The organism is Deltaproteobacteria bacterium (assembly GCA_016210005.1).
Classification (GTDB): domain Bacteria; phylum Desulfobacterota; class Binatia; order HRBIN30; family JACQVA1; genus JACQVA1.
The window spans coordinates 1-54,324 of the sequence record JACQVA010000048.1; the positions used below are offsets into that span (position 1 = coordinate 1).

43 protein-coding genes are annotated in these 54,324 nt (G+C 66.1%); 37 read left to right on the forward strand and 6 right to left on the reverse strand.

Annotation, left to right across the window (positions count from 1 at the left end; translation table 11 throughout):
• Positions 1–248 precede the first annotated feature (248 nt).
• From HY699_05465 to HY699_05475, 3 genes are all read right to left on the reverse strand, one after another.
• Positions 249–2,756: a DNRLRE domain-containing protein gene (locus HY699_05465; GenBank protein ID MBI4515249.1), complete on the reverse strand. Its 2,508-nt coding sequence runs from the start codon at positions 2,754–2,756 to the stop codon at positions 249–251.
• A gap of 107 nt (positions 2,757–2,863) precedes the next feature.
• Positions 2,864–3,229, reverse strand: coding sequence for a hypothetical protein (locus HY699_05470; protein MBI4515250.1), 366 nt, complete (start codon positions 3,227–3,229; stop codon positions 2,864–2,866).
• 372 nt (positions 3,230–3,601) lie between these two features.
• Positions 3,602–6,961: an AAA family ATPase gene (locus HY699_05475; protein ID MBI4515251.1), complete on the reverse strand. Its 3,360-nt coding sequence runs from the start codon at positions 6,959–6,961 to the stop codon at positions 3,602–3,604.
• 516 nt (positions 6,962–7,477) lie between these two features.
• On the opposite strand from HY699_05475, the gene HY699_05480 reads away from it, so the two are divergent.
• The 3 genes from HY699_05480 to HY699_05490 all read left to right on the forward strand — a co-directional run bounded on the left by HY699_05480 (position 7,478) and on the right by HY699_05490 (position 11,513).
• Positions 7,478–9,262, forward strand: a complete 1,785-nt coding sequence (locus HY699_05480) for a hypothetical protein (protein MBI4515252.1) — start codon at positions 7,478–7,480, stop codon at positions 9,260–9,262.
• Positions 9,263–9,326: 64 nt separating this feature from the next.
• Entirely contained in the window at positions 9,327–10,454 is a 1,128-nt protein-coding gene (locus HY699_05485) for a hypothetical protein (GenBank protein ID MBI4515253.1), read from the forward strand.
• A 93-nt stretch (positions 10,455–10,547) separates the two neighbouring features.
• Positions 10,548–11,513 carry an alpha/beta hydrolase gene (locus tag HY699_05490; protein MBI4515254.1) on the forward strand — a complete coding sequence of 322 codons (966 nt, stop codon included), beginning with the start codon at positions 10,548–10,550 and terminating at the stop codon, positions 11,511–11,513.
• Positions 11,514–11,626: 113 nt separating this feature from the next.
• Here the strand turns inward: HY699_05490 and HY699_05495 are convergent, their stop codons facing one another.
• Positions 11,627–12,469, reverse strand: coding sequence for a hypothetical protein (locus tag HY699_05495; GenBank protein ID MBI4515255.1), 843 nt, complete (start codon positions 12,467–12,469; stop codon positions 11,627–11,629).
• A gap of 140 nt (positions 12,470–12,609) precedes the next feature.
• Here HY699_05495 and lysS point away from each other — a divergent pair, with 140 nt between their 5' ends.
• From lysS to HY699_05665, 34 genes are all read left to right on the forward strand, one after another.
• The gene (gene lysS / locus HY699_05500) at positions 12,610–14,127 is read left to right on the forward strand and encodes a lysine--tRNA ligase (GenBank protein MBI4515256.1); all 1,518 of its coding nucleotides are present in this window, start codon (positions 12,610–12,612) and stop codon (positions 14,125–14,127) included.
• Positions 14,128–14,207: 80 nt separating this feature from the next.
• A complete protein-coding gene (locus tag HY699_05505) occupies positions 14,208–15,464 on the forward strand; it encodes a lipoprotein-releasing ABC transporter permease subunit (GenBank protein MBI4515257.1) in 1,257 nt (418 codons plus the stop codon).
• A complete protein-coding gene (locus HY699_05510; protein ID MBI4515258.1) occupies positions 15,457–16,134 on the forward strand; it encodes an ABC transporter ATP-binding protein in 678 nt (225 codons plus the stop codon). The genes HY699_05505 and HY699_05510 overlap by 8 nt, the downstream gene beginning before the upstream one ends.
• Before the next feature lie 95 nt (positions 16,135–16,229).
• Positions 16,230–18,563 (forward strand): outer membrane protein assembly factor BamA, encoded by a 2,334-nt coding sequence (gene bamA / locus HY699_05515; GenBank protein MBI4515259.1) that lies wholly within the window; start codon positions 16,230–16,232, stop codon positions 18,561–18,563.
• A 29-nt stretch (positions 18,564–18,592) separates the two neighbouring features.
• Positions 18,593–19,144 (forward strand): OmpH family outer membrane protein, encoded by a 552-nt coding sequence (locus HY699_05520; protein ID MBI4515260.1) that lies wholly within the window; start codon positions 18,593–18,595, stop codon positions 19,142–19,144.
• Positions 19,144–19,620 (forward strand): 3-hydroxyacyl-ACP dehydratase FabZ, encoded by a 477-nt coding sequence (gene fabZ / locus HY699_05525; GenBank protein MBI4515261.1) that lies wholly within the window; start codon positions 19,144–19,146, stop codon positions 19,618–19,620. Before HY699_05520 ends, fabZ begins: the two co-directional genes overlap by 1 nt.
• 7 nt (positions 19,621–19,627) lie before the next feature.
• Positions 19,628–20,521 (forward strand): acyl-ACP--UDP-N-acetylglucosamine O-acyltransferase, encoded by an 894-nt coding sequence (gene lpxA, locus HY699_05530; GenBank protein MBI4515262.1) that lies wholly within the window; start codon positions 19,628–19,630, stop codon positions 20,519–20,521.
• 50 nt (positions 20,522–20,571) lie between these two features.
• Positions 20,572–21,384, forward strand: a complete 813-nt coding sequence (gene lpxI, locus HY699_05535) for a UDP-2,3-diacylglucosamine diphosphatase LpxI (GenBank protein ID MBI4515263.1) — start codon at positions 20,572–20,574, stop codon at positions 21,382–21,384.
• Positions 21,381–22,325, forward strand: a complete 945-nt coding sequence (locus HY699_05540) for a Gfo/Idh/MocA family oxidoreductase (protein ID MBI4515264.1) — start codon at positions 21,381–21,383, stop codon at positions 22,323–22,325. Before lpxI ends, HY699_05540 begins: the two co-directional genes overlap by 4 nt.
• On the forward strand, positions 22,322–23,482 hold the full coding sequence (lpxB, locus tag HY699_05545; protein MBI4515265.1) for a lipid-A-disaccharide synthase: 1,161 nt from the start codon (positions 22,322–22,324) through the stop codon (positions 23,480–23,482). The genes HY699_05540 and lpxB overlap by 4 nt, the downstream gene beginning before the upstream one ends.
• On the forward strand, positions 23,479–25,233 hold the full coding sequence (gene msbA, locus HY699_05550) for a lipid A export permease/ATP-binding protein MsbA (protein ID MBI4515266.1): 1,755 nt from the start codon (positions 23,479–23,481) through the stop codon (positions 25,231–25,233). The genes lpxB and msbA overlap by 4 nt, the downstream gene beginning before the upstream one ends.
• On the forward strand, positions 25,233–25,916 hold the full coding sequence (locus HY699_05555) for a lysophospholipid acyltransferase family protein (protein MBI4515267.1): 684 nt from the start codon (positions 25,233–25,235) through the stop codon (positions 25,914–25,916). Before msbA ends, HY699_05555 begins: the two co-directional genes overlap by 1 nt.
• Positions 25,916–27,193, forward strand: a complete 1,278-nt coding sequence (locus HY699_05560; protein MBI4515268.1) for a 3-deoxy-D-manno-octulosonic acid transferase — start codon at positions 25,916–25,918, stop codon at positions 27,191–27,193. The genes HY699_05555 and HY699_05560 overlap by 1 nt, the downstream gene beginning before the upstream one ends.
• On the forward strand, positions 27,190–28,281 hold the full coding sequence (lpxK, locus tag HY699_05565; protein MBI4515269.1) for a tetraacyldisaccharide 4'-kinase: 1,092 nt from the start codon (positions 27,190–27,192) through the stop codon (positions 28,279–28,281). The genes HY699_05560 and lpxK overlap by 4 nt, the downstream gene beginning before the upstream one ends.
• Positions 28,268–28,441, forward strand: a complete 174-nt coding sequence (locus tag HY699_05570; GenBank protein ID MBI4515270.1) for a Trm112 family protein — start codon at positions 28,268–28,270, stop codon at positions 28,439–28,441. The genes lpxK and HY699_05570 overlap by 14 nt, the downstream gene beginning before the upstream one ends.
• A gap of 33 nt (positions 28,442–28,474) precedes the next feature.
• Positions 28,475–29,227 carry a hypothetical protein gene (locus HY699_05575; protein ID MBI4515271.1) on the forward strand — a complete coding sequence of 251 codons (753 nt, stop codon included), beginning with the start codon at positions 28,475–28,477 and terminating at the stop codon, positions 29,225–29,227.
• Entirely contained in the window at positions 29,227–30,210 is a 984-nt protein-coding gene (locus tag HY699_05580; protein MBI4515272.1) for a glycosyltransferase, read from the forward strand. The genes HY699_05575 and HY699_05580 overlap by 1 nt, the downstream gene beginning before the upstream one ends.
• 3 nt (positions 30,211–30,213) lie before the next feature.
• Entirely contained in the window at positions 30,214–31,551 is a 1,338-nt protein-coding gene (locus HY699_05585) for a DUF2029 domain-containing protein (GenBank protein ID MBI4515273.1), read from the forward strand.
• Positions 31,548–32,282: a class I SAM-dependent methyltransferase gene (locus tag HY699_05590; protein MBI4515274.1), complete on the forward strand. Its 735-nt coding sequence runs from the start codon at positions 31,548–31,550 to the stop codon at positions 32,280–32,282. Before HY699_05585 ends, HY699_05590 begins: the two co-directional genes overlap by 4 nt.
• Complete coding sequence (locus tag HY699_05595; GenBank protein MBI4515275.1) at positions 32,279–33,322, forward strand: glycosyltransferase family 9 protein; 1,044 nt, start codon at positions 32,279–32,281, stop codon at positions 33,320–33,322. The genes HY699_05590 and HY699_05595 overlap by 4 nt, the downstream gene beginning before the upstream one ends.
• A 79-nt stretch (positions 33,323–33,401) precedes the next feature.
• Complete coding sequence (locus HY699_05600) at positions 33,402–33,599, forward strand: twin-arginine translocase TatA/TatE family subunit (protein ID MBI4515276.1); 198 nt, start codon at positions 33,402–33,404, stop codon at positions 33,597–33,599.
• Between the two features lie 304 nt (positions 33,600–33,903).
• Positions 33,904–34,749, forward strand: a complete 846-nt coding sequence (locus tag HY699_05605; protein ID MBI4515277.1) for a caspase family protein — start codon at positions 33,904–33,906, stop codon at positions 34,747–34,749.
• A gap of 378 nt (positions 34,750–35,127) precedes the next feature.
• Positions 35,128–36,036, forward strand: coding sequence for a hypothetical protein (locus HY699_05610; GenBank protein ID MBI4515278.1), 909 nt, complete (start codon positions 35,128–35,130; stop codon positions 36,034–36,036).
• 209 nt (positions 36,037–36,245) lie between these two features.
• Entirely contained in the window at positions 36,246–38,807 is a 2,562-nt protein-coding gene (locus HY699_05615) for a glycosyltransferase (GenBank protein ID MBI4515279.1), read from the forward strand.
• Between the two features lie 42 nt (positions 38,808–38,849).
• Positions 38,850–40,646, forward strand: coding sequence for an ABC transporter ATP-binding protein (locus HY699_05620; protein MBI4515280.1), 1,797 nt, complete (start codon positions 38,850–38,852; stop codon positions 40,644–40,646).
• A 45-nt stretch (positions 40,647–40,691) separates the two neighbouring features.
• Positions 40,692–41,864: a glycosyltransferase family 1 protein gene (locus HY699_05625; protein MBI4515281.1), complete on the forward strand. Its 1,173-nt coding sequence runs from the start codon at positions 40,692–40,694 to the stop codon at positions 41,862–41,864.
• On the forward strand, positions 41,861–43,018 hold the full coding sequence (locus HY699_05630; GenBank protein MBI4515282.1) for a hypothetical protein: 1,158 nt from the start codon (positions 41,861–41,863) through the stop codon (positions 43,016–43,018). The genes HY699_05625 and HY699_05630 overlap by 4 nt, the downstream gene beginning before the upstream one ends.
• A complete protein-coding gene (locus HY699_05635) occupies positions 43,015–44,172 on the forward strand; it encodes a hypothetical protein (GenBank protein MBI4515283.1) in 1,158 nt (385 codons plus the stop codon). The genes HY699_05630 and HY699_05635 overlap by 4 nt, the downstream gene beginning before the upstream one ends.
• 434 nt (positions 44,173–44,606) lie before the next feature.
• Positions 44,607–45,110 carry a DUF4215 domain-containing protein gene (locus HY699_05640; protein ID MBI4515284.1) on the forward strand — a complete coding sequence of 168 codons (504 nt, stop codon included), beginning with the start codon at positions 44,607–44,609 and terminating at the stop codon, positions 45,108–45,110.
• Positions 45,111–45,509: 399 nt separating this feature from the next.
• Positions 45,510–45,869 carry an aspartyl protease family protein gene (locus HY699_05645; protein MBI4515285.1) on the forward strand — a complete coding sequence of 120 codons (360 nt, stop codon included), beginning with the start codon at positions 45,510–45,512 and terminating at the stop codon, positions 45,867–45,869.
• Positions 45,870–46,044: 175 nt separating this feature from the next.
• A complete protein-coding gene (locus tag HY699_05650; GenBank protein ID MBI4515286.1) occupies positions 46,045–48,054 on the forward strand; it encodes a TonB-dependent receptor in 2,010 nt (669 codons plus the stop codon).
• Positions 48,042–48,626 (forward strand): YfiR family protein, encoded by a 585-nt coding sequence (locus tag HY699_05655; GenBank protein MBI4515287.1) that lies wholly within the window; start codon positions 48,042–48,044, stop codon positions 48,624–48,626. The genes HY699_05650 and HY699_05655 overlap by 13 nt, the downstream gene beginning before the upstream one ends.
• Positions 48,627–48,630: 4 nt before the next feature.
• Positions 48,631–51,030: a response regulator gene (locus HY699_05660; GenBank protein MBI4515288.1), complete on the forward strand. Its 2,400-nt coding sequence runs from the start codon at positions 48,631–48,633 to the stop codon at positions 51,028–51,030.
• A 192-nt stretch (positions 51,031–51,222) separates the two neighbouring features.
• Positions 51,223–53,085, forward strand: a complete 1,863-nt coding sequence (locus tag HY699_05665; GenBank protein ID MBI4515289.1) for a hypothetical protein — start codon at positions 51,223–51,225, stop codon at positions 53,083–53,085.
• A gap of 539 nt (positions 53,086–53,624) precedes the next feature.
• Here HY699_05665 and HY699_05670 read toward each other — a convergent pair.
• A complete protein-coding gene (locus HY699_05670) occupies positions 53,625–53,891 on the reverse strand; it encodes a DUF2442 domain-containing protein (protein MBI4515290.1) in 267 nt (88 codons plus the stop codon).
• 8 nt (positions 53,892–53,899) lie between these two features.
• A complete protein-coding gene (locus HY699_05675) occupies positions 53,900–54,169 on the reverse strand; it encodes a DUF4160 domain-containing protein (protein MBI4515291.1) in 270 nt (89 codons plus the stop codon).
• Positions 54,170–54,324: the final 155 nt, after the last annotated feature.

Consider the following 54,324-nt stretch of genomic DNA (forward strand, 5'->3'; position numbering starts at 1 on the left):
AACACCGGTCCCGATCCACCGCGCTGACCGGTGGCGGCGCAGCCGGTTCCCACCCCGCTGATCCGTCGCTCCGTCTCGGTGGCCCGGTCGCAACCGATCGCCCCGGAAAAATCGAGCTATGCATGCTCACCGGAAGGACACCCTCGCTGTTGAGTTGCGTTGCTCGACCGTTGGGCGCTGGTGCGCTGAGGTGCAGACACACCAGCGCCCGGTCGGACGCGGCGGAGGTATCGCCGCGTGGCGCGTCACTACTGTTGGGGCGTGACAACGTCGTAGTGAGCAAGACGTGTAGGCCGTGCCGCCGCCTCGGCCGCTAACTGTTCGACGACCTGTTCGATCTTGCTCAACCGGTCGCGCAAGGCGGCGTTCTCGCTCGTCAGCTCGGTGTTCTCCCGGCGCAGCTCACTGAGCACAACCTGATGCGCGCGCAGACTGTTGATCTGCTCGGCCTGCATTTGCTGCACCCGCTGCTGTTTCTGCACCTCATTGAGCAGCATGGGCACGAGCAAGTGGTAGCGCACCACATTCGGCCGCCCTTCGTTGTCGGTCACGATCAACTCGGGCATGACCTGCGCGACTTCTTCGGCGATGAGGCCGTACTCGGCGTGACCCTCGGGATCGATCTCAGGCTTGTAGCGGAAGGCCACCGGGTGCAACTGCATCAGCTTGCTGCTGGTATCGCCAAGGTCGCGGATGTCGGTCTTGTAGCGGCGCGACGAGGTGCTGGTGCCGAGTTGGCCCGATCCGTTGACGTACACCGTGCTGCCACCGCTGCTGGTCGCGCCGCTGATGCCGGCAATGAATGTCGCTGACTGTCCGCTCCCGATTCGGATGATGTTTGAATCGCCCGCCGTGCCACCGTGGCCGATCATGATGTTGTTGTTGCCCGTGGTGAGGTTCACGCCGGCGCCGTTGCCAAGGGCGGCGTTGCTGCTACCGCTCGTCAAATTGTAAAGCGCGGCTTGCCCCACGGCGGCGTTGTTGATGCCGGTGTCATTCTTGTAAAGGGCCTGGCGCCCAACGGCGGCATTCCAGGAGCCCGTCGTGTTGGCGGCCAGCGCGGAATGGCCGACGGCGACGTTGTCGCCTCCGCTCCCGGAGGTTGACAACGCCTGGGCGCCGACGGCGGTATTGCGGTTGGCCGTACTTCCCATGAGCGCACTGTGGCCGACGGCGGTGTTTTCGCTGCCGGTAGTGTTCCAATACAGCGCATTTCGGCCGACCGCGGTGTTGGAACTTCCGGACACGTTCAAATAGAGCGCGGTGACGCCCAAGACCGCATTCTCGCTGCCACTGGTGTTGCTGACCATCGCGCTGCTCCCGACTGCGCAGTTCGAAGCCCCGTTCATGTTGTACACGAGCGCGCCTGATCCGACGGCCGTGTTGTTCGATCCGGTGGAGTTGTTGGCGAGGGTACGGAAGCCAAATGCAGAGTTGCTCCCCGCGGCCGTGGTGTTGGTCAATGCGCCTGCACCAACGGCCGTGTTCTGATCGCCCGTGTTGAGAAGTTTGAGCGCCTCAGCGCCCACCGCGGTGTTGCCGCCGGCGGAGGTGTTGTTCGCCAGGGCTGAGGAGCCAACGGCCGTGTTGGAATCACCGGTATTATCCTCCAATGCACTGTCGCCGACTGCCACGTTCTGAGACCCGATGACATTATCGTTCAGCGCCAAGACCCCGACCGCGGTGTTGTTGCTGCCGGTGGTATTGTTCTGGAGCGCAGCCGAGCCAAGAGCGGAATTGTAGGTGCCCGTATCGTTCATTTGGAGGGCGGCCGCGCCGACGGCCGTATTGTCCGACGCGGTGGTGTTGCTGTTGAGCGCGTTCATGCCCACGGCGGTGTTGGTGCCACCCGTGCTGTTGTTGGTGAGTGCCCCGAAACCCACGGCGGTGTTGGCGTTCCCGGTCAGATTGCCGAACAGCGCATTCACGCCAAATGCGGAGTTGTTACTGCCGGTAGTATTCGTGTTCATGGCGGACAGACCTACTGCAGTGTTGGCGCCGCCCGTCGTGTTCGAAGAGAGTGCGTAGGCGCCGACCTGCGTGTTGCTGCCGCCGGTGTTCGTCCCGAAATTGATGTCCACGTTGCGCAACCCGCCATCCGCCACGTCAGCGCCAGTGATGGTACCGTCGACAATGTTCGACGACGTGACCTGCCCGCCGATCAGGGTCACTTCGAGTTGCGGTATTTGGCTCGTGCTGATGTTCTCCTTGGAGTCGAGCTTGATGTTTAAGCCCACCCCAGCCGTCGGTACCAGCGCCAAGCCATTGTTGGTCAGCGACCCGTTGAGCCACGCCTTCACCGCGTTGGTGACGTCGACGGTGATGAAGTCTTTCTTCTCTGCCGGCGTCACGGGTACGGCGGACTGCTCGGTGGTGCCCAGCGTCGGGGCCACGGCGTAGGTGACCGTCGATTCCGTCCATGCCGAGGTGAGCCGCACGACATCGAACGCGCCGGCGAGCAAGCCGGTCACGGTGTTGGGATACAGCGTCAGCATCGCCTTGGCGACGTCGTTGCCACCGGTCCCGCTGGGCAACACCGACAGATCGAATTGCACGTAGACGTTCTTGGTGGTGAGGCTGATTGGTGGCCCGGCCAGTTCGAGGCTGGTGGCAATGCCTTTGTTGCTGGTCGGGAGCGACGACACGGTGTGCGTGTCGCCGACGAGTGGCAGCAGGGTGGCCGCAGCGGGTTGCGCGAGCGAGCACAGTGCTGCGATCAAACATCCTAGGATCAGTGGGCGCGCTTGACGGGTCATCGATATCCCCTCCTTCGTGTGAGTTTCGAATGTATAGTGGTCTTCAAATCGTGCCGATGGGCCATCTCGCACTCGGGGCGGCCCTCGCTGGCTGCGCCACCATGTGACTATTCGCTCCATGTGATCGGTCCTTCCGGGCCCGGCAGGTACGCGCAGCGGTAGCCGGTCTTGATGCGGGTGGAGAGATGAAAGCCGAGCTGTGCGTCGTGCGTGCTGATTTTCTGCAACGCTGCCTTGAGGCGCTTGGTGACGGCCGTGCGCGCTTGTTCGCGACTGCTCTCATCCAACGGCTTGGGGCCCCCGGCCCAAGACGAGAGATCGAGGACCGAGTAGTACTCGCCCGGATGGTGCAGGAGGTGCGCGAGATACTGCAGCCCCTTGCGGTCGCGGAGCCGCAACACGTTGCCTTGATAGGCGATCGTCCAATACTCGCCCTCGCGGCGGAAGGTGAACAAGTCCTGGCTGTCGGTCATGCGATGTCGTTCCCGCAGGTTCCTCCCGGCTACGGCGGCAGCCGCTGCAAATAGGGGCGCGACGACCGGCGGCACATCGTGACGATCGGCGTCACGACGGTGCGCCCTTTTACGTTGAGGGGGCGTGACATCCGGCGTCACGATGTGACGCCGGCCACGCCCCCATCGATTTGGAATGATCTTCCGATCGTTCCGGGGCGAAAGGGCGCGAGAGGCTTTGCCGAAAGACTCGATGGGCAGCCGTCATACCGGCGCAAGCCGGTATCCAGTTGGGATGGTGGGCCTCCAACCTGGATTCCGGCTTTCGCCGGAATGACAAATTGGAATGTCGAGCGGCTTGGGAAGCCGGCGGAAAGAGACGACGCTACGGCTTCACAGGACCCACTGCATCGGGCGGGTCGGCCCCGGAACGTAGGAGCAGAACAATCCTGTCTTGATCGTCTCGCGGAGGTAGCGGCCCAAATGCGGGTTGTGCTCGTCAATCCGATTGATGATTTCCTTGATCCGCTTGGTCACCGCGCTGCGGGCGCGTTCGGCGTGGCCGGCGGCGAGGCGGTTACGCCCGTTGAGCCCGACGGCGCCGGCGATCTCCTCGGTGAGGAACTCGATCTCCGCGCGCAACCGAGTGGCGCGGCCGGTGTCGGCGTGACCTTCGGCTTCATCGAGTTCTGCCCGCAAATCGGCGACGCGCTGCGCGTACTCCGCGCGGGCGCGCTGGTCCAACAGCGGCAAACCCTGATCCATCACGGAAGATGCGGGAGTCGTTGTCACCGAAGTCTCGCCCAGCGTGACGAGGTCGAGCACATGAAACTCACGACCCGGATGACGGAGCAGGTGGGCGATGTAGCTCAGACCTTTGGCGTCGCGAAGACGCAGCGGAGCGCCGTTGTCCGACACGGTCCAGTAGTCGCCTTCGCGGCGGAACACGGCCGTCGCACTGGCTTTGAGGTGGGCGGCGGCAACTTGTGCGGTGCCGGTTGTGTGGGCTGCGCCGGCCAATCGGAGCGCTTCGCTCTGCACAACGGAGGCGATCAACTCGGAGGCCTGCTGTTCCAGTGCGCCGGCGCCGAGTTCTCGCGCCGTAGCCAGCACCGCATCCAGCCGCGTGCGCGCCTGTGCCGCATCGTCTGGCTGCCGCCGCGCCAGCAGCATGCGTGCGTACGCGAGTTGGGTGCGCGCTGCGAACAGCGGCATCCCCATTCGGCGATACATGGCCAGCGCGTCGTCGAAATGTTGCACTGCCGTGTCCCAGCGCTGCATCGTGGCGGCCAGCAAACCGAGCGGATGCGAGGCCGAGCCGAAACAGATGAAGGTGTACGCGGTGACGATGTTCCGTCCCGCATAGGGGAGGAGCAGCTCGTACAACGTGGGGGCGCGCGCCGCATCGCCCAACGCCGCGCACACCTCGGCGAGCAATGCGACCGTGAGGCTGGCGGCTTTGGCCCCCCGCTTCATCGCGGCGAAGTCGTCGATGGCGATCCGCTCGAACTCGCTGCGAGCCGCGACCTGACGACCCAACTCGCTCAGCACGTAGATGAAGATGGACCGAAACCCGACGGCGCGAACATGTCGATCGGCCGCGGCGCGGAATGCGGGTTCGACTTCTGCGAGGCGGCCCTGTTCGCGGCAGACTTGGAGCAGTTGGAGCCAGAGCATCTGGAAGGCCCCCTCGCGGTTGACCTGCTGCCCGATCGCAAACGCCTCGTGCGCCAGCTGTTCACATTCCGCCAGTCGTCCCGCCAGCATCGCGCGCACGGCCCGCAGGTGGGTCGCCTGACCGAGCCACACCGGTTGGCGGATGCGCGCGGCATCGCCCGCCTGTGCTTCGACCTCACGGCGAAACGCATCGCCCTCTCCCAACTCCAGCAAGTCGCGCACGCGCAGCTCGCGACACAACATGATGAGGTTGGTGTCGTGGGTGAGCGCGGCCGCGGCCATTGCTTCGGTGGACACGGCGGCGCGCTCTTCAATGTTCGAGGAGCCTCCCAGCACCCAATGGCGGGCGAGCAACGCCTCGGCCAGCGCACCAGCATCTCCCAGCCTGCGCGCCAGGGCGACGGCCTCGACGGTGAGTTGCCCGGCGCGAATTCGACTGGCTCCACCGTCTGCGCTGAGTGCGGTGGCGAGTTGCGCCGCGGTTCTGGCGCGCAGCGCGCTCTCCTGATCTCCGAGCGCAGCGAAGGCTTCTTCCAGGAGCGCAAGCAGCTCCTCGTCTTTCGCGCCGATCGCAAACCCTTCGTGGCCGTCGGCAATCGCCGCACGGGCAAGGAAATCCGGACGGCCCAATCGGCGCGCAATCGCGGCGAGGCGTTGATGGGTGTCGCGTGCCCGGTCGCGTTGGCCGGCGCGTTGCTGGGCATGGGCAAGGCACAGCAGCACCTCGCAGCGCTCTTCGTCGGCGCCGGGCGTGGCGGCGTGGAGCACTCGATCCGCCAGTTCGTACAAGCGCACCGCCTCTTCATAGGCCAGGAGCGCCAGGGCACGATCCCCGGCGCGGCGCGCGTAGGCGACCGCCTTCGCACCGTCCGCATCGCCATCCGCCTCGGCGAAATGGTAGGCCAACTCGGCGACTCGTTCGGCCGCATCCGGCAGCTGCTCGATCGCGTTCCCCACCGCGCGGTGCAAGTGCCGGCGCGATGTGTCCGGAATGGCTTCGTAGAGCGTCTCCCGAATGAGCGCGTGCGCGAACCGATAGCGGCCGCTCGCGGTGCGAAGCACAATGCGGGCGGTCACCGCCTCCTGCACGACCGCGCACGTGGCGCCGGTAGCGCGCTCGACGACGTCGGTTAGGAAATCTCGCCCGATTACTGCGGCAATCTGAAGCGTATCGAGACAGGCTCGGGAGAGCGGCCGCAAACGGCGCTGAATGAAGGCGCGCACGTTTTCGGGCACGCCGATGGCCGTCACGTCGGCACCATCCGCCGCATCGAGCCCGCGCTCGCTCAGCAGCGCCCGCACGAACTCGCTGAGAAGAAACGGATTGCCTTCCGTGCGTTGATGCAGCGAGGCAACCAGCGCGTCGCTGGGCGGGCCGACAAAGACCCGCCGTACGTACTCCGACACTTCCGCGGCAGACAGCCCGGTCAGTTCGAGGTGCACACATCCCGACACCCGCGCCAATTCGAGCAGCGCGTCGGCCAGCGGCGTGCCCGGCGCGGCGCCGACGGGGCGATATGTGGCGACGATCAGGACGGGAACGTCTTGCAGTTCGCGGGCAACAAAACACAACAATTGCAGCGACGACGCATCAGCGCCCTGGAGGTCGTCGAACACGAGCACCAGCGCGGTGCGTTCGGCTACGCCGCGGATCAAGCGCGCAACGGCGTCGAACAGCCGGAACCGATTGTCGGCCGATTCGGTTGGGCAGTGCGAATCCGCCTCGAAGATGCCGGGATCGAGGTGCGCCAGGAGCCCCGTGTCCGCCCCAAGCGCGCGGCGCACGAGCGCCTGGTCTCTGGCGCAGGCGCGAATGACTTGCACCCAGGGCCAGAAGGCCGGCGCTCCTTCGCCCTCGTAACAACGGCCCCAGATGATGCGGGCGCCGGCGGCGCGCGCCGCCGCGGCAACCTCTTCCGCCGTGCGGGTCTTCCCCATCCCCGGTTCGCCGCGCAGCAACACCAAGCGGGCGCGCCCCGCAAAGGCTTCGCCGGCGACGGCCCGCATCCGCGCCAACTCGCCCTCGCGTCCGACGAACACGTCGGCAGTCTGTCGCGCAGTCACGGGGGCACTCATGGTCGCCCTCTTTGCACTACCGCGCACCCCGTCGTCAACAAGACGGGCCGCTTCATTACGGCTGCCATTTGCGGAGCTTCGAACTCTCACAATCGGCCCTCCTCATGGGCCCCCTCTTGAGAGCGAACCCAAATCAAACTGCGAACTGCCGCAAGCGCGCCACGGCTCCACGCAGTTCGTTAGTGGGACATATACAGGCGAATGCGTTGCCTGTGAAGTTAGGGTTTTCCCTTAGTTTTCGGGTGGGGTAGGACGGCACCGGCGCGCTCGGCGTTGCCGCCGTGGGGTCGTCCCAGGGCTTGATCCGCTCGCCTCAACCCTCTCCCCGCCGGCGACGCGGTGAGCGGGGGTTGCGCTCCGCTATGCTACCTAGCGGTTCGGCCTGACGCAGATCCAAGCGAAACTCCAACCCCGTCACCGCCGCCACGCTCGGCATGGCGCGGCACTCTTGAAAGCGGGAGAGGTGGCGGCGCCCGGTTGGTGATCGGCGCGGGCGCTGTGGTATGCATCGATCCGATGGGTTCGTGGCGCGACATCGTCGAGCAGCGGATTGCGCCGGTGCACGACAGCGGGCAGGACAAGCGCTTGCCGCTGGCCGAGGCGATTCGGCGGTTCGTGCGTCCCGGCATGAAGATCAACCCGTGCAGCTTGCAATCGCGCCCGGTGGCGGCGCTCTATGAAGTGTGCCGGCAATTCGCCGGGACGCAGCCCGGATTCGAGTTCATCTCCTCGTCGTTGAGCGGCAACTACTTGCAGCTCGTGCATCTCGGGCTTCTCAAGCGAGCCGTGGTGTCGTTTGCGGGCGAAGGCTATCCGACGCCGGGGCCGAGCCCGATCATCGCGCGTGCGCTAGCGCGCAAGGAGTTGGAGATAGAGAACTGGACGATGCTGACGATCTCCCAGCGGCTGCTGGCGGGTGCGATGGGCGTACCGTTTCTCACCACGCGCTCGATCGCCGGCAGCTCGATGGCCGAGGACCTCGACGCGCGCGGCCTCTTTGCCGAGGTTCCCGATCCGTTTGCGCCGGGCCAACGACAAGGAGTGATTCGCGCGTACTGCCCGGACATCAGCTTCGTCCACGCCTGGGCCGCCGATGCCGCGGGCAACGCCGTCTGCTTTCCCCCATATCAGGAGAACGTGTACGGCGCGCTGGCGGCGCGCGACGGCGTGATCGTCACCGCGCACCAGATCGTGCCCACCAGCTTCGTGCGCCGCTACGCGCAACTCGTCCGCATTCCCGCCGAGCGCGTCGTGGCGGTCAGCGAGGTGCCCTTCGGCTCGCATCCGTACGGGAACTATTGCCGCGACGTGCCCGAGTTCACGCCGTACGCCAACGACTACGACTTCATGGGCGCGCACCGCCGTGGGCAAGATGACGAGGCCGCGTATAGCGAATGGGTCCGCGAGTGGATCCTCGAGGTGAAGGACCAGCAGCGCTACCTGCAGAAGCTCGGCGACGAGCGGATTCGAAAACTGTTCGAGCTGGCCAAGCCGGAGTCGTGGCGACAGGAGCTCGAGCCTCACGCGGCGGCGTTCGAGGCGCCGCGTCCCGCCGGTCCGATCGAGGAGATGGTGCTTCAGGGCGCGCGCGTGATCGCCGAGCGGATTGCGGCCAAGCGTTACCGGACCGTGCTGTCCGGCGTCGGCCAGGCGGCGCTGATGGCGTGGCTCGCGGCGCATCGCGTCCGCCAGGCCGGCGGGGAATTCGCGATGGTCGCCGAGGTAGGCATGTACGGCCACGATCCGCGCCCGGCTGATCCCTTCCTGCTCAATTACTGGAACCTGCCGACGACGACGATGCTCACGGACGTCTTCGAGGCGCTCGGGTTGCACGGCTGCGGCGGCACGAATCAGTGTCTCGCCACCGTCGGGGCGGCGCAGATCGACCAGCACGGCAACATCAACTCGACGTTCGCCGACAACGGCCAGTTCATCGTCGGGTCGGGTGGTGCCAACGACATCGTGACTGCGGCGCAAGAAACGATCGTGGTGGCAGCTCAGCGGCGGCAGACCTTCGTCAAATCGGTCGCCTACGTTACCAGCCCAGGCGCCCGGGTCGGCTGCGTGGTCTCGACCATGGGTCGCTTCGAGAAGCGCGGCGGCGAGAAGCTGCTGCTGACGGGCTATTTCCACCGCGCCGGATCGAGCCGTGAGCAACGCATACGCGAAATTCAGCAGCACTGCGGCTGGGAGTTGCAAGTCGCCGGCGACCTGGTCGAACTCGCTCCGCCCACCGCGGACGAGCTCGCCCTGCTGCGCGTATTCGACCCCGAGCGATTCTTTCTGGGCAAGGCCGGATAGCGGATAGCTGAGGCGCCAACTCGAAGTCGTTGCTGGCGTGCGCTCGAAATGCCATGAAGCGGCCATGATCACCGCCTTTGACGACTACTGCATTCACCAGATCGCCGAGCCGGTGGCGCAGCCATCGCAGAGCGATCGCAACTTCTACGACCGCTACTGGTTCAACGGCTGCGATCGCGACGGCCGCTTCATCTTCGAGGTCGCGCTCGGCCTGTATCCCAACCGCCACGTGATGGACGCGCACTTCAGCGTTGCGCTGGGCAAGCGGCAGCACGCCTTTCACGCCTCGCGCCGCGCACCCAAGGAGCGCGGCGAGACGGTGGTCGGCCCGCTCGCGGTCGAAGTCGTGCGCCCCATGCGCATCACGCGCGTGCGGCTCGCAGCCAACGACACCGGCATCTCGTGCGACCTGACGTTCACGGCCCGCACTATCCCGACGGAGGAACCGCGCAGCCTGCTGTACGACGACGGCCACGTCATCCTGAACACCTGCCGCTTTACCCAGTTCGGCATGTGGGAGGGCCACTTCGTCGCCGACGGACAGCGCACGGAAGTGCGCCGGGCGACGACCTTCGGGCTGCGTGACAAGTCGTGGGGCGTGCGTCCCGTGGGTGAGCCGCAGGGCGGCGCCCCGGGGCGGCTGAGCACCGAGCCGGGCGTCTATTGGGTATGGAGCCCGGTGCACTTCGACGCCTTCTGCACCCACTTCGCCACGTTCGAGGATCGCGACGGGCACTCGACGCAGTTGGGCGCGGCCATCGTGCCGGCGTACGCCGACCTCGAAGCGATCCCCGCTCTGGAGGATCCCGGGCTGAAGGAAATGCAGACAGCGCGGCACACGATTCACTGGGAGAAGGGCACGCGCCGCGCCCGCGGCGGGGACCTCGAACTGGTGCCGCCGGCGGGCGAGACGCTGCGTATCAGCGGGGAGACGATCGCACGGTTTCAGATGTTCGGACTCGGCTATCAGCACCCCGAGTGGGGTCACGCCTTCTGGAAGGGTGAACTGGCGACCGGCTCCGAGCACTTCAACCACGACGAACTCGACCCGCTCGAGTACAAGAACATCCACGTCCATCACCTCGTGCGGGCCCAGCTGGGCGAGCAGCAAGGGATCGGCACGCTCGAGACCGTCGTGATCGGGCGGCACACGCCCTCGGGATTCCAGAGCTTCTTCGACGGCGCGCCGTGAGCGGACGGGGTGGGCACCGCGCGACGCGCTGGTGCAATTAGCCCGCGTGCGCGAGCGACAACCACGCCGCCTTAACACGATTGTGAGGCACACATGGTTACAATCAGTCATCGGTTCGTGAATACCAACGGCATCCGCATGCACCTCGCCGAGGCCGGAGAGGGACCGTTGGTGCTGCTCTGCCACGGCTTCCCGGAGAGCTGGTACTCGTGGCGGCACCAGCTGCGGGCTTTGGCGGCTGCCGGCTATCACGCGGTAGCGCCGGACCAGCGGGGCTACGGCCAGAGCGATGCCCCGCCCGAGGTCCGTTCGTACACGCAGCTGCATCTGGTCGGTGACTTGGTCGGCCTGCTCGACGCCCTGGGCGAGGAGAAGGCGGTCGTGGTCGGTCACGACTGGGGTGCGCCGGTGGCGTGGCACGCGGCGTGGCTGCGGCCGGACCGCTTCCGCGCCGTCGCCGGCTTGAGCGTGCCCTGGAGCAGCCACCACACCCCCATCCCACCGACCCAGCTTCTGAGTTCACTGGTTGGCGACGGCTTCCTCTACATCCTCTACTTCCAAGCAGAGGGCGTGGCGGAAGCTGAGCTGGACCGCGACATTCGCGGTACCCTGCGCCGGCTGCTGTACTCGGTCTCGGGCGACATTTCGCGCGAGCAGTTTCGCTTTTTCAACTCGGAGGCGAAGTGTCTGAACGACTGCTTGCGCGAGCCGGCCGCGCTGCCCGACTGGCTGAGCGCCGCTGACCTCGACGTATTCACGGCCGAGTTCGAGCGCAAGGGCACGTTCCGTCACGCCCTCAACTGGTATCGCTGCATCGACCTCAACTCCGAGCTGCTGGCGCCGTTCGCCGGCCTGCGGGTCGAACAGCCTGCGCTGTTCATCGGCGCGGAGCACGACGTGGTTCTCGGCCAGACCAGAGACGGCGTGGCCGCGACCAAGGAATGGGTTCCCAACCTGCGCGAGCCGGTGTGGCTCGAGAACTGCGGTCATTGGCTGCAACAAGAGGAGCCGCAACGGGTGAACTCCATCTTGCTCGACTTCCTCGCCAGCCTCGACTGAGCCGTGAACGGTACGACTCTTACGACGGATTGAACGGATACTACCAGGTGAAGGGTCGCTTCACGACCGACGGCCGAAGGCACCAAACGGGACAGCGCTGCCTATTTGTTCGTTCAACTGCCCCAAGGGGCGCCGACGCAGAAGCACGGTGAGGCGGCGGCCGGGTCGGCCCGGCGAACCGTCTCGCACTCGGGCTCGGCGCGAAAGACCTCGCCTCGGGTATCGCTGACGGTGACAACACGGCGAGTGGGCGGAATCGTCTGCGGGCGTGGATAGGCGTAGTAACCCCAGACGGTGCACGTCAGGGCCGCGTTGAGCCGCCACTGCAACACCGACAGCTGCTCGCTGAGCGCACGATTCTCCTGCGCCAGCTGCGCGCGCTGCTGGCGTTCGACCGCAGCCTGACTGGTAGTGTCGTCGTTCTCCTGGACCAGCCGCTCGAGTTCCTGCAACAAGGTGGCGTTCTCTTGGCGCAAGGCCGCGTTCTCCTCGTACAGCGCCACGCTCTCGGCCTGCTGTTCCTCGTCCTCGCTCTCTTCGGCGACAGGTGTGGGCTGGGCCGCCCGTGGTTCAGTCGCCGGCCGGCGGGGTGGAGGCGGGGCCGGCGCCGCGACGGCGAAGCGGCGCTCGGCCTGAATCAAGCCGCCAAAGCCGCCGAGAATCGGCGCGTGGGCGCGCAGCCGATATGGGCCGGGGGCCGCAAGATCCTGCGATGTGAGCTCGAACGGCGACGGATGAATTCCCAGGTCTCGCGCCGGACTGCCGTTGGCTACCAGCGACAGCGCCAGCCGCGGCGGGCCGTCCCAGCGTACCAACAACGGCGCGGAAACCAGCGCGCCCTCCGCTGGCGTCAGAATCTCCGGTTGCAGCCAGCGAAAGAGCGGTGTCCCCAGCCTCAGCTCCAGCAGTACCAGCGCCGCTGCCGTGACCGCTACGATGCCAAGTGTTCTTCTCACGTCTTGCCCTCGGCTCGAATTATAAGCGAATCTCGCGGCCCACGCCTACCCCCGGCGCGATCGCCTGGCGGCGAGCGCGAACTTGACTCGCCCGGACTTCCCGGTTAAGCCTCAGCGACTTTGCGCCAGGACGCACCCACGTGGAAAGCGATAGCTCCGACCTAGTTGCGACGCGCCGGCGCAAGCTCGCCGAGCTGCGTGCCCGTGGCATCGAACCGTTTCCCAACGACTTCCGCCCGCAGGACACGGCCGCCTCAGTGCAGGCCAGCTGTGGCGCTCTGAGCCGCGAAGAACTCGAACTGCAAGCCGGCCACGCCAGCCTCGCCGGGCGTATCGTCGCCCTGCGTGATTTCGGGCGCGCCTCGTTCCTGCACTTGCAGGATCGCAGCGGGCGCATGCAGGCCTACGTCAAGCGCGAGGTGGTGGGGGAGCAAGCCTTCGCGCTGTTCAAGTCGATGGACCTGGGGGATTTCATCGGCGTGACCGGCCGCCCATTTCGTACCCGGACCAACGAGTTGACCATCGAGGCTGCCGGCGTGCGGCTGCTGGGCAAGGCCGTGCGGCCGCTGCCCGAGAAATGGCATGGTCTGACCGACGTCGAAGCCCGCTACCGGCAGCGTTATCTCGACCTGGTAGCCAATCCCGAGGTGTCTGCCGCCTTTCGGCTGCGCTCGCGGCTGATCGATCGCATTCGCAGCTTTCTCACTGCGCGGGATTTCCTCGAAGTCGAGACGCCGATGATGCAGGCGCTGGCCGGCGGCGCGGCGGCGCGGCCGTTTGTCACCCACCACAACGCCCTCGACATGGATCTCTATCTGCGGATCGCGCCGGAGTTGTACCTCAAGCGGCTGCTGGTCGGGGGCTTCGAGCGAGTGTTCGAACTCAACCGCGTGTTTCGTAACGAGGGCATCTCGGTGAGGCACAACCCCGAGTTCACCATGTTGGAGTTCTACTGGGCCTACGCCACCTACGACGACCTGATGCAGCTGACCGAGGAGCTGGTGGTCAGCTTGGCCGATGAACTGCTCGGCCGGCGGGTGCTGTCATACGGCGACTGGAGCGTTGATCTGACGCCGCCGTGGCGGCGCATCGCGATTCCGGAATACGTCGCCGAGCGCGCCGGCGTCGCGCTCGAGGCGGTGCTGGCGCTCGACTTGGCCACCGTCAAGCTTGCCGCCGACAAGCTCGGGGTGGCGGCGGCCAACCACGACTATGTGGCGCATTACGGGCCGGCCGCGGCCGGCTACTTGCTGGTCGACACCTTCGAAGCAGTGGCCGAACCGGAGCTGATTCAACCAACCTTCGTGCACCAGTATCCGGCGGCGGTGTCGCCGTTGGCCCGGCGCAACGCGGTGCACGCGCAGTTCGTCGATCGCTTCGAAGCCTTTGTCGTCGGGCGCGAGCTGGCCAATGCCTTCTCCGAACTCAATGATCCCGACGATCAACGGGCACGGTTCGAGGAGCAGGCGCGGGCGCGGGCGGCGGGCGACCAAGAGGCCCACGTGATGGACGAGGATTTCCTGCGCGCGCTCGAACACGGCATGCCGCCAGCCGCCGGCGAGGGCATCGGCATCGATCGACTGGTGATGCTCTTTACCAACGCGGCCTCCATCCGTGACGTCATCCTCTTCCCACACCTGCGCCCGGAGCAACGTTAGCGCGGCGGCCGGCGTTCGGGCGCCTTGCCTGCGCCGGGGTTCCGTGCGATTCGCCAATCGCGGTATTGGATAAGCCGAGCATGCGTTACGAACTCTTCATCGGGCTGCGCTACCTGCGCGCCAAGCGCAAGGAGGCCTTCATCTCCCTCATCACCGTCATCTCGATGATCGGAGTGATGATTGGGGTGATGACGCTGAACATCGCACTCGCGATCATGACCGGCTTCGAAGAGGATCTGCGCGACCGCATCCTGGGGTTCAACCCCCACGTCATCGTCCTCAGCTACAGCGGCAGCATGGCGGAACCGCAGAGCGTGGTTGACCGCGTCTTGCCGGTCGCCGGGGTGATGGCGGCCGAACCGTTCATCTACGGGCAGGTGATGCTTTCGACGCAACAGAACGTGTCCGGCGTGGTGGTGCGCGGCGTGCTCCCGGCGCCGGGTGGCACCGTCGACCTCGAGCGCCACCTCAGCCAAGGGCACGTGGCAGAACTCGCCAAACTCCACCCCGTCCAGCGCGACCCGGGCGTCGGCGGCACGGTCGAGCTGCCCGGCATCATTCTCGGAAAAGAACTGGCGCGCCAGCTCAACCTGGCGCCGGGCGACGCGGTGAGCGTGGTGTCGCCGATGGGTACGCCGAGTGCGGCGGGGCTGGTGCCGCGGGTGAAGCGCTTTGTCGTCGTCGGCTTTTTCAACTCGGGCATGTCGGAGTACGATGCCTCACTGGCCTACGTCAGCCTGCGCGAGGCGCAGCGCTTCTTCGATCTCGGCGAGGCGGTGACGGGCATCGAGGTGCGGGTGCGTGACTTGTACGACGCCGATCAAGTGGCCGCCGCGCTCAGCCGGGAGCTCGGCTTCCCCTACCGCGTGCGCGATTGGATGGAGGTCAATCACAACCTGTGGTCGGCGTTGAAACTCGAAAAGACGGTGTACTTCATCGTCTTGCTGCTCATCATCTTGGTGGCCGCGTTCAACATCGTCGCCACCCTGATCATGGTGGTGATGGAGAAGCGCAAGGACATCGCCATCCTCAAGTCGATGGGCGCGACGGCGGCCGGGGTCGGACGGATCTTCGTGTACAAGGGGTTCATCGTCGGCGTCGTCGGCACTCTACTCGGCAACCTCGCCGGCTACGTCAGTTGTGTGGTGCTCAAACACTACGAGTTCATCAAGCTGCCGCCCGATGTCTTCTACGTCTCCACCGTGCCGGTGCGAATGTATCCCGAGTACTTCGCCGCGGTCACGCTGGCCTCTTTGCTGATTTGCTTGCTGGCCACCATCTATCCGGCGCGCCAGGCGGCGCGGCTCGTACCGGTCGACGTGATTCGCTATGAGTGAGGCGGTCCTAATCCGCGCGGTCAAGCTGAGCAAGGTGTACGGCGACGGCGGTCACCCCGTGCCCGTGCTCAGCGACCTCGACCTCGAGGTTCCGGCCGGGGAAATGCTGGTGATCCTGGGCGAGTCGGGCGTGGGCAAGAGCACGCTCTTGCACATTCTCGGCGCGCTCGACCGGCCGACCGCGGGCACGGTTTACTTCGACGGCACGGAGCTGGCCCGCCTCAAAGAGCGGGAGCTGGCGGCGCTGCGCAACCGCGAGGTCGGCTTCATCTTTCAGTTCCATCACCTGTTGCCCGACTTCAACGCGCTCGAGAACGTCATGATGCCCGCCCTGATTCGCGGTCACGGCTACGAACAAGCCGAGGCGCGCGCGCGCGCCTGCCTGCTGCAAGTGGGCTTGGGCGAGCGGCTGACACACAAGCCCGGAGAACTCTCGGGCGGTGAGCAGCAACGCGTCGCCATCGCGCGGGCGGTCATGGGGTCACCGCGCGCCATCCTCGCCGACGAGCCTACCGGCAACCTCGATCCGGCCACGGCCGACAGCGTCCACACGCTGCTGCTCGACCTCAATCGCCGCCACGGCATCACCTTCGTCATCGTCACCCACAACGAACGGCTGGCGGCGTTGGCCCATCGCTCACTGCGCCTGCACGGCGGGAAGCTGAGCTGATGGCGCCGCCGCAGGGGTATCGGCGCCCGGCTGGCTTTACACCCGCCGGGGCGTTTGCTACGCATCCGCGCCAGTCACGCGTGCGGGGAAGTTGGGTGCGAGTACTACCGAAGATCCTGCTGGTGGGCCTCGCGCTCCGGTGCACCGCCGCCGCGGCGCAGCTGCTGCCAGAGCCGGGGCGCCTCGACCAGGTCCGTATCTCCGGCAACCACCGCGTCGAGGAAGAAGCCATCCGCGTGCAACTACGCACGCGCCCCGGCAGCAACTATGACCCCGAAACCGTGGATAGCGACATCCGCGCCCTCTACCGCATGGGCTTCTTCGACGACGTGCAAGCCGAGCTGGCGCAGCTCGAAGCCCTCTGGGTGCTCACCTATACCGTGGCCGAGCGGCCGCAGATCAAAGAAGTCAGGCTCGAGGGCAACAAGAAGATCGATCGCGAAGATCTTGAAAACGCGCTGAAGATACGCCCGCACACGATCCTTGATCCGACCAAGGCCCGGCGCGGCATCGAGGAAGCTCGCAAGCTCTACGAGAAGAAGGGCTATCTCGACGCTGCCATCACCTACGCCACCGAACCCGTCGGCGACAATGAGGTGATCGTTACCCTGAAAGTGGAGGAAGGCAAAGTCATTCGGGTTCAGAAGCTCGTCCTCGAAGGCGCCCGCAAACTGGCGCCCTCGACCCTCAAGAAGGTGATGCAGACGAAGGAGGAGTGGCTGCTGTCGTTCCTCACCGGCGCCGGCAATCTCGATCGTGAGATCCTCAAGGCCGACACCGAGCGGATCACCGCTTACTACTACGACCAAGGCTACATCGACGTGCGGGTCGATGAGCCGGCGGTGGAGCGCAAAGAGGACGGGCTGTTCGTTACCATCAAGATCGATGAGGGCGAGCTGTACACCGTCGGCACCGTCAGCATCACCGGCGACCTGATTGACGCGGCCGAGACGGCGCGTAAACAGCTCGGCCTGGTCAGCGGCGAAACCTTTCGCTCCAGCAAGCTGCGCGAGGACATCAACAAGATCACCGAAGTTTACGGCGATCAGGGCTACGCCTTCGTCAACGTCACCCCCGACACCCAGGGCGAGCCCGGCCAGCAGGTCATCAACGTCGCCTACAAGGTCAGCCGCGGCCCCGAGGTGGCTTTCGACAAGATCGAAATCACCGGCAACACCAAGACCCGCGACAAGGTCATTCGCCGTGAACTCAAGGTGCAAGAGCAGGAGCGCTTCTCGGGCTCGAAGCTGCGCAAGAGCCAGGAGAACCTGCGCCGCCTCGGTTTTTTCGAGGACGTCAACCTGACCACGCGCAAGGCCGCTAGCGACGATCGCCTGGATCTGCTGGTCGACGTGAAGGAAGGCTCGACCGGTACCTTCTCCGCCGGCGCCGGCATCAGCTCGGGCGAGTCGTTCCTGTTCAATATCCGGCTCTCGGAGATCAACCTGTTCGGGCGCGGGCAGCGGCTGGTGCTCAACACCGACTTCGGCTCGATTCGCCGGCAGTTCCAGCTCAGCTTCACCGAGCCCTACTTTCTGGACACCGAGCTCAGCCTCGGCGTCGACCTCTTCAATTGGGAGATGATCTTCGAGGAGTTCACGCGCGGCGGCACCGGTGCCGGCATTCGTACGCTGTATCCGCTGACGGCGCTGGGGTGGGATAGGCTGTGGGGTTACTCGCTCGAAGACACCCGGCTGGGCCTGGAGTACCGCATCGAGGAGGCCGAGATCAAAGACGTCTCGACCACCGCGGTGCGTGGCATCAAGGACGAAGAGGGCTCGAGCTTGACCAGCAGCGTGATACCGCGCGTCTTTCGCGACACGCGCAATCATCCGTTCGATCCGACCGCGGGCTCGTTGCAGGATTTCTCCCTCGAACTTGCGGGTCTGGGCGGCGAGAGCCGCTTCCTCAAGTTGGAGAGCCGGCTGCGCTGGTACTACCCGTTCTACAAGAGCGCGCGCTTGGGCACCTTCGTGTTTGCGCCCGGGGCGACATTCGGTTACGGGCTGGGCTACGGCGGCGGCCGCAGTGAGCTGCCGCTGTTCGAGCGCTATTTCCCAGGGGGCATCAACTCGGTGCGCGGTTACAAGGTGCGCTCCCTGGGCCCGCGTGAGCCGGTGTTTAACTCGCGCGGGCAGCTGGTGCGTCGCGATGCTATCGGCGGGAGTCAGGAATTGGTGTTCAATGAAGAGGTGATCTTCCCGATCGTCGAGGCGCTCGGGCTCAAGGGCGTGCTGTTCTTCGATGCCGGCAACGCCTTTCGCGCCACCGACGGTATCGAGTTCGACGACATGCGCACCGCCGTCGGGGCCGGCATACGCTGGCTGTCGCCGATCGGGCCGTTGCGCATCGAGGTCGGCTTCCCGCTCAATCCGCGGGTGGGCGACGAAAAGCGGGCCGTGCTGTTTTCCTTCGGCGGACCGCCATGAGCAGGAAGAAAGGCTGAGAACGGAGGCATATGAACAAGCAGTGGGTTCTGTGGGCCATGTTGGTGACCCTGGTGGCTGCACCGGTGTGGGCCGAGAACAACGTCAAGATCGGCTACGTCGATTTGCAACGCGCGCTCAACGAGTCCGACGCCGGCAAGCGCGCGCGCGACGACTTCAAAGTGCAGGTCGACAAGGCGCAAAACGCCTTGAAGAAGCAGAAGGACGAACTCGAGTCGTTGCGCGAGCAACTCGAAAAGAAGGCGGCGGTCATGAAGGAGGAAGAACGGCGCACCATCGAGAAAGATCTCGCGCGCAAAGGGCGCGACTTCGAGCGCGCGTACAAGGACTCCCAGGCCGAACTGCAAGCCAAGGACAACGAGCTGACCGCGGTCATTCTGCGCGAGCTGCAGCAGGTCATCCGCGACTATGGCGACAAGCAGGGCTTCACCCTGATTCTCGAGAACTCCAGCCAGGCCGTCCTCTACGGCGCGAAGGATGCCGACCTGACCGAGCAGATCATCGAAATCTACAACTCTCAGGGCGGCGCCAAGGGCAAGGCAAAGGCCAAGGAGAAGGAGTGATGGCGGGCGGCGCCGGCGGCTTCGATCACCAGGAGATCGCGGCCCTGCTGCCGCACCGCTACCCGTTCCAGTTCGTCGATCGGGTGCTGGAGTTCGTCGACGGCGAGCGCATCGTCGCGATCAAGAACCTGTCGTTGCTCGACCCGTTTTTTCGCGGCCACTTTCCCGGCAACCCGCTGATGCCGGGCGTGCTGATCTGCGAAGCCTTGGCCCAAGCCGGCGCGCTGCTGGCCCACCGCTCGAAGGACGGGGTGGCGGCGGGCGCGGCGGTGGTGCTCAGCGGCCTGGATAACGTCCGCTTTCGCCGGCCGGTTGTCCCCGGCGATCAACTGCGCCTCGAAGTAACCTTGACGCGCCGCCATCCCCCGCTGTGGCGTTTGCATGGCCGGGCAACGGTGGACGGCCAGCTGGCCGCCGAAGCTGACATCCTGGCCATGGAAGTGAACCGCGCCCGGCGGGCGCGAGCCGGATCATAGGCAGACGATGAAAGCAAAGAAACCCAAGGCCCCGCCCCGACGTGTGCTCGCCGTTGCCCGGCCACGCCGCTGCGCGGCGGTGAAGACCCCCGCAATCCACTCGAGCGCGGTGGTGGCCAGCTCGGCGGAGTTGGCTCACGACGTCAGCGTCGGCCCCTACGCCATTATCGGACCGCGGGTCCGCATCGGCGCCGGCAGCAGCGTCGGTGCACATGCTGTGATCGAAGGCCACACGACGATCGGTGCCGGCAATCAGATCTTCCAGTTCGCCGCCGTCGGTGCTCTGCCGCAGGATCTCAAGTACCGCGGTGAAGACAGCGAGCTGATCATCGGTGACCGCAACATCATCCGCGAGTTCGCCACCCTGCACCCCGGCACCAGCGGCGGCGGCATGGTCACGCGCGTCGGCAACGGCAACCTGCTGATGGCCTACACCCACGTCGCTCATGACTGCATTGTCGGCAACAACAACATCGTGGCCAACGGGGCGCAGCTCGGGGGCCATGTGATCGTCGGCGACTACGCCGTCATTGGTGCGCTGGTCGGTATCCTGCAATTCACCACCATCGGCGAGTCGGTGATGCTCGGGGGTGGTGCCATGGTCGCCCTGGACGTGCCGCCCTTTTGCAACGCCACCGGGGATCGCGCCGTGCTCCACGGCCTCAACACCATCGGCTTGCATCGGCGCGGCTTCAGCGAGGAGACGATCGCGGCGCTCAAGCAGGCCTACCGCATTATGTTTCGTTCCGGGCTGAAGGTAGCGGAGGCGGCGCAGCGTATCCGCGCCGAAGTGCCCGGCGCCGAAGTCGAGCGCTTCGTCGCCTTCATCGAAGCCTCCAAACACGGCGTGTGCCGCGAACGCGGGCGCGCAGCCGGCGGTGACTCGTCCAGCGCTGCGTGAGCCCGAGAGCGCACAACCAATGGGGCGTACCGGAGAGACTTATCTTTGAGATGGAACGGGTGGGGCTAATTGCCGGCAACGGGCGCTTCCCGCTGCTGTTCGCGCAGACCGCGCGGGCGGCGGGCGTGGCCGTGGTGGCGGTGGCGCACGAGGGCGAAACCCTCGCCGAACTCGCCCAAGCAGTTGACAGCCTCACCTGGATCAAAGTCGGGGAACTCGACCGCGTGATCGAGGTCTTCCGCTCCCACCAGGTCGAGCGCGCGGTGATGGCCGGCGGCATTCACAAAGCGACGCTGCTGGAGCACTTCGCCCCCGACCAGCGCGCGCTGCGCGTGCTGGCTCGGGCGACCACCTTCTCCGACGACGCCGTGCTGCGGGCAATGGCCGCGGAGCTGGAGAGCGAAGGCATCGCGGTCGTCGACTCGCTGTTGTTCCTCCAGCCGATCGTAACTCCGGCCGGTGTGCTGACGACACAAGCGCCGGATGAGCGCCAGTGGCGCGATATTCGCCACGGTTTCGAAGTTGCCAAGGGCATCGGCCGCTACGACATCGGGCAGAGCGTTGTGGTACAGTCCGGCATGATCCTGGCCGTCGAGGCGATCGAAGGCACCGATGCCGCGATGCGGCGCGCCGGTGAGCTCGGTGCCCGCGGGGCGGTGCTGGTCAAGGCCAGCAAGCCCGGGCAGGATCTGCGCTTCGATGTCCCGGCCGCCGGGCCGGAGACGGTGGCGGTCGCCCGCGCCGCCGGCATCGCCGTGCTCGCCCTCGAAGCCGGCAAGACCCTGATGCTCGACCGGGCGGAGTTCCTGGCACAGGCGCAGGCGGCGGCAGTGGCAGTCGTCGGCGTGGCGGCTGAGTCATGACCAAGCCTAACGCCGGCCTGCGGGCCGCGGTTATTGGTGCAGGCTATCTCGGCCCGTTCCACGCCCAGAAGTACGCCAGCGTTGAGGCGGTGGAGTTCGTCGGCGTCGTTGACATCGACCGCGAGCGGGCCGTCGAGTGCGCGCGCCGCTACGGCGGGGAGCCGTTCGACGACTACCGCGCACTGTTCGGCAAGGTCGACTGCGTCAGCCTCGCCGTGCCCACGCCGGCGCACGCCGCGATTGCCGCCGACCTGCTCGTGCACGGCATCGACGTGCTGGTGGAGAAGCCGATCGCCGCAACCGTGGCCGAGGGCCGCGAACTGGTGGCGTTGGCGGAGGCGCACGGGCGCATCTTGCAAGTCGGCCACCTCGAGCGCTTCAACCCCGCAATCCGGGCACTCGCCGGCGTGCTGACCCAGCCCCGCTTCATCGAGTGCCACCGTCTGGCGGCCTTCGTCGAGCGCGGCACCGACGTCGATGTTATCCTCGATCTGATGATCCACGACCTCGACGTCATCCTGAGCGTGGTCAGCGGCGAGGTCGAGCACGTCGAGGCCGTCGGCGTTCCCGTGCTCACCGAGCAGGTGGACATCGCCAACGCCCGCTTGCGTTTCAGCAGCGGCTGCATCGCCAATGTCACGGCCAGCCGCGTGGCCACCAAGCGCGAGCGCAAGATCCGCTTCTTCCAAGCCGACACCTACGTCTCGGTCGACTACGACGCCAAGTACGTGCGCATCTACCGCCGCCGGCCGAATCCCGGAGGCTTGGCCGAAATCAGGGCTTCGGAACAACAGTTCACCGAAGGTGATGCGCTATTCGCCGAGATCGCCGACTTTGTCGATGCCGTGCGCCGGCGCCGGCCGCCGGTGGTCGATGGCCGCGCCGCCTTGCGTGCCTTGGAGCTGGCGCAGCGCGTGAAAGCCGCGCTGGAGAGCGCATGAGCGCCGCGCCGGGGAAGGTGCCGGCAGCGGTGGCCACACCGATACGGATTTTGTTGGTTGCGGGCGAGGCCTCGGGTGATCTGCACGGCGCGGCGCTGGTGAGCGCGCTGCGCACGGCCGCGCCGGCGATCGAAGTATCGGGTGTCGGCGGCCAACACTTGCGCGCCGCCGGCATGAACGTGCTGGTGGATACCGCGCACGTGGCCACCATGGGTCTGACCGAGACCCTCGGCACCCTCGGCCGGCTCCTGGGAACCTATCGCCGGTTGCTGCGGTTTCTCGACGAACAGCGGCCGGCGCTGTTGATTCTGGTCGACTATCCGGAGTTCAACCTCTTACTGGCGCGCCAAGCCAAACGCCGCGGCATTGCGGTCTTCTACTTCATCGGCCCGCAGGTGTGGGCCTGGCGGCGCGGGCGCGTGCGCAAAATTGCCGCCCGTGTCGATCGCATGGCGGTGGTCTTTCCGTTCGAGCCCGAGCTCTACAATCGCGACGGCCGGCGGCTGGCGGAGTTCGTCGGCCACCCGTTGCTCGATCGCGTCGGCACCACCCGGCCGCGGGACGAAACCCTGCGGCGCCACGGCCTTGATCCGCAGCGGCGCACGCTGGCCATTCTGCCGGGCAGCCGCAAGAAGGAGATCCGCTACTTGCTCGAACCCAGCCTGGGTGCCGCCCAAAGGCTGGTGGCCGAGGATGGCTGGCAGGCGGTAATCGCGCTGGCGCCGACGCTTACGATCGCTGATCTGCAGCACGCGCTCGGGCGGGAGCTGCCGGTGCCGGTGGCGCTGGATGACACCTACAACGTGGTCAGTGCCGCCGACGCCGCGCTGGTGGCCTCGGGAACCGCGACGGTGGAGACGGCGCTGCTGGGTTGTCCGATGGTCATCATGTACCGCGTCTCGGCGCTGACCTTTGCCGTGGCCCGCCGCCTGGTCGACGTCGAGTTCATTGGCATGCCGAACATCATTTGCGGGCGCGCCGTCTTTCCCGAACTGATCCAGGAGGAAGTCACACCCGCGGCCTTGGTGGCGGCGGTGCGCGCTCTGGCAGGGCAGGCGACCGAGCAGCGGGCCGCTCTGGCTACCGTGCGTGAGCGGCTGGGGCAGCCGGGGGCAGCGCAACGGGCGGCGGCTATGGTATTGGAGCTGCTGCGATGAGCAGCCTCTACCGCCGTTTGCTGGTCTACCTGCGGCCGTACGCCTGGCCGCATTTCACCCTGGCGGTGATTTGCATGGTGCTCTACAGCGCCACCAACGGCGTGATGCCGTTCCTCGTCCGCCACATCTTCGATGACGTGTTCACCAACAAAGACCAGTTCGCGCTGCGGCTGCTACCCGGCGTCATCATCGCTACCTTCGTGGCCCGCGGGCTGTTCGCCTACGGCCACACCTACCTCACCGAGTATGTCGGCCAGCGCATCATCGCCGACCTGCGCAACCGCCTCAACGATCACATCCAGCACCTGTCGCTCGCCTTCTTCAACCGCACGCCGACCGGGACCATCATTTCCCGCATCACCAACGACGTGGCGCTGGTGCGCTCCGCCCTCACCGACGCGGTGGCCTCGATCCTCAAGGATGCCACCTCGCTGATCGTGCTGGTGGCGGTGGCTTTCTACCAGGACTGGCTCTTGTCGCTGATCGCCTTCATCGTGTTTCCGGCCGCGGTGCTACCGGTTATCCGCTTGTCGAAGCGGCTGCGCGGTTTTAGCAAAAAAGGGCAGGTGTCGATGGGCAACCTGACCGTGCTGTTGCAGGAGACGGTGCAGGGCAATCGGGTGGTCAAAGCCTTCGGCATGGAGGGCTACGAGCAGCGCCGCTTTGCGCAGGAGAACCAGCGGCTGTTCAAGGTGTCGATGAAAGCCACGCGGATTCGCGCCTTCACCAACCCGATGATGGAGATCCTGGCGGCGTTCGGTATCGCCGGCGTGGTCTGGTACGGCGGCCAGAGCGTGATCGCCGGCGAGCGCACGCAGGGCGCCTTCCTGGCTTTCTTGACCGCGCTATTCCTGCTCTATGATCCCTTCAAGGCTCTGGCCAAGACCAACAACGTGGTGCAGCAGGGGCTGGCGGCGGCCGAGCGGGTGTTCGAACTGCTCGATACCGAGACCGCCGTGCCCGATAACCCCAACGGGGCCGAGCTCGGGCTGGTGCGCGAGGGCATCGGCTTCGAGCATGTCGGCTTTCGCTACGACCACGACATGGTGCTGAAGGACGTCAACCTGGTGATTGACCGCGGCCAATTGATCGCACTGGTCGGGCCCAGCGGTGGCGGCAAGAGTACGTTGGCCGACCTGGTCTTGAGGTTTTACGACGTAACTGAAGGTGCGATAAGAATCGACGGCGTCGACCTGCGGCAATACTGCCTGGCCAGCCTGCGTGCGCAGATCGCCTTGGTGACGCAGCACACCTTTCTCTTCAACGACACCGTGCGCAACAACATCGCCTATGGCAGTATCGAGTGCGGTATGGACGCGATCATCGCCGCCGCCAAAGCCGCCCACGCGCACGACTTCATCACGGAGCTGCCCGACGGCTATGACACGGTGATCGGCGAGCTCGGCTTCAAGCTCTCCGGCGGCCAACGCCAGCGCCTGGCCATCGCGCGGGCGCTGCTCAAGAACGCGCCCATCTTGGTGCTCGACGAGGCCACCTCGGCACTCGATAACGAGTCGGAGCGCCTGGTGCAGATGGCGTTGGAGGCGCTGATGGTGGGGCGCACCACCCTGGTCATCGCTCACCGGCTGTCGACCATCCGGCGGGCCGATCGCATCGTGGTGCTCTCCGGCGGCCGCGTGGTGGAGGAGGGTACGCACGACGAATTGCTGGCGCTCAACGCCGAGTACCGCAAGCTGCACGACCTGCAATTCGAGGAGCCCGAGCCGCCCGGGTCGAAGATCCTGCACTGATGCAGTTCCGGCGAGTGTGGCGCAAGCGGCGGCTCGAGCTGGCGGTGGCCGTGGCCCCCGCGCTGCTGAGCGGGGCGTTGCGGCTGTTGGCCAAGACCGTGCGCGTCGAGTACCGCAATGCCGAGCGCTTGTTTGACGGCTGGGCGCGGGGAGAGCGCGTGATCATCGCCTTCTGGCATAACCGCGCGGTGTTGATGCCGGCAGCGTATCGCGGCGCGAAGATGTGTGTGATTAACAGCCAAAGCCGCGACGGCGAGATTGCCACTCGGGCGCTGGCGCGCTGGGGCATTCGCTCGGTGCGGGGCTCGGCCACGCGCGGAGGCGTGGCCGGCTTCCTGCAGCTGGTTGCGGCCTACCGCGAGGGCTACGACTTGGCGGTGGTGCCGGACGGCCCGCGCGGTCCGTGCTACGTGGTCAAGCCGGGCGTGATCCATCTGGCCAAGACCACCGGCGCGCCGATCGTCCCGGTCAGCTACGCGGCGGCGTGGCAGGCCCGCGTGCGCAGCTGGGATCGACTCATCATTCCGCTGCCGTTTTCGCGGGTGGTGATAGTTGTCGGGACGCCGATTCAGCTCGATCGTCACGCGAGCGAGGGGGAGATCGAACGGCAGCGACAAGCACTAGAAGAGCGGCTGAAGGCAATCACCGCCGAGGCCGAAGCGGGCGTGGCGGGGGTGAGGTGATGACTACCTGCGCGCTCAGCCGGGTGGCGTACGACTGTGCCGGTGTCGTAGCTTCGGCGGCGGTGGTACCAGCACTGCCGGTGATAGCATTGACGCGCTACGGGCATGGGCTAAGCGAACGCCTGGGCGTCTTGTCGCCGGCGGTACGGGCGCTGGCGGGCCAAGGGGTGGTTTGGCTGCATGCCGCCTCGGTGGGCGAGGTGCTGGCGGCCGGGCCGCTGATCGAGGCGCTGCACCGGCAGCGGCGTGCTGCCATCGTGATGTCCACCACCAGCCTGACCGGGCGCGAGCGCGCCCGCGCGCTGCCGGGGGTAGCGGCGGTGATGCTGCTACCGGTCGATCTGCGCTGGGTTGTCGCCCGGGTTATGCGGCTGCTCGCTCCGCGTGCCCTGGTGATCATGGAGACCGAGATCTGGCCGGCGCTGCTGCACGCCGCCGCCGATTACGGGGTGCCGGCGGTCGTGGTCAGCGGCCGCGTCTCCGAGCGGGCGGCGGCCCGCTACGCTTGGGTGCGGCCGATCGTGCGCGCCAGCCTGCGGCGCGTGGCCGCCTTCGCCATGCAAACCGAGGCCGACGCCGCTCGCATCATTGCCCTGGGGGCTCCGAGCGAGCGCGTGCGAGTTGTCGGCAGCTTGAAATACGCCCGCGGCGTGCCGGCGGCCGTCCCGGACGGGTTACGTCAGCTCGACGGTCTGGCGCGGCGGCCGGTGCTGATCGCGGCCAGTACACAACCGGGCGAAGAACAATTTGTGCTGAACGCCTGTGGGGCGGTGTGGGCGGCGCACCCGGACTGCTTGCTGGTGCTGGCCCCGCGCCGACCGGAGCGCTTCGACGAGGTCGAGCAGTTGCTGGTGCAGGCGGGGGTGCGCCACCAGCGGCGTAGCCGCTTGGGGCGGTGCGTGCAGCCGCAGACGCAAGTGCTGCTGATCGACTCGGTCGGTGAGCTGCCCGGCCTGCTGAGTCTGGCAAGCTCGGTGTTCGTCGGCGGCACGGTGGCGCCGCTGGGCGGCCACAACGTGCTCGAACCGGCGGCCGCGGGCGTGGCGGTGTGCTTTGGGCCGCATACCGAAAACGTCGCTGAGGCGGCGGCCGCACTGCTGTGCCGCGGTGGCGGCACGCTCACACGCGAGGCGCGGGAACTCGGCGCCGCCTGGGTGCGAGCGCTGGCCGAACCGGAAGCGGCGCGGGCCAGGGGCCGCCAGGCGCTGGCGGTGGTGCAGGCGCGCTCGGCGGTGGTGGCCGAGACGCTGGCGCTGGTGGAGGCGGTGCTGCGATGAGCGTGAGGCAGCGCGTGCGCGAGTCGGTGTGGCCGCGCCGCGGCCTGGGCGGCTGGGCCGGCTACCTGGCGCTGCGCCCGCTCGCGGGCCTGTTCGGTCTCGGCGTCGGTGCCCGCAACTTGGCCTATCGCGCCGGGCTGCTGCGCGTCAGCCGCGCGCCATTACCTGTTGTTAGTGTAGGTAACTTGACGGTTGGAGGAACGGGCAAGACGCCGATGACGCTGTGGCTGGCCCAGGCGCTGGCGCGGCGGGGCTGGCGTCCGGCGATCTTGCTGCGCGGCTACGGCGGCCGGGCCGATGGCGTGACCCTGGTGTCTGACGGCAGCGGGCTGCAAGCCACGGTTGCCGAGGTCGGGGACGAAGCCGTCATGCTGGCGCGGCGCTTTGCCGGCGTGGTGCTGGCGGCGCGCCGGCGGCTCGATGGAGCGCGGCGAGCCGCCGAGTTGGGTTGCTCGATCTTGTTGCTCGACGACGGCTTTCAGCACCGCGCCTTGGCGCGCGATTTCGACCTGGTCTTGGTGCACGACGCCAACGGTTCGCTGTTGCCGGCCGGGCCGAATCGCGAGCGGCCGAGCGCCCTGCGCCGGGCGCACGCGATCGCGGTAGCGGCGACGGAGCGCGCCGGCGCGGCGCTGCCCCGCGGCGCTGCGGGCACGCCGGTGTTCAGCGTCCGCTTCGAGGCCACCGCACTGGTGAGTTCGGACGGCGGCGTCTGGCGCGAGCGCCCGCTGGCGGAGTTGACCGGGCGGCGCGTGGCGGCGGTTGCCGGCATCGGCTCGCCCGAGCGGTTCTACCAGCTGCTGCATCAATGGGAGGCGCTGCTGGAGGAGATCATCGAGTATCCCGATCACTACGCCTACAGCAAGGCCGATTGGCAAGAGATCTCGCGCCGCACTCGCAACATGGATCTCGTCATCACCACCGAAAAGGACCTGGTCAAGTTGGAGGTTTTCCCCTTTGCCAGGGGTAAACTGGTTGCGCTACGGATAACCGCGGCGATCGAACGTGGTGAGGAACTAGTGGACCTGATAGAGGCGCGTGCGGGAGCGACCGGCACGGCAGAAGGAGGAAGGCATGGCAATCAGTAAGGAGTTGCTCGACATCTTGGCTTGCCCCAAGTGCAAGGGCGACGTTCATCTGACCGAGAAGCAAGACGGCCTGGTGTGCAACGCTTGCAAGCTGCTCTACCCGATTAAAGACGACATTCCGATCATGCTGATCGACGAGGCGATTCGGCTCGAGTCCTGACGTGGCGGGGCGAGCGCCAGCGATGAGGTGGCTGTGAGCCGCCTGCGCGATTGCCCGGCCGGCTTCGTGCTGAGCCGGGAGGGGCGTTGGCTTGCGGCCGTTCGCGCCGAGAGCGCCGGCGCGGTGCTGCCGTTGTTGCGGCACTGGGCGGCCGGGGCATTGCCGCCGCCGGTGCGCAGGTTGAGCGGCGGCCGCGGCGGCGTCGGCGTTTACCAGCTGGCGGCCGATCTGGCGGCAGTGGTGCGCTCTTATCGCCGCGGCGGTTGGGTCGCACGCTGCAACCGCGACATCTACTGTGGTTGGCGGCCTCGACCGCTGCGGGAGTTGGCGGTCACCGAAGCGCTGCGCGCGCGCGGCGTGCCGACGGTGGAAATCCTCGGGGCCGCGGTGCGGTGGGTGGTGCCGGGCTGTTACCGCGGCGTGATGGTCAGCCGAGAAGTGCCCGGTGCGCACAATCTGTGGGAGTATCTGTGCGCGGCGGCGCCGGCCGAGCGTAGCGGGGCCTGCGCGGCGGCGGCCAGCGTCACCCGCCAGTTGCACGATGCCGGCGTGATCCATCCCGACCTGAACTTGCAGAACTACCTGGTCCGCCGCCTAGCTGGCGGCGTCGAGGTCCGCATCATCGACCTCGACCGCGCGCGGCTACAGCCGGTGTCGGCGGCGCAGCGCCGGGCGGCGGCCGCACGGCTGCGGCGCTCGGTGCGCCGTTTGGATCCGCTGGCGCGGGTGATCACCGCTGACTGCCAGGCGGCTTTGCAGGCGGTCGGCGCGGCGGAGGCGACCTGATGCATATCGTCCACGTCAGCCGCTGGCGTTTGCCGGTGCAAGGCTACGGCGGCGTGCCGCGGGTGGTCTACTGGCTCGCCAAGGCGCAAGCCGAGCAGGGCGACCGGGTGACGATCCTAGCTCCGCCGGGCAGCAGTTGCCCGGGGGCTAACTGTATCGCCGTGAAGGTTGCCAGAGGGCAGGGCGACTACAGCCCTTACGTCGCATCGCATCTCCCGCCGGATGCGGACATTGTGCACTTTCATCACCAAGTATCGGTGCCGCCACCGTGCCCGTGGGTGATCACGGTGCAGGGCAACTCGCCGGTCGAGCTGCAAGCACTGCCGAACAAGATCTACATCAGCCGCGACCACGCCCGCCGCGGCGGCGGTACGGCTTTTGTGTACAACGGCATCGATCCCGCCGAGTTCATCTTTCGCGAGCGCAAGGATGACTATTTCCTCTTTCTCTCGAAAGTGAGCCTACCCAAGAAGGGCGTGGATGTGGCGCTGCGGCTGGCGCGCGAGATGGGCTTCCGCTTGCTGGTTGCCGGCGGCACGCGTTGGAGCCTGCGGCGCACCGGCGGCCTGTGGAACAGCTTGGTGGCCAAGGTGCATTTCTGCGGCGAGGTCAGCGGTCGCGCCAAGGCCGAGCTGATCGCCGGCGCGCGCGCCCTGATTCTGCCGATTCGCTGGGAGGAGCCGTTCGGGCTGGTGGTGAGCGAGGCGTTGGTCAGCGGTACAGCGGTGATCACCGCGCCGCGGGGCGCGATGCCGGAGTTGGTGACGCCCGAGGTGGGTTTCCTATGCGACTCGTATGACGCCATGAAGGACGCCATCGGCCGCGTTGGCGAGGTCGACCCGCACGCCTGCCGTCGGCGCGTGCTGGCCGAGCTCACCAATCAGCACATGGCCAGCGCCTATCGGCAACACTATCAAGCCGCCATCGCCGCGTACTCAGCCGGTGGCATGAGGCCGGGGGCCAGTGCGGGCGAGTCCGGGTGAAGCGTGCGGGAGAGGTGTCTGAATGGCCTGATCTGGTTCGGTAGTGCGGCTGGGCGCCGCTGGTTGCTGCGCGCGCTGCTGCTCTATGCGGTCATCGGCTTCTTCGTCTGGATCAGGCGGGCGGGGGACTTCGCCGGTTATCTCACCGTGGGTGAGCTGGTGTTGGCCGGGCGGCACATCTACGCCGAGGCCCCCGCGGGCATCAACACCTGGCCGCCGTTCTTCAGCCTGGTCTGTGTGCCGCTGGCGCTGTTGGCGTGGCCGACGCCGTATCTGGCGCGGGGAGTGTGGCTGCTGCTGAATTACGGCCTGTTGTTGCTGGTGCTGCGCCTCATCGTGGAGCTGGTGTACGAGCGCAGCCTCAGTCTGCGGGCAGACTCCGGCGGCCTGTCGCTGGCGGCGGCGCCGGTGTTGCTGCCGCTGTTGCTCACCGACCGCTTCGTCAGCGGCAACTTCGATCACTTGCAGATCAACATTGTGATTTTCGCACTCGCGCTCGGCGGGTTGCACTTGCAGCGGCGCGGGCAGGTGCTGGCCGGCAGCGCCGCGCTGGGCGCGGCGGTGGCGCTGAAAGTGATGCCGCTCGTGTTCATCCCCTACCTGGCCTATCGCGGCCGCTGGCGCGCGGCTGGCTATACCACGATGGCGGCGGCCGCGTTCTCGCTCAGTCCGATCCTGGTGTTCGGCTGGGCGCGCTTCGGCGACTACCTGGCGGCATGGCGCGCGGCGCTGGCGGTGGGTTGGGGTGTCGGCAAGATGAACCAGTCGGTGTTCGCGATGTGGGATCGCTGGCTGGGTCATGGAATGGTGCCGTTCACCGTAAGCGGCGCCAACTACGTGCGCGAGTCGGGTGCACCGCTGGTAACGGCGGTGTCGGCGTTGTCGCTCGTGCTGATCGCGCTGCTGGCGCTCTGGCTCTTCCGCGGCGCTCCGCGAAGGGAGGGCTGGAGCACGGCCGCGGAATGGAGCGTGGTGTTCATCGTCTCCGCGCTCTTTGGGCCGCTGGCGTGGAAGGCGTATCTGGTTGTGCTATTGCTGCCCAATACGTTGTTGTTTGCGGCCTGGCAGTGCGCGCCGCGAGCCGGCCGCGAGCGCACGGTGCTCGGCATGGTGCTGCTCACTTTTCTCGTTCTCGGAGCATTGCCCTCCCCAGGCTTGGTGGGCAAGACGCTGGCGGGAATGCTGGAGATGGCCTCGACGGTGACGGTGGCTACGCTGGTGGTGCTGGCAGGGGTGTTGTGGTTGCGGGCGAGGCTCGCCGGCGAGCCGCCGCCGCGCAAGCGAGATGAGGCGGCCGTGCTGACTACAAGAATGCGGGTTGCCGAAGTAGTGGCGCCATGAGTGAGCGGTTGCTGGGAGCCATCGCGCGGCTGGCGCGCGATCTGAGGCGCGGGACGGTGCTCGATCTCCCCGGCGCTTCCGGCGCAGTGCGAAGCGTGCTGGAGCCGCTCGGGTTTCGGGTGGTGGCGGGCGATCTTTTCAAAGTGGCGGGCAGCCCGATGGTGGGCCGGATCGTGCAATGCGATATGGCCGAGTCGCTGCCGCTTCGGACGGCGAGCGTCGACCACGCCGTGTGTTGCGAAGGTATCGAGCACATCTCGGACGCTTTCGGCCTGTTGCGCGAGTTCGCACGCGTGATCCGATGCGGCGGCGCGCTGATCCTGACCACGCCGAACACGCTCAAGCTACGCGCCCGCATGGCCTTCCTGCTGGGGGGCCAGCTAAACTTGCGCAGCGCGCTCGATGAGGCGAGCTGCTTCATGGGCGAACGCAACGGCCGCATCTTTCATGGGCACGTGTTCTTGCGGTCCTACTTCCAGCTCCGTTATCTGCTGCACCACGCCGGTTTCCGGATCCGCGCGCTGGCGTGCTCGCGGGTCAGCCCGACGGCCGTCATGCTGAGTCCGCTGGTGCCGTTAGTATGGCTGGCGACGGCGCGCGTGTATCAGCTCGAAGGGCGCCGCCGTTCGGGGGCGGATCGGCGCGAGATTATACGCCACGCGCTTTCGCCGGCGATGCTGTACTCGAAGAACTTGGTGCTGCTGGCGGAACGGGTAGGCCAGCGCTCATGACCGTTTCCGCCCAACGCATTCTCGTCGTCTTGCACGGCGCCATCGGCGACGTGGTGCGGGCTTTGCCCCTGATCAATCGCCTGCGCACGGGCTACCCGGCGGCCGGCATTGTCTGGGCCGTCGAGCCGACAGCCGCGCCGTTGCTCGAACATCATCCGGCGATCGACGAGATCATCATCTTCGAGCGCCAGCGGGGCGCGCGGGCTTTCGTCGAGTTCGTTCGCCGGGTGCACGCTGTTGGGGCAGACCTCACCCTCGACCTGCAGCGCCATCTCAAGAGCGGAGTGGTGAGTTGGGCGTCAGGCGCACCGGTGCGCCTCGGATTTCACCGGCGCAACTGCAAGGAAGGCAACTGGCTGTTCAACAACCGGCACCTGCCGGCGGTCGAGCACTTCAGCTCCAAGCTGCGCCAGTATCAGGCGTTTGCCGATGTTCTGGGCCTGCCGGCTACCCCGATTCGATTCGGGCTCAGCGCCACTGAGGCCGAACGCGAGCGGGTGGCCGGCATGCTGCCCGGGGTGACGGCGCCGCTGGCGGTGATCTTCGTCGGCTCAACCTGGCCGAGTCGATTCTGGTTTGCCGAGGCCAATGCCGAGGTGGCGCGCGGCCTAGCCCAACGCGGCTTGCAGCCGGTGCTGGTCGGCGCTCCGAGCGAAGGCGAGTTCGCCGGCGAAGTGGAGCGACTGTCTGAGGGGGCGGTGGTCAATCTCGCCGGCCAGACGCAGTTGCGCGATCTCATCGCGCTATTCGAGCGTTGCGTCGTCGCACTCGGACCCGATTCCGGCCCGATGCATCTGGCCGCTGCGATGCGCTGCCGCGTGGTATCGCTGTGGGGCGCTACCAGCCCGCGCCGCTCCGCACCTTTCGGCTCGGAAGATCTAGTCATCGAAGGCCAGGCGCCGTGCGTGCCGTGCTACCGGCGCCGCTGCACCATCGGCCGGCTCTGCATGCAATCCATCACGCCGGCAGCCGTGCTGGCCAAGGTGGACGAGGCCGTCGCTCGCGCGAAGGTCTTGGCGACGGAGTCGGGGGGTTCCTGATCCTCCTCGCAGCGGCTGGCGTTGCCCTATTCGCACCACCCAGGGCCGGGTGCTATGGTGCCGGGCGGAGGAATGATCCATGTTTGGTATCGGCGTTCCGGAGCTGGTCGTGATCTTGGTGGTGGCGTTGTTCATTTTCGGCCCGGGCAAGCTGCCGGAGATCGGCAGCGCTTTAGGGAAGGGCATCCGCGATTTCAAGCGCGCCTTCGACGGCAAAGACGAAATCGAGGCGCCTAAGAAATCGGATGCCGGCGGCGGCACCGGCCAGTCGGCCTAGGCGCCCAGCGCTCAGATCACAGTGCGCGTCCCCTGCTACCGCCCGGTAGCACCCGAAGAACTTCACACTTTCAGATAGTTGCGCCGTAGCCAACAAGGGGGGTGCTACCCGCCGTTGGCACCCCCGGCCGGTTTAGTTCCAAGTCAGCCGCCCGTGCGCTAGCGCGCGGGATCGGCACGTAAGTTGATACGTCAACGTGCATGCTGCGGGGAAGGCAACGCACTCGATCGCCGCCTAATTTAGTTGTGCGCGCGGTAGGGGCGAAGTTTATCGGCAAGTTCACTCTACGAGAGGAGGGAGAGCAATGGCCAAGAAGGCACTGCTCATAGGCATCAACCGTTACCGCATCCCGGGATCGGATCTGCGCGGATGCGTGAACGACGTGAAAAACATGCGCTCAGTGCTGATGCAGTATTACGGCTTTGCCAGCAAGGACATCAGCGTGCTCACAGACCTTGCGGCAACGACCAAGGCGATCGAGGCGGGCATTTACAAGTTGGTCGCTGGAGCGCGCGCCGGCGACGTCTTGCTGCTGCACTACTCGGGTCACGGCTCCAATGTCCCTGATAAGGACGGCGACGAGGCGGATCATCGCGACGAGATCCTGTGCCCCACCGACCTCGACTGGAAGAACCCGCTCGAGGACGACTGGCTGCGCAAGACCTTCGATCGACTGCGGCCCGGTGTCAGCCTGACTGTCATCATGGATTGCTGCCACTCGGGAACCAACACCCGCGCGCTCAACCCGCCCGACACGCCGGTGGTCGAGCGCTTCCTGCCGTGCCCCTGGGATCTAGTTGCCAGTGAGTCCGGCCGCGCCCTGCGCGGCAAGCTGCGCGGAACGTTGCGCAGCTCGACGCGGGCGAAGCGCAAGAAGAAAGACGTGGTCAACGCCAACATTCCGGAGGTACTGGTCAGCGGTTGCCGCGACACGCAGACCTCAGCCGACGCGCGGATCAACGGCAGCTTCAACGGCGCGCTGACGTACTACTTGGTGGAGGCGATCAAAGCGTCAGGCGGTGCTCTCTCCTATCGCGAGCTGCACCAGCACGGTGCCGCGTTGCTCAAGAAGAACGGCTTTAGCCAAGTGCCACAGTTGGAAGGGCGTTCGCCCAATCTCGATCGCCCGTTCCTGGCGCCGGCGGTCTAGCCGCTGATTGCGGAACCCGCTCATGCGTAAAGACGCTCCAGAAGGCGATCCTCGGCATGAGCGGGTTTTGTCTGGTCGTGCCAGGCATTCCTCGGTCCACCCTGAACTACTATGGCCGAAAGTCTTGGCGTCGCGCGCAGATTTCCCTCCGTCATTCCCGCGAAGGCGGGAATCCATCCGGAGCCCCACCGCCCCTGGATGCCCGCTTGATTTGCGGGCATGACGGAATACCCGTGTCGAGCTTTGGGCTGCGGGCCAAGCCCGCGCTGAGGAGGCGCGGAGGTTTCGGAGGGCGGCAAGCTTCTTCAACGGCGCTAAGGCCAGCCGGCGCACTCTTGTCTCATATCTGCCCGGCCGATAATAACGGCCGGGACGGAGATGCAGACGGGGGCAGGAACTCAACCGGGCCGGCGGCAGCGCGGCACAACCAGTGCTGCCGATCGGGTATGGCGGGCGCGGCTACGCGAGGCGGTGCACTTTCCGGATCTCAGTGAACGGCGAGCGCTGAAGCTATCGGCCGTACTGCACTACACTTCCCGCGCTCACTTCGGCCTCTGGCACCGGCGCATGGGGACGCCGAACTTCGAGCGCTTCACCGGCGTCTTTACACCGCTCTATTTCGTCGCACTCGAGGTCAGCGATACGCCCCTGGAACCGATGCAGCCGGTGCGCGTGCGCGGCGAAACCTATCTCGCCAAAACTCTGGCGGCTGACGGTACTGTCAATCATCTGATCCGAGAAGGCCGCCACTCCGTGCTGGTGCCGGGGGCGAGCGCAGCCGAAGTGATGGTGGCAAGCGCGCGCTTGACCAACGTCTTCACCCGCTACGATTCCGACCCGGTGCGCCGGCGTGTAACCACGCTGCCGGAGGCGATGGGTCTGGGCGAGCTGCCGTCACGGGTCGGGGAGCTGCCGGCATTGGAAACCATTGTGCCCAGCGGACGGCGGCCCGACTTCGCCGAGGCCGACACCAGCGTCTGGCATTACGGTCAGACCGACGCCAACCGCCACGTCAACGGCATGGAGTATTTGCGCATGATGGAGTGCTACGTGGCGGATGTGCTGCATCGCGCGGGCCATGATCTGCGCCGGCTCTACTTCGCCGGTGCACGCATAATCTACCGCAAGCCGTGTTTCCGCGGCGAAGGCTACCGCCGTACTGCCTGGTTTCGCGGCGAAGCGCCGCTGACCATCAGCGGCGCGTTTTACAAGGACGGCGACGGCAATGATGCCCGCCCGGCCGTGGCCATCGAGCTAACCGTCTCGCAGCACGAGTCAGGCCAGTGAGCCGCGGCCGGCGCGGGAGTGCCTGGGGTGCCGTGACGACATGTGAATCCTTCCTTCTTGGCCCCATTTCTCCGGCGCGTGCCTAGCTTGGCGAGCCGGGCGCATGCTATGAGTGGCGGCGCTATGCGGTCAGAGCGCCAGGTGGTGTGCCGATGGTGAGTTGGTGGCGGCTTGCGCCACTTTGATCCGGTTCCGGAGTTAGTTCGTTCATGACACAAAGCACGGCGGCGGTGGCGCTGGTCGACCGGCGCATCGCGCAGGATCCGACTGGCCAACAGCCCAAAGCCAAGGGGAAATTCCTGTTTCGCGGCGACGCCAAGTTCTTCTTGCGCGGTGTCTCTTACGGCCCGTTTGCGGTGGGCTCACACGGCAGCCAGTTTCCCGAGCGCGACCTGGCCCGGCGTGACTTCGCCCTCATGCGCGACGCCGGGGTGAACTGTTTCCGCACCTTCACGCCTCCGCCCGAGTGGCTGCTCGACCTTGCCGGGGAAAACGACCTGGTGGTTCTCACCGGCCTGCCCTGGACGGAACACGTCTGCTTCCTCGATGAGCCTGGCGTCGCCGATGCCATCCGCAAGGACATCGCCGCCGCGGCCAAGTCCCTCCACGGCCATCCCGCCGTGTTTGCCATGCTGGTGGGCAACGAGATCCCGCCCGACATCGTACGCTGGCACGGTCCCGATCGCACCCGCGCCTTTCTCAACGAGCTCTTCGGTCTGGTGAAGGACATCTCACCCGACACCTTGGTGAGCTACGCCAACTTTCCGCCCACCGAGTACCTCGACCTCGAATTCCTCGACTTCATTTCGTTCAACGTCTACCTGCACCGCGAACGCGACTTTCGCAGCTATCTCTCGCGCCTGCAGAACCTCGCCAAAGACAAGCCCCTGGTGCTGACCGAATTCGGCATCGACTCGATGCGCGAAGGGGCGGCGGAGCAGGCCGAGATCCTGTCGTGGCAGATCCGTGCGGCGTTCGAGGGCGGTGCCGCGGGGGCGGTGGTGTTCTCGTGGACCGATGACTGGTTCACCGGCGGCTTCCAGGTCGAAGACTGGGCCTTCGGCCTGGTGGATCGCAGCCGCCGCAAGAAGCCCGCCTATCACGCGGTGCAGAAGATGTACGCCGGCCAACTGCCGCCGCCGCTGCCGCAGCCGCCGAAGATCTCCGTCGTGATCTGTGCCTTCAATGCCGAGAGCACGATGGATGCGTGCATGCGTTCGTTGCGCGAGCTGCGTTATCCGAATTACGAGATCATCGTCGTCGATGACGGCTCGACCGACTCGACGCGCGCCATCGCCGGGCGCTACCCCGAGGCCAAGGTAATCGCCCAGCCCAACAAAGGGCTGAGTGTGGCCCGCAACATCGGCGCCGAAGCCGCCACCGGCGACATCGTCGCCTACACCGACTCGGATTGCGTCGTTGATCCCGACTGGCTGACGTATTTGGCTTACAAGTTCGAGCAAAACGGTTTCGTCGCCGTCGGCGGTCCGAACCTGCCGCCGCCGGAGAACGCACGCATTCCGGCCTGTGTCGCCGCCTCGCCCGGCGGGCCGACGCACGTCCTGCTCAATGACGAAGTCGCCGAGCACATCCCCGGCTGCAACATGGCTTTTCGGCGTAGTGCGCTGGAGTCGGTGGCCGGATTCGACCCGGTCTACCGCGCCGCCGGCGACGACGTTGACATGTGCTGGCGGCTGCAGAACCTCGGACATCCGATCGGCTTCAGCCCGGCCGCCATGGTGTGGCACTTCCGCCGCAACACCATCCGCGCCTATGTGAAACAGCAGATGGGATACGGCAAAGCCGAGGCGCTGCTGTATTTCAAGCATCCCTACCGCTTCAATTTGCTGGGGCAGTCGCAGTGGCTGGGGCGCATTTACGGCGACTTCACCGGCAAGCTCTTCTCCAGCCGGCCGGTGATTTATCACGGCGTGTTTGGCCGCGGCTTGTTCCAGACCCTCTACGAAGCGCCTTCTTCGTTGCTGTCGTATATCCCGTTCACGCTGGAGTGGAACGTCATCGGCTTGGTGCTGCTGATCGGCTCGCTGCTGGCGGGCCGCTACGTCGTCCTGGCCGCGTTGCCGCTGCTGACTTCGCTGCTGTGGGCGGTAGCGACGGCGTGGCGGGCGCGGCTCGATCCGCGCTTCGCAGGCGTCGGCTCGCGCCTGCTGATTACCGCGCTGGTCTATCTCGGACCGCTGATGCGCAGTGCCCAGCGCTATCTCTGGCGCTTGCAAGGGATGCGGCCGGCTGAACGTATCCGCTTCGAGAATCCTTCGCAGAAACCGAAAGTGCGCTGGGCTACGCGCCAGTTCTTCCTGTCGTATTGGTCGGAAGAGGGGCGCGAGAAGGAAGACCTGCTCGGCTCGGTGATGCAGTTCCTCATTCTCCGCAAGCATCTCATCGCCGTCGATCAAGGCTGGAACGATTGGGACGTGGAGGTCTACCGCGGCATTTGGTCACGCGCCAACGTCAAGGTCGCGGTCGAAAACCACGGCGGCGCCAAGCGCTATTTCCGGGTCCGCTGCGCCGTGCAGCTGTCGTTCTTGGCCAAGTTGTCACTGGCGGCGCTGGCGGGGTTGGCCGGCTTGGGTTTCTTCGTGCGCGCGCCCGAAGTCGCGGAAGTGGCCATCCTGCTCGGCGCTATCAACCACGGCGTGGTGATCTACGAGTGCTTCCGCCTCAGCCGCGTGCTCTACCACGCGCTCGAGATAGTGGCCAAGTCCTTGGGATTGTCCCCGGCGCTGGGCGCCGCAGCGGCGACTGCCTGAGGAAGCCGCCGGCTGCGCGATGGCGGCGACGCTGCGATGAGCCTGGCCCGCAAAGTATTGCCCTACGTCTGGCCCTACCGATTGCCGTTCCTGGTGGCAGTCGGCCAGGTGCTGTTGCTCGCAGGGCTCGAAATGCTCAAGCCCTGGCCGCTCAAGATCGTCATCGACAACGTGCTGACCGCCACGCCGCTGCCCTGGGGTGAGCCGCTGCGCTCGCTGGCGCCGCCGGCGCTGCTGCTGGTGGCGGTGACCGCGCTGGTGGGAACCTATGTGCTGCTGGGCGCGGTCAGCGTCTGGAACAACTACACCACCATCTCGATCGGGCAGGGCATGGTCAATGATCTGCGCAGTCAGTTGTACGGGCACTTGCAGCGGCTCTCGCTCGCGTTTCACTCGAGTTCCTCGGTCGGCGACCTGATCTACCGCGTCACCGCCGATACCTACGCGATTCAGACCCTGGCGATGAACGGCTTCTTCCCGATTCTGTCGGCGGTGGCCCTGCTGGGCGGGATGTTCACCGTCATGGTGCGGATGGACTGGTACCTGACCCTGATCGCGCTCGGGATTTGCCCGTTGCTGGTGCTGACCATCGCCGCGCTCAACCGGCGGATGAGCGCGATGGCGATGCAGGCGCGCGAGCGCGAGAGCGCGGTCTACCAGCAGGTGCAACGGGGAATGGCGGCGATCAAGGTGGTGCAGGCGTTCTCGCGCGAGGCCGACGAGCACCGCACCTTCGTCAACCAAAGCAGCGCCAGCCTGCGCAGCAGCCTCAAGTTGTACACCTTCCAGACCGCTTACTCCGCTGCCACCAGCGTGGTGCTGGCCGGCGGTACGGCGCTGGTCGTGTGGGTGGCGGCACAGCATGTGTGGGCCGGCACCCTCAGCGTCGGACAGATGGTGGTGTTCGTGAGTTACCTCGCCTCACTCTACGGGCCGCTGAACTCCATCATTCAAACCTATGGTATGATCCATGGGGCGAAGGCGGGCGTGGTGCGCGTGTTCGAAATCCTCGACACCGCGGCGCAGGTGCCGGACGGAACCCGCGAGCTGCCGCGAGCGGTCAGCGGCCGCGGCGCGCAGGTGCGCTTCAGCGGCGTCGAGTTCGCCTATCGGCCCGACCGCACCACGCTGCGGGGCGTCGACTTCAGCGCTGAGCCCGGTCAGGTGATCGCCATCGTCGGCGCCACCGGCGCCGGCAAGAGCACGCTGGTCAGCCTAATCCCGCGCTTCTACGACGTCACCGGCGGTTCCTTGAGCGTCGACGGCGTCGATGTGCGCGAACTGCGGCTGGCTTCGTTGCGCCGCCGCATCAGCATGGTGCTGCAGCCGCCGATGGTGTTCCCGATCAGCATCCGCGAGAACATCGCCTACAGTGCCCCGAGTGCGAGCGATGGCGAGGTCGAGCGGGCGGCGCGGCTGGCGCAAGCCCACGAGTTCATTCAGCGGCTGCCCGAGCGCTACGACACCGTCATCGGCGAAGCCGGGGTGACGCTGTCGGAAGGCGAGCGGCAGCGGCTGACCATTGCCCGGGCGCTACTGCGCAACACCCCGATCCTGATTCTCGACGAGCCGACGTCGTCGGTCGATGCCAGCACCGAAGCTGCGATCATGGAAGGGCTCGAGGCCTTGATGGCGGGCCGGACCACTTTCGTCATCGCCCACCGCCTGAGCACGGTGCGCCGCGCCGATATGATCCTCGTCCTGAGCGATGGTGAGATCATCGAGCGCGGTGGCTTCAACGAGTTGGTGGCGCGGCGCGGCGCCTTTTACACGCTCTACGCCAAGCAGTTCGGCATCAATGAGCCGGCGACGCCGAGCGCCGGCGCCGGTGTGGTGTGACATGACGGGCAGCGCTCATAGCGCCGGCTCAACCTGTGAGTCGGCATGAAGATCGTGGTCACCGGCCTGATCGCCACTTACCCGCTCGGCGGAGTGAGCTGGGACTACATCGCCTACGTCGCCGGCTTCGCGCAGCTGGGGCACGAGGTCTTCTACCTCGAAGACACCGGCAACTGGTTCTATGATCCGCGCGCTCAGACCTTCACCGCCGAGGTCGATTTCAACGTCCGCTATCTGCTCGATGCCTTCGCGTACAGCGGCGTGGAGATCGGGGGTCGCTGGGCGGTGCGTAGCCCCGACGGCGTCTATCACGGTGCCGGCGAGGCGGCGGTGGCGCGCTTCTGCCGGCAGGCTGATCTCTTCCTGAACGTCTCCGGGGCGTGCTGGCTGCGCGACTCGTATCGCGGCGCGCGGCGCACGGCTTACCTCGATAGCGACCCGTGTTACAGCCAAGCCAAGCTCATGGCCGTAGAACGCGGCACTGCCAGTGAGGATGTGGCTTACTCCGTCGGTCTGATTCGCGCGCATGATTGCTTCTTCAGCTTCGCCGAGAATATCGCCCACCCGAGCTGCCGGATTCCGCACTGCGGCCTGACCTGGCTGCCGACCCGCCAGCCGCTGGTGCTGGAACACTGGCCGATGAGCTTTGAGCCGCAGGCGCAAGCCTTCACCACCGTGATGTCGTGGAAGACCGACGTCACCCTGCCGGCGATCGACGGGGTCACATACGGCGGCAAGGACGTCGAGTTCGCCAAGTTCCTCGACTTGCCCCGGCACACGCCGGCGGTGCTCGAAGTCGCGGTGGCCGGCAGCGCCCCGGTGGCACAGCTGCGCGCCGCCGGCTGGCGCCTGGCTGATCCGCGCGAGAAGTCGGGCACGATGGCGGCCTATCGCGAGTACTTGGCGCACTCGCGCGGGGAATGGAGCGTGGCCAAGAACGCTTACGTCGCCTCGCGCAGTGGTTGGTTCAGTACCCGCAGTGCGGTGTATTTGGCGCTGGGAAAGCCGGTGGTGGTGCAAGACACCGGCTTCAGCGCCTACTACCCCACGGGTGCGGGCCTGTTCGCCTTCGACACGCTGGAGCAAGCGGTTGCCGGCCTGGCGGCGGTAGCGGCCGACTACCCGCGCCACTGCCAGGCGGCGCGTGCCATCGCTGAGCAGGAGTTCGCGGCCCCACGGGTGCTGGGGCGCCTGCTGCACGATGCCGGTGTGATATGACGCCGCGACGCGTGATGATTGCGGGGGCGCTGGCGCATCACCCGCTCGGGGGCGCGGGCAACGCCTGGGCGTTCTTGCAGTACGTCCTGGGATTTCGGGCGCTCGGCCTCGAGACCTTCTACGTCGAGCACCTCGGCGCCAAGGAGTGCTGGGACGAGCACTGGCGCCCGGCAGCGTTCGCCGCCAGCGCCAACGCCCGCTCCTTTGCCGAGATCATGCGGCGCTTCGGCTTGGAAGGGCAGGGGGCCTTGCTCGCCTTCGACGGCGATCAGCACGTCGGCCTGTCGCACGCGCAAGTGCGCCAGCTGGCCGGCGATGCCGATCTGTTCATCAACATGTCCGGCCGTTTTCATCTCGCCGATGTGCTGGCGGCCGCCCGCCGCCGCGTTTACCTCGACATGGACCCTGGTTTCACCCAGGTGTGGCAGGAGCAGTACCACGTCGATATGAACCTGGCCGGCCACGACGCCTATATCACCGTGGGTTTGAATCTCGGACAGCCCGATTGCCAGCTGCCGACCGGCGGGCTGCCGTGGCAGCCGATACCGCCGCCGGTCGTGCTCGAAGAGTGGGAGAGTGAGTGCGGTGCGGGTGGTGCCTACACCACGGTGGCCGACTGGCGGGGCTATTCGGAGGTCGAGTGGAACGGCGTGTGGTACGGCCAGAAGTCGCAGGAGTTCATCCGTTTCATGGACTTGCCGGGACGAGTGCAGGTGCCGCTGGAAATCTGCCTGGCGATTCATCCGGACGAGGCCGACCGGGCGCTGCTCGAGCGTAACGGCTGGCGGCTGAGCGATCCGTTGCGCGCGGCGGCCACACCGGACAGCTACCGCGACTATATCCGGCACTCGCGCGGGGAGTTCACCGCGGCCAAGCACGGCTACGTCGCCGGGCGCACCGGCTGGTTCAGCGATCGCAGCGCCTGTTATCTCGCTGCCGGCCGGCCGGTGATCTTGCAGGACACGCAGTTTAGTCGCTACCTGCCCACCGGCCGCGGACTGTTGGCCTTCGATGATCTGGAAGGGGCGGTGGCAGCGCTCAACGCGGTCGAGGCCGATTACGCCGCGCACGCGGCGGCTGCTCGCCAGCTGGCGCGCGACCACCTCGATGCGCGGCGCGTGTTGCCTAAGCTGCTGGAGCTGGCCGGATTGTGAGCGCCGATAAGGTTATCGTCTCAGGTTATCTGGCGCACTGTCCGCTCGGCGGCTACGCCTGGCAAGTGCTCCATTACCTCACCGGTCTGCGCCAGCTCGGCTTCGAGCCGTACTTCTACGAAGATACCGGCACCGTGCGCGATTGTTTTGCGGCCGGCACTGGGATCAAGACCGACGACCCGCGCAGCGGCGCCGAGTTTGCACGCGACTTCCTTTCCCAGTACGGTTTTCACAATCACTGGATGGTATGGGACGCTTTGCGCGAGCAGACCTACGGGCCGCCGGGTATCAGTCGTAATGCGCTGCTGGCCGAGGCGCGCATCGTCATCAACCTCGCCGGCGTAACCCGCCTGCCGCCGGTGTCCGGCCAGCGCCGCATCTTCGTCGACCTGGACCCGGCGTTCACGCAGATTCGCGCTGCCGGCGGCGATCGCGCCTGGCGCGAGATTCTGTCCGAATATGACTTGCACTGCACCCTCGGAGAGAACATCGGCGCGGCAACGTGCCGTGTACCCGCCGCCGGCTTTGCCTGGCACGCCACCCGCCAGCCGGTCGCGCTGGAGCTGTGGCAGCCGCAAGCTGCCGGTGCCGGTGCGCCGTTCACCACCGTCGGCCGTTGGGATGAGCAGCGCCGAGAGGTGCACTTCGAGGGCGAGGTCTACTCTTGGCGCAAGCGCGTCGAGTGGATGAGGTTTCTTGAGCTGCCCCAGCGCTGCGGCCAGCGTTTTGTGCTGGCGATGGATGCGGCCACGATACCTGAGGACTTGCAGCTATTGCAGCGCCACGGCTGGGAGGTACGCGATCCGCTCGCGCTCTCGAGCGATCCGTTCGCGTATCGCGAGTTTATCCGAGGCTCGAAGGGCGAGTTTACGGTCGCCAAGGATCTCAACGTCAGGTTGGCGACGGGCTGGTTCTCCGACCGCAGCGCGTGCTACCTCGCCGCCGCGCGCCCGGTCGTGACCCAAGACACCGGTTTTGGATCAGTCCTTCCCAGCGGCGCCGGCCTGTTTGCTTTCAAGACAGTTGATGAGGCAGTGGCCGCAATCGCCGCGATCAGCGCCGATTACGACTCCCATGCCCGTGCCGCTCGCCAGATCGCAGAGCGGTTCTTCGCCGCCGAGCGCGTTCTGGGCGACCTGCTACGCCTCCTTTGATGTGATGGTGCAAAGCCCAGGGGCGTGGCCGGCTACCGGCTGAAGCGTCATCTATCCCAGTGGTGAAGGGCTCTTCGCGTTTAGCCGCGTCGGTGAAGCCAGCGCCGATCTCGCAGCAGTGGCGGCGACTGCGCCCGCCACGCCCGTGCTGCCGCCACGTTTGGGCGAGGCATCTAGGCACCCATTTGACAAGTTCGGGGGGGCTGGGGGTAGAAGCCCTCGGCGGCAGAGGCCAATCCGTCGACCAGTCACTCCAGCGAATCACTCACTCAATAAGTTAGGACAGTTAGCAGGGGGGTTTAATGCAGTCCGAGGGATCGAAGCAGAGCAGAGCAGAGCAGAGCAGAGCAGAGCAGAGCAGAGCAGAGATTAGGCCTACCGTCTCGCGTGCACGGGACGTGGGCCGCTGGTTTACGCTTGCTCTTGCCTTGTTGATGATTGCCGCGTCGAGCCCACCCGCGCGCGCCGCCTTCTGCGGCGATGGAGTAGTCGATTCGGGCGAGGTGTGCGACACGAGCGGCCAGTCGGCGACGTGCGACGCCGATTGCACGCTGCCGGTGTGTGGCGACGGGATGCTGAACGGCTACGCGGGCGAGCAGTGCGACGACGGGAACACGGTGAGCGGAGATGGCTGCGAAAGCGATTGCACGGGCACTCTTCCCTCACCCACTCCCACAGACACGCCGACCCCGACGAACACGCCGACGATCCCAACCGCTACAGCGACACCGTCTCGAAGCGCGACGCGGACACGGACGCCGACGATCACAGGGACGCCGACGATCACCCGCACGCCGACCCGCCGGCCGACGCGAACGCGAACACCGACGTTCACCCCGACGTTTACGCCAACGTTCACCCCGACCTTCACGCCGACCCGGCGGCCGACGCGGACCCGCACGCAAACGCCTACATTCACCGCAGCGCTGACACGTTAGCCGCCTGGAGGAGATGTGAGACGACTTGGAGCACGACTTGCGGGAGCGAGCGGTGTTGCATCCGTGCTCGGCGCGTTGGCTCTGTGCGCTGCGGGCTGCTCCTTCGACGCGAGGATCGTCTACAAACCCATGCTCGCTCGCCCTGAGTCGTCGAGTGCCGCGGTCACCCGGGGCTCTCCCACCGCATAGCGAGATCGTGTAGGTGGCTGCGCAGCTTGCTTCCAACTGCGCCTGGATGCCGGCTTTCGCCGGCATGACGAGGCCCGCGCCGCCCCCAACGTCTTCCACACCCCAAATGGTGAAAAGTCACCCACTCGATTTCCTGAAGAGGCCGGAAAATAGGTCGCGCGCGAAACACCGCTTTGACCGTCGCCTCCAGCGGGTGTACAGATGGCCTCGATGGGCATGACGTTTCTTAAGCTCAAGGTCGGCAATCCGGCCCGGCCGCGCAAGACGGAAACGATGGAATTCCTCATCGACACGGGCGCCCTCTACTCGGTCGTGCCGGCATCGAGCCTGCGCCGTCTGGGCATTCGACCCGACCGCGTCGAGGAGTTTACGCTCGCCGGCGGCAGTCACACCAAGCGATGTGCCGGCGGCGCGGTCTTCGAGATCGATGGGCGGCGCGGCCCCTCTCCGGTGATCTTTGGCGAGCGCGACGACGCCACCCTCGTGGGGGCAGTGACGCTTGAAGCGCTGGGCCTGATGGTGGACCCCCTCAAGCGCCAGTTGCGGCCGCTGCCGATGCTCCTCGTCTAGCGCGGATCAAGCCGCGGCCGTGTCTGCTTGATTGCGCGCCTTTGGGTTGCGCGCCCCTGCGCGCATCGTCTCACAAATTGGAAAGCGGGGCAGTAAACCCTAGCCGCCTGTGGGGCTGCTCGCCTGGCGCGGGAGCTGCTTCCTTACAAGCGCTATCGTGCAGGGGGAGCCGCTCATGAATAGGCTGTGCGCAGCAGTTGTTGCCGTGGTGCTGCTGGGGTGGGCTTTGAACGCTCCGGCGCAGGATGCGTCGCGCTCGAGCGACCTGGCCGAGCTGAGCCTAGAAGAGCTGATGAACGTCGAGGTGACCTCGGTGTCCAAGAAGGAGGAGCCGCTCTTTGGTGCGCCGGCGGCGATCTACGTGATCACCCAGGAAGAGCTCCGGCGCTCGGGTGCGACCAGCGTTGCCGAGGCCCTGCGGATGGTGCCGGGGGTGCTGGTGGCGCGTATGGATTCGAACAAGTGGGCGGTCGCGGTGCGCGGTTTCAACAACCAGTTTGCCAATGATTTGCTGGTGCTGATCGACGGACGGACGGTTTATACCCCGCTGTTTGCCGGCGTGTTCTGGGACGTTCAGGACATGCTGCTCGAAGATGTCGAGCGTATCGAGGTAGTTCGCGGGCCGGGGGCCACGCTATGGGGCGCCAATGCGGTCAACGGCGTTATCAACATCATCACCAAGCGTGCGCAGGATACCCCGGGCGGGCTGCTCACCGGTACTGCCGGGGACGAGGAGCGCGGCATTGGCGGACTGCGCTACGGCGGCAGTCTGGGTAAGACGATCGCCTATCGCGCCTTCGTCAAGTACGTCAATCGTGACAGCTTGCGCAGCCCGTCCGGCCCGGACGCTGCCGACGACTGGGAGGTCATGCGCGGCGGCTTTCGCCTGGATTGGCAGGCCAGCGCGCGCGAGTCGTTCACGCTCCAGGGCGACCTTTACGACGGCGATGCCGGCTGGCGCGGGGCGCTCGCCTCGCTCACGCCGCCGTTCAGCCAGCCCATCGATGACTCGCAGAAGCTCTCGGGTGGCGACTTGCTCGGCCGCTGGAGCCGGACGTTCTCCGACGGCTCGAATCTAGCGCTGCAGCTGTACTACGATCGCACCTCGCGAGCGCTCAGGACCATCCGTGAGGATCGCGATACCGCCGACGTCGACCTTCAGCACCGGCTGCGTTGGAGCCCGCAGCAGGAGATCGCCTGGGGGCTGGGCTATCGCATGACGGCCGACGCCGTCCGCGGCTCCTTCGACGTTGCCACCGTTCCCGATCACCGCACGCTGAATCTGTTCAGTGCTTTCATTCAGGACGAAATCACACTGGTAGCGGAGCGGCTCTTCTTCACCTTGGGCTCCAAGTTCGAGCACAACGACCTCAGCGGCTTCGAGGTGCAACCGAGCGGGCGGCTGAAGTGGCAGCCCCATCACCGCCACCTGTTCTGGGGCGCGGTCTCGCGGGCGGTGCGGATGCCGTCGCGCGGCGAAGACGACATTCGCATAAATTTCGTTGCCCCGGCGCCGGATGGCTCGCCGGTCGTCTTCGCCGTCTCGGGCAACCGCGCTATGGATTCCGAGGAAGTACTGTCGCACGAACTCGGCTATCGCTGGCGGGCCAGCCAATGGCTGTCACTCGATGGGGCGGCATTTTACAATCTCTACGATGGCCTGTTGGGTGTCGCCGACCGGCCGGCGTCGGTCGAAAGCACGCCGCCGCCGGTGCATGTGGTGCAGCCGATTACTTTCGTCAACAGCATCGAGGCGCAAACTTACGGGCTGGAGTTGTTCGCGCAAGCCAAACCGATGGAGTGGTGGACGGTGGGGATGGGCTACACCCTCCTTGATGTCTACACTCACCGCCGCGGGCCGCCGCCGCTGATTACGGTCGCGGCCTTCGAGGACGATCAGCCGCACAATCAGTTTCATCTGCGGATCTGGCTGGATCTGCCGCAGCAGCTGGAAGTGGACGGCGCTCTCTACTACGTGGACAATTTGGGGCGTAAGCAGATTCCCAGCTACATCCGCACCGACGCGCGTCTGGGCTGGCGTCCGGTGCCGGCATTGGAGATGAGCTTCGTGGCCCAGAACCTCAGCGACGCAGAGCACGCCGAGTTCGGCGCGCCACTGTTCACCAGCGGCCAGGCGATCGAGATCGAGCGGGCCGTCTTCGGGCAGGTCCGATGGCGCTTCTGAGCCAGCGAACGGCTTCGGCCAGGGGTCCGGTTGCCGTCCTGTGTCTGGCGACTATGCTGGCCGCGGTGGTTGCCGGGGCGGTGCCGCCGGCGCCGGCACAAGCACCGGTGGCCTCGGAGTACCAGGTCAAGGCCGCCTTCCTGTACAACTTCGCCAAATTCGTCGAGTGGCCGGCGCCGGCCAGTGCCGAACCGGACGGCAAGTTCGTCATCGGCGTGCTCGGCGACGATCCCTTCGGCAGCGATCTCGATGAAGTGATTAGGGGCAAGACCGTCAACGGCCAGCCTTTGGAGCTGCGGCGCTTTCAGCCGGCCGAGGATGTGCGCGGCTGTCACATCGTGTTTATCAGCGCTTCGGAAAGCGGGCGGCTCGAAGGCATCTTGGCTTCGCTGCGGCAGTCGAGCGTCTTGACCGTGGCGGACATGCCGGGGTTCAGCGAGCGAGGTGGGATGGTGACACTGCTGCGCAAAGGCACTCGCGTGGGCTTCGAGATCAACACCGTCCCGGCAATCGAAGCGGGGCTGCGAATCAGCTCGAAGCTGCTCCAGCTCGCCGACACGGTGAGGCAGTAGCACGATGACGGCGCTGCGCGACTTGTCGATTCGGCGCAAGTTGAGCCTGATCAGCTTGCTCACCAGCACCGCCGCGCTGCTGGTAGCGTGCGCGGTGTTCGGGGTCTACGACCTGATCGCGTTTCGCCGTGCCATGGTGGAGGAGGCCTGGACGGATGCGGAACTGATCGGCAGCAACAGCACGGCGGCGGTGATGTTCCGCGACCGCGTAGTGGCGGCAGAGGTGCTAGGCGCGCTGCGGGCCAAAGCCGAGATTGAGGCGGCTTGCATCTACACGGCGGCGGGTGAGATCTTCGCGCAGTATACCAGCCCCGGGGCAAAGGAGTTCGTTGCGCCCGCAGCGCAGGGCGACGGTTATCGGTTTGCCGCAGGCCGGCTGCGGCTGTTTCGGCACATCGCGCTGGACCGGGAGGCGATTGGCACTGTCTACCTGCAAATCGATCTGCACCTGTTGAGCGTGCGGATGTGGAGTTACCTAACGATCATCGGCCTGGTGCTGGTGCTCTCGGGCCTGGTGGCGTGGTTGCTGTCGGCGCGCTTACAGCGAGTGATCTCCGGCCCGCTGTTGCAGTTGGCGGCCACCGCGCGCGCGGTCTCGACCGAACGCAACTATTCGGTGCGGGCGGCCAAGCATGGGCACGATGAGCTGGGCGACCTGATCGACGCCTTCAACGAAATGCTGGCGCAGATCCAAGACCGCGATGCCGCGCTCGAACGCGCCCGCGACCAGCTCGAACTGCGCGTTACCGAGCGGACCACGGAGTTGCGCCAGGAAGTGGGCGAACGCCAGCGCGCACAGGCTGAGGCCCAGGTCGCCAAGGAAGTGGCCGAGGCCGCCACGCGCGCGAAGTCCGAATTCCTCGCCAACATGAGCCACGAGATCCGCACCCCGCTCAACGCCGTGATCGGCATGACCGGCCTGCTGCTCGATACCGCCCTCAACGCCGACCAGCGCGACTATGCCGAGACCATTCGCAGCAGCAGCGATGCGTTGCTGACGGTCATCAATGACGTGCTCGATTTCTCCAAGATCGAGGCCGGCCACATGGAGTTGGAGCAGCAACCCTTTGCCGTGCGCGACTGCGTCGAGCAGTGCCTCGATCTGCTGGCGCCGCGGGCGGCGCTGGAAGGCATCGAGCTGGTCTGCCTGGTTGACGACGGCGTGCCCGAAACCGTGATCAGCGATGTTACGCGCGTGCGCCAGGTGCTGGTGAACTTGCTCAGCAACGCGGTCAAATTCACCCACGTGGGAGAAGTGGTGGTGTCACTCGAGGCGCAGGCGTGCGCCGACGGCCGCTACGAGCTGCACTTCTCGGTGCGCGATAGCGGCATCGGCATTGCGGCGGATCGTATGGACCGGTTGTTTCAGTCCTTCAGCCAGGTCGATCCCTCAACCACCAGGCAATACGGGGGTACGGGCTTGGGCTTGGCCATCAGCCGCCGCCTGAGCGAGTTGCTGGGGGGACGCATCTGGGCCGAGAGCGAGCTCGGTCGCGGCTCGCTGTTCCATTTCACCGTCGTGGCCGCAGCGGTGCCGCCGGCAGCCCCGGTGCTGCAGGGCCCGCAAGCGCGGTTGCAGGGTAGGCGGCTGCTGATCGTCGACGACAACGCCGCCAGCAGGCTCATGCTCGGCCGCCAAGCGCAATGGTGGGGTATGATATCACAAACGGTTGCGTCGGGGGCCGAGGCTCTGGCCTTGCTCGACGGTGGAGCGGAGTTTGATGCCGCGATCGTCGATCGCCAGATGCCCGGCATGGACGGGCTGGCGCTGGCCACGGCCATTCGCGAACACTATGACGAAGGCGCCCTGCCGCTGGTGCTGGCGACACCGCTTGGCCCCTACGATGAGGACGTGCGCCGTGCGCTGTTCGCTGCCGTGGTCAGCAAGCCGATCAAGCGCTCGCAGCTGCACGCAGCGCTGACCGGTGCCTTGGAGCATTTGCCGGTGACGGCACCGGTGCTGGTGGGCGACCGCATCGACGGCTCGCTGGGCCAGCGCCTGCCGCTGCGAATTCTGCTGGCCGAGGACAACGTGGTGAACCAGAAGGTGGCGCTGCGTATCTTACAGCGCCTAGGTTACCGCGGCGATTTAGCCGCCAACGGCCGCGAGGTGCTCGAAGCCCTGCGCCGCCAGTCATACGACGTCGTGCTCATGGACGTGCAGATGCCCGAGCTCGACGGCTTCGAGGCCACGCGGCGCATTCGCCGGCAATGGCCCGCAGGCGGCCCGTGGATCATCGCCATGACGGCCAACGCGATGCGTGAGGACCGCGAGGCTTGCCTGGCCGCCGGCATGGACGATTACGTCGCCAAACCGGTGGAAGTGGCCGACTTGCACGCGGCCCTCGAACGCGCCGGCAGACACCTGTGCGCGGCGCCGGCGGCGTCGTCCGAAAGCGTCTGACGAACTCCCGCCGCTAGCCACTTGCGCGGCAACTGGGAGGGCGCCGGCCCGTCGGCGCCCCCACCGCCGGCTGCGGGCAAGGGCAAAACGTAGCTTGCCAAAGCGCGCGTTTTTCTAGTATTACCTGCCGTGCGGTGGGACGGCCGGATGGGCAGAGGAGTCAGCAGCCGCAAGCGGGTAAGGAGGAGTGCCATGGGCAACTCAAGACGGTTCGTGGGGGCTCGGTGGGCGGGAACGGTGCTAGTGGGGCTGGTGGCGCTCGGCGTCGCGCCGCCCTTGGTCAGCGCCACCATCAGGTACGGCAGTGTCCAACTCTCCGGCAACCTGGAAACCCAGAATCTGATCCGCCACCCGGAGTACGACAAGTACCAGTTCGTGCAAAACCGCAATACCTTCCGGCTACGGTTCGATTGGGACTGGCTGCAGAACCGCCGCTTCCTCGACAAGTTCGATGTTCCTTTCATCGAGCGCTCGAAGCTCTTCCTGCTGTACCGCGGCGTGTACGATGGCTTCTACGACCTCAAACTGGGTGATAACCAGATGGGGCAGACCCACGAGGACGACGTCATCGGTGGGCGCATTTCCGATCTCACGCATGATTCGCGCACCGCGTTGAAGTACGAGAACCGGCTGCGCGAGGCGTACATCGACCTCAAGCTCAAGGATGCCCCGATCAGCTTCCGCCTCGGCCGCCAGCAAATCATCTGGGGTGAGAGCGATCAGTTCCGCATCATGGACATCTGGAACCCGCTCGATATTACCTGGCACTTCCAACAGGAGTCGTGGGACAACATCCGTATCCCCGAGTGGGTCGGTAAGATGCTGTGGGACATCGGCGAGGTCGGGCCCTTCTCGAACACCTTCGCCGAGGTCGTCTACAATCCGTTCGATTACCAGCCCGGAATCAAAGCCGGCTTCCTGCCGCAGCCATGGGCGTTGCCGTTCCCGAATCCGCTGCGCGAGGGACAGGTGCAACAAGCGAACGAGTTTGCCGCAATTTATCTATCTCCGACGTTCAACCTGCAGGGCACTAGTCTCCGTAAAGGCGACTTCAAGCGCAACCCCGAGGAAGCCAGCGAGGTTGGCGTGCGCACTCACGCGGTGACGTCATTCGGGCTGGAGTTCGCGCTCAACTACATTTATGGCCGCGGCCGTGGGGTTGGCGCCTCTTCTCCGTTTGCGGTCAAGATCGACCGGCTTGTTGTACCCGCCACGTTTGGCAGTACTACAGCGCTCGGCGGCAAGTTTTTGGGAAAGCCAGTGTATCCCGTGCAGGTCGATGCCCGCGTGATTCATCCCTACATGCACATTTTCGGTTTGACTGCGAACATTTCAGAAGAGGACTTTCTCCAAACCGTCCTTCGTTGCGAAATGGCCTACGTCATGGGCGAGCCTCACCAGACAATCGAGGAGGAGTTCCTCGTTGACGTGATCGATACCGACGGCTACCCGACCGGGCAAAAAGCGCCACTAGGATTCACCAAGCGCGATGTTTGGGCAGGAATGATCGGTTTTGATCGCCCAACGTGGATCCGCTGGCTCAATTCGAAGACGACGTGGTTTCTCACCGGCCAGTTCTTCTGGAACTACACCACCGGTGGCAACATCGACAAGCTAGTCGGCAACGCTGGCGCCGGCGAAGGGCCGTATTTCACGCCCGCCTCCGGCCCCGGTTCCACCACCGGAGGAATCGGGGTGTGGAATTGGCCAGGTAACCCGCTGCACGGTCGGGTCGAACGGCTTCAACTTGCGACCTTTCTCGGCAACGATGACAATATCCGCCAGTGGGAGCACCTGATCACCTTTGCCGGCACCAGCTTCTATCGCGGTGGCACGGTGGTGCCGTTCTTCGCGGACGCCTGGGATCCGGTCAACGGTAACAACGAGTTTCTATGGAACTTGGATTACTACTACAGCAACGACTTGATCCTGTCGCTGCAGCAGAAGTTCTTCATGACGTACGGCAGCAATGCCGTGAGCAACGATCCGTGGTACGCCGGTGGCCGCTTCACACGGCGCGATGAGACCGGCGTGAAAATCACCTATCAGTTCTGATCAGGCGGCAGATCGGCGCGACAACCGAGGGCCGGCCACAGCGCCGGCCCTCGTCATTTGGGCTTACCACAAATCGGGCTGGTCAACGCGGCCGCCGCGCGACCTGAAACTCGCCCACTGTCTCAACGCCATCGCTACCGGCATCCCTTCGCAGGTAGCCCCCCTGTCCGCGCACGCCTTCGTGGGGACGGGCAGGGTGAGGGCTCGACGGGGTTCCCGTCGTGGAACGGCATGGTGGGGCGCGACCTCCGGGCAGCAGGTGGAGCGGGACCTCCTTTGAGAGTCGGCCGGTGGCCGGTACGAGAGCAGCGATGAGTGTCTAGACCGCGAAGCCTGCTCTATCGCTTCGCATCGTCGAGTCGGCACCAGCGATCCTCGACGACTGAGCCGCAATAGGTGTTTGGTGCAGACCGCACTCTCTGCACCCGCTGTGAAACCAAGTCAGCTCGCCCCCCTCAGCGTGCCCGCCGCGTCTGCTTCCCGCGAGAGCCACCCCGCCCCCGTGACGCTACCGCCGCGTCTTCTTGACAACGGAGGCCTTATAGGTCTTCGGCCTTCGGTGCCGGCGGAACCATCGGCTGCCCCTCGACGTAGAGGGTGTCGTAGCTGAGATCGAGCCCGTTCGCCCACTCGACGGAGCCTGCGACAACTCGTACCGCCCGAAACGCTGCCGGGTCGCGTAGGCGCACAAAAATGCCACGACCGAGATAGGGCTTAACGTCGAATCGCCGGGACTCACCATTGTCAAACGAGACCTCTAACTCATAGTCTTCCAGTGCCCGCACCGACTTGACGTGTGGATTCATGTGTCCTCCTACCTCAGCGGGTCGATCTTGAAGACCTCCTCGCCGTTTGCAGCCAACTGCCAGTCGGCCAGGAGCTCGTCGCGGTGAATCTCGATCCATGCCTGCACGAGCCGCGTCTTCCCGGGAGGCAACCTACCAGCCAGAACCTCCCCGGTCGGGATCGCAAACACCGCCTCATCGCCGGAGCACTCTGCATGCACGTGAGGGACGTGGTGCTGCTTGTCGTCGAAGAAGTACATCCGGACCACGATACCATAGAACATCGACAGGATCGGCATGGTCGGCCTTTGTTGCAGGGTCCTGTCATAGTCGGCTAAGCCCGCGATGTTGCTGAAGCGTGGGAGCGGCGCTGGCGTTGTGGGGGCGTTTATGGCAGAACCAGAGCCGTGGACAGGAAGCAGCAGGGAGAGGGTCAAGCCGAGCGGCGGGCGGT

What these genes read in the sequence shown, in the direction of transcription:
- HY699_05465 (MBI4515249.1), bottom strand. Translation starts at nt 2,756, where the DNA reads ATGACCCGTCAAGCGCGCCCACTGATCCTAGGATGTTTGATCGCAGCA.
- HY699_05470 (MBI4515250.1), bottom strand. Translation starts at nt 3,229, where the DNA reads ATGACCGACAGCCAGGACTTGTTCACCTTCCGCCGCGAGGGCGAGTAT.
- HY699_05475 (MBI4515251.1), bottom strand. Translation starts at nt 6,961, where the DNA reads ATGAGTGCCCCCGTGACTGCGCGACAGACTGCCGACGTGTTCGTCGGA.
- HY699_05480 (MBI4515252.1), top strand. Translation starts at nt 7,478, where the DNA reads ATGGGTTCGTGGCGCGACATCGTCGAGCAGCGGATTGCGCCGGTGCAC.
- HY699_05485 (MBI4515253.1), top strand. Translation starts at nt 9,327, where the DNA reads ATGATCACCGCCTTTGACGACTACTGCATTCACCAGATCGCCGAGCCG.
- HY699_05490 (MBI4515254.1), top strand. Translation starts at nt 10,548, where the DNA reads ATGGTTACAATCAGTCATCGGTTCGTGAATACCAACGGCATCCGCATG.
- HY699_05505 (MBI4515257.1), top strand. Translation starts at nt 14,208, where the DNA reads ATGCGTTACGAACTCTTCATCGGGCTGCGCTACCTGCGCGCCAAGCGC.
- HY699_05510 (MBI4515258.1), top strand. Translation starts at nt 15,457, where the DNA reads ATGAGTGAGGCGGTCCTAATCCGCGCGGTCAAGCTGAGCAAGGTGTAC.
- HY699_05520 (MBI4515260.1), top strand. Translation starts at nt 18,593, where the DNA reads ATGAACAAGCAGTGGGTTCTGTGGGCCATGTTGGTGACCCTGGTGGCT.
- fabZ (MBI4515261.1), top strand. Translation starts at nt 19,144, where the DNA reads ATGGCGGGCGGCGCCGGCGGCTTCGATCACCAGGAGATCGCGGCCCTG.
- lpxA (MBI4515262.1), top strand. Translation starts at nt 19,628, where the DNA reads ATGAAAGCAAAGAAACCCAAGGCCCCGCCCCGACGTGTGCTCGCCGTT.
- lpxI (MBI4515263.1), top strand. Translation starts at nt 20,572, where the DNA reads ATGGAACGGGTGGGGCTAATTGCCGGCAACGGGCGCTTCCCGCTGCTG.
- HY699_05540 (MBI4515264.1), top strand. Translation starts at nt 21,381, where the DNA reads ATGACCAAGCCTAACGCCGGCCTGCGGGCCGCGGTTATTGGTGCAGGC.
- lpxB (MBI4515265.1), top strand. Translation starts at nt 22,322, where the DNA reads ATGAGCGCCGCGCCGGGGAAGGTGCCGGCAGCGGTGGCCACACCGATA.
- msbA (MBI4515266.1), top strand. Translation starts at nt 23,479, where the DNA reads ATGAGCAGCCTCTACCGCCGTTTGCTGGTCTACCTGCGGCCGTACGCC.
- HY699_05555 (MBI4515267.1), top strand. Translation starts at nt 25,233, where the DNA reads ATGCAGTTCCGGCGAGTGTGGCGCAAGCGGCGGCTCGAGCTGGCGGTG.
- HY699_05560 (MBI4515268.1), top strand. Translation starts at nt 25,916, where the DNA reads ATGACTACCTGCGCGCTCAGCCGGGTGGCGTACGACTGTGCCGGTGTC.
- lpxK (MBI4515269.1), top strand. Translation starts at nt 27,190, where the DNA reads ATGAGCGTGAGGCAGCGCGTGCGCGAGTCGGTGTGGCCGCGCCGCGGC.
- HY699_05570 (MBI4515270.1), top strand. Translation starts at nt 28,268, where the DNA reads ATGGCAATCAGTAAGGAGTTGCTCGACATCTTGGCTTGCCCCAAGTGC.
- HY699_05580 (MBI4515272.1), top strand. Translation starts at nt 29,227, where the DNA reads ATGCATATCGTCCACGTCAGCCGCTGGCGTTTGCCGGTGCAAGGCTAC.
- HY699_05590 (MBI4515274.1), top strand. Translation starts at nt 31,548, where the DNA reads ATGAGTGAGCGGTTGCTGGGAGCCATCGCGCGGCTGGCGCGCGATCTG.
- HY699_05595 (MBI4515275.1), top strand. Translation starts at nt 32,279, where the DNA reads ATGACCGTTTCCGCCCAACGCATTCTCGTCGTCTTGCACGGCGCCATC.
- HY699_05600 (MBI4515276.1), top strand. Translation starts at nt 33,402, where the DNA reads ATGTTTGGTATCGGCGTTCCGGAGCTGGTCGTGATCTTGGTGGTGGCG.
- HY699_05605 (MBI4515277.1), top strand. Translation starts at nt 33,904, where the DNA reads ATGGCCAAGAAGGCACTGCTCATAGGCATCAACCGTTACCGCATCCCG.
- HY699_05610 (MBI4515278.1), top strand. Translation starts at nt 35,128, where the DNA reads ATGCAGACGGGGGCAGGAACTCAACCGGGCCGGCGGCAGCGCGGCACA.
- HY699_05615 (MBI4515279.1), top strand. Translation starts at nt 36,246, where the DNA reads ATGACACAAAGCACGGCGGCGGTGGCGCTGGTCGACCGGCGCATCGCG.
- HY699_05625 (MBI4515281.1), top strand. Translation starts at nt 40,692, where the DNA reads ATGAAGATCGTGGTCACCGGCCTGATCGCCACTTACCCGCTCGGCGGA.
- HY699_05630 (MBI4515282.1), top strand. Translation starts at nt 41,861, where the DNA reads ATGACGCCGCGACGCGTGATGATTGCGGGGGCGCTGGCGCATCACCCG.
- HY699_05640 (MBI4515284.1), top strand. Translation starts at nt 44,607, where the DNA reads ATGATTGCCGCGTCGAGCCCACCCGCGCGCGCCGCCTTCTGCGGCGAT.
- HY699_05645 (MBI4515285.1), top strand. Translation starts at nt 45,510, where the DNA reads ATGGGCATGACGTTTCTTAAGCTCAAGGTCGGCAATCCGGCCCGGCCG.
- HY699_05650 (MBI4515286.1), top strand. Translation starts at nt 46,045, where the DNA reads ATGAATAGGCTGTGCGCAGCAGTTGTTGCCGTGGTGCTGCTGGGGTGG.
- HY699_05655 (MBI4515287.1), top strand. Translation starts at nt 48,042, where the DNA reads ATGGCGCTTCTGAGCCAGCGAACGGCTTCGGCCAGGGGTCCGGTTGCC.
- HY699_05660 (MBI4515288.1), top strand. Translation starts at nt 48,631, where the DNA reads ATGACGGCGCTGCGCGACTTGTCGATTCGGCGCAAGTTGAGCCTGATC.
- HY699_05665 (MBI4515289.1), top strand. Translation starts at nt 51,223, where the DNA reads ATGGGCAACTCAAGACGGTTCGTGGGGGCTCGGTGGGCGGGAACGGTG.
- HY699_05670 (MBI4515290.1), bottom strand. Translation starts at nt 53,891, where the DNA reads ATGAATCCACACGTCAAGTCGGTGCGGGCACTGGAAGACTATGAGTTA.
- HY699_05675 (MBI4515291.1), bottom strand. Translation starts at nt 54,169, where the DNA reads ATGCCGATCCTGTCGATGTTCTATGGTATCGTGGTCCGGATGTACTTC.